This window comes from Actinomyces sp. HMSC08A09, assembly GCF_001807465.1.
Classification (GTDB): domain Bacteria; phylum Actinomycetota; class Actinomycetes; order Actinomycetales; family Actinomycetaceae; genus Actinomyces; species Actinomyces oris.
This window is the reverse complement of sequence record NZ_KV789093.1, coordinates 1-57,671: the sequence shown is the minus strand read 5'-3', so window position 1 is coordinate 57,671 and position 57,671 is coordinate 1. Positions and strand designations below refer to the sequence as shown.

Annotated in this window: 43 protein-coding genes and 2 tRNA genes (1 of these 45 running past the window's edge); 12 read left to right on the top strand and 33 right to left on the bottom strand. The window is 69.0% G+C overall.

Annotated elements, in window-relative coordinates:
• The 4 genes from HMPREF3165_RS03025 to HMPREF3165_RS03010 form a co-directional block, all read right to left on the bottom strand.
• A protein-coding gene (locus tag HMPREF3165_RS03025) for a dynamin family protein (RefSeq protein ID WP_004564822.1) crosses the window boundary here: on the bottom strand, positions 1-1,666 show its 5' portion. It extends 131 nt beyond the left edge of the window; only the first 1,666 of its 1,797 coding nucleotides appear in the window; it begins with the start codon at positions 1,664-1,666; its stop codon lies beyond the left edge, outside the window.
• Positions 1,663-3,108 (bottom strand): histidine--tRNA ligase, encoded by a 1,446-nt coding sequence (hisS, locus tag HMPREF3165_RS03020; RefSeq protein WP_040321107.1) that lies wholly within the window; start codon positions 3,106-3,108, stop codon positions 1,663-1,665. Before hisS ends, HMPREF3165_RS03025 begins: the two co-directional genes overlap by 4 nt.
• Before the next feature lie 51 nt (positions 3,109-3,159).
• Entirely contained in the window at positions 3,160-3,975 is an 816-nt protein-coding gene (locus tag HMPREF3165_RS03015) for an MBL fold metallo-hydrolase (protein ID WP_004564820.1), read from the bottom strand.
• An 80-nt stretch (positions 3,976-4,055) separates the two neighbouring features.
• A complete protein-coding gene (locus HMPREF3165_RS03010; protein ID WP_020991495.1) occupies positions 4,056-5,669 on the bottom strand; it encodes an ABC-F family ATP-binding cassette domain-containing protein in 1,614 nt (537 codons plus the stop codon).
• 293 nt (positions 5,670-5,962) lie between these two features.
• Between HMPREF3165_RS03010 and HMPREF3165_RS03005 the strand changes: the two genes are divergently transcribed.
• A complete protein-coding gene (locus HMPREF3165_RS03005) occupies positions 5,963-7,678 on the top strand; it encodes a DUF349 domain-containing protein (RefSeq protein ID WP_004564818.1) in 1,716 nt (571 codons plus the stop codon).
• Positions 7,679-7,801: 123 nt separating this feature from the next.
• Here the strand turns inward: HMPREF3165_RS03005 and HMPREF3165_RS03000 are convergent, their stop codons facing one another.
• Positions 7,802-8,674, bottom strand: a complete 873-nt coding sequence (locus tag HMPREF3165_RS03000) for a MerR family transcriptional regulator (protein ID WP_004564817.1) — start codon at positions 8,672-8,674, stop codon at positions 7,802-7,804.
• A gap of 170 nt (positions 8,675-8,844) precedes the next feature.
• Between HMPREF3165_RS03000 and HMPREF3165_RS02995 the strand changes: the two genes are divergently transcribed.
• Entirely contained in the window at positions 8,845-9,438 is a 594-nt protein-coding gene (locus tag HMPREF3165_RS02995; protein ID WP_004564816.1) for a hypothetical protein, read from the top strand.
• An 812-nt stretch (positions 9,439-10,250) separates the two neighbouring features.
• On the opposite strand, the gene HMPREF3165_RS02990 is transcribed toward HMPREF3165_RS02995, so the two are convergent.
• The 23 genes from HMPREF3165_RS02990 to HMPREF3165_RS02880 form a co-directional block, all read right to left on the bottom strand.
• Positions 10,251-12,575, bottom strand: coding sequence for a RelA/SpoT family protein (locus HMPREF3165_RS02990; protein WP_009747358.1), 2,325 nt, complete (start codon positions 12,573-12,575; stop codon positions 10,251-10,253).
• A gap of 144 nt (positions 12,576-12,719) precedes the next feature.
• Positions 12,720-13,277, bottom strand: coding sequence for an adenine phosphoribosyltransferase (locus HMPREF3165_RS02985; protein WP_004564814.1), 558 nt, complete (start codon positions 13,275-13,277; stop codon positions 12,720-12,722).
• Positions 13,274-14,377 carry a protein translocase subunit SecF gene (secF, locus tag HMPREF3165_RS02980; RefSeq protein WP_004564813.1) on the bottom strand — a complete coding sequence of 368 codons (1,104 nt, stop codon included), beginning with the start codon at positions 14,375-14,377 and terminating at the stop codon, positions 13,274-13,276. Before secF ends, HMPREF3165_RS02985 begins: the two co-directional genes overlap by 4 nt.
• Complete coding sequence (secD, locus tag HMPREF3165_RS02975; protein ID WP_020991493.1) at positions 14,374-16,437, bottom strand: protein translocase subunit SecD; 2,064 nt, start codon at positions 16,435-16,437, stop codon at positions 14,374-14,376. Before secD ends, secF begins: the two co-directional genes overlap by 4 nt.
• Before the next feature lie 207 nt (positions 16,438-16,644).
• On the bottom strand, positions 16,645-17,007 hold the full coding sequence (yajC, locus tag HMPREF3165_RS02970) for a preprotein translocase subunit YajC (protein WP_004564811.1): 363 nt from the start codon (positions 17,005-17,007) through the stop codon (positions 16,645-16,647).
• Positions 17,008-17,182: 175 nt separating this feature from the next.
• Positions 17,183-18,223: a Holliday junction branch migration DNA helicase RuvB gene (ruvB, locus tag HMPREF3165_RS02965; protein WP_004564810.1), complete on the bottom strand. Its 1,041-nt coding sequence runs from the start codon at positions 18,221-18,223 to the stop codon at positions 17,183-17,185.
• Positions 18,216-18,869 carry a Holliday junction branch migration protein RuvA gene (gene ruvA, locus HMPREF3165_RS02960; RefSeq protein WP_004564809.1) on the bottom strand — a complete coding sequence of 218 codons (654 nt, stop codon included), beginning with the start codon at positions 18,867-18,869 and terminating at the stop codon, positions 18,216-18,218. The genes ruvB and ruvA overlap by 8 nt, the downstream gene beginning before the upstream one ends.
• Before the next feature lie 114 nt (positions 18,870-18,983).
• Complete coding sequence (locus tag HMPREF3165_RS02955) at positions 18,984-19,589, bottom strand: crossover junction endodeoxyribonuclease RuvC (protein ID WP_101558115.1); 606 nt, start codon at positions 19,587-19,589, stop codon at positions 18,984-18,986.
• A 70-nt stretch (positions 19,590-19,659) separates the two neighbouring features.
• Complete coding sequence (locus HMPREF3165_RS02950) at positions 19,660-20,424, bottom strand: YebC/PmpR family DNA-binding transcriptional regulator (RefSeq protein WP_004564807.1); 765 nt, start codon at positions 20,422-20,424, stop codon at positions 19,660-19,662.
• A 44-nt stretch (positions 20,425-20,468) separates the two neighbouring features.
• Positions 20,469-21,206, bottom strand: a complete 738-nt coding sequence (gene pdxT / locus HMPREF3165_RS02945; RefSeq protein WP_020991492.1) for a pyridoxal 5'-phosphate synthase glutaminase subunit PdxT — start codon at positions 21,204-21,206, stop codon at positions 20,469-20,471.
• A 9-nt stretch (positions 21,207-21,215) separates the two neighbouring features.
• On the bottom strand, positions 21,216-21,869 hold the full coding sequence (locus HMPREF3165_RS02940; RefSeq protein ID WP_004564805.1) for an NUDIX hydrolase: 654 nt from the start codon (positions 21,867-21,869) through the stop codon (positions 21,216-21,218).
• A complete protein-coding gene (gene pdxS / locus HMPREF3165_RS02935) occupies positions 21,866-22,768 on the bottom strand; it encodes a pyridoxal 5'-phosphate synthase lyase subunit PdxS (RefSeq protein ID WP_004564804.1) in 903 nt (300 codons plus the stop codon). The genes HMPREF3165_RS02940 and pdxS overlap by 4 nt, the downstream gene beginning before the upstream one ends.
• Positions 22,769-22,930: 162 nt before the next feature.
• Entirely contained in the window at positions 22,931-24,232 is a 1,302-nt protein-coding gene (locus tag HMPREF3165_RS02930) for a PrsW family intramembrane metalloprotease (protein WP_020991491.1), read from the bottom strand.
• 4 nt (positions 24,233-24,236) lie between these two features.
• Positions 24,237-25,004, bottom strand: coding sequence for a hypothetical protein (locus HMPREF3165_RS02925; protein ID WP_020991490.1), 768 nt, complete (start codon positions 25,002-25,004; stop codon positions 24,237-24,239).
• 32 nt (positions 25,005-25,036) lie between these two features.
• The gene (locus HMPREF3165_RS02920) at positions 25,037-26,218 is read right to left on the bottom strand and encodes a glycosyltransferase family 4 protein (protein ID WP_004564801.1); all 1,182 of its coding nucleotides are present in this window, start codon (positions 26,216-26,218) and stop codon (positions 25,037-25,039) included.
• Positions 26,215-27,213 (bottom strand): phosphatidylinositol mannoside acyltransferase, encoded by a 999-nt coding sequence (locus tag HMPREF3165_RS02915; protein WP_004564800.1) that lies wholly within the window; start codon positions 27,211-27,213, stop codon positions 26,215-26,217. The genes HMPREF3165_RS02920 and HMPREF3165_RS02915 overlap by 4 nt, the downstream gene beginning before the upstream one ends.
• Positions 27,210-27,842, bottom strand: coding sequence for a phosphatidylinositol phosphate synthase (pgsA, locus tag HMPREF3165_RS02910; protein ID WP_004564799.1), 633 nt, complete (start codon positions 27,840-27,842; stop codon positions 27,210-27,212). Before pgsA ends, HMPREF3165_RS02915 begins: the two co-directional genes overlap by 4 nt.
• 117 nt (positions 27,843-27,959) lie before the next feature.
• On the bottom strand, positions 27,960-28,574 hold the full coding sequence (locus tag HMPREF3165_RS02905; RefSeq protein ID WP_004564798.1) for an HIT family protein: 615 nt from the start codon (positions 28,572-28,574) through the stop codon (positions 27,960-27,962).
• Positions 28,567-30,618 (bottom strand): threonine--tRNA ligase, encoded by a 2,052-nt coding sequence (gene thrS, locus HMPREF3165_RS02900; RefSeq protein ID WP_004564797.1) that lies wholly within the window; start codon positions 30,616-30,618, stop codon positions 28,567-28,569. Before thrS ends, HMPREF3165_RS02905 begins: the two co-directional genes overlap by 8 nt.
• A gap of 87 nt (positions 30,619-30,705) precedes the next feature.
• Complete coding sequence (locus tag HMPREF3165_RS02895; RefSeq protein WP_020991489.1) at positions 30,706-32,031, bottom strand: lipid II:glycine glycyltransferase FemX; 1,326 nt, start codon at positions 32,029-32,031, stop codon at positions 30,706-30,708.
• Complete coding sequence (locus HMPREF3165_RS02890; RefSeq protein WP_020991488.1) at positions 32,032-33,273, bottom strand: carboxylate--amine ligase; 1,242 nt, start codon at positions 33,271-33,273, stop codon at positions 32,032-32,034. It lies immediately after the preceding gene.
• 286 nt (positions 33,274-33,559) lie between these two features.
• Positions 33,560-33,634, bottom strand: a tRNA-Val gene (locus tag HMPREF3165_RS02885).
• A gap of 1 nt (position 33,635) precedes the next feature.
• Positions 33,636-33,708 (bottom strand) — tRNA-Gly (locus tag HMPREF3165_RS02880).
• A 214-nt stretch (positions 33,709-33,922) separates the two neighbouring features.
• On the opposite strand from HMPREF3165_RS02880, the gene glgX reads away from it, so the two are divergent.
• The 5 genes from glgX (at position 33,923) to HMPREF3165_RS02855 (ending at position 42,730) form a co-directional block, all read left to right on the top strand.
• Positions 33,923-36,130 (top strand): glycogen debranching protein GlgX, encoded by a 2,208-nt coding sequence (gene glgX, locus HMPREF3165_RS02875; RefSeq protein WP_004564794.1) that lies wholly within the window; start codon positions 33,923-33,925, stop codon positions 36,128-36,130.
• 93 nt (positions 36,131-36,223) lie between these two features.
• Complete coding sequence (gene treY, locus HMPREF3165_RS02870; protein ID WP_004564793.1) at positions 36,224-38,857, top strand: malto-oligosyltrehalose synthase; 2,634 nt, start codon at positions 36,224-36,226, stop codon at positions 38,855-38,857.
• Positions 38,854-40,653 carry a malto-oligosyltrehalose trehalohydrolase gene (gene treZ, locus HMPREF3165_RS02865; protein WP_004564792.1) on the top strand — a complete coding sequence of 600 codons (1,800 nt, stop codon included), beginning with the start codon at positions 38,854-38,856 and terminating at the stop codon, positions 40,651-40,653. The genes treY and treZ overlap by 4 nt, the downstream gene beginning before the upstream one ends.
• 152 nt (positions 40,654-40,805) lie before the next feature.
• Entirely contained in the window at positions 40,806-41,411 is a 606-nt protein-coding gene (locus tag HMPREF3165_RS02860) for a DUF3000 domain-containing protein (RefSeq protein ID WP_040321105.1), read from the top strand.
• Between the two features lie 44 nt (positions 41,412-41,455).
• The gene (locus HMPREF3165_RS02855; protein WP_004564790.1) at positions 41,456-42,730 is read left to right on the top strand and encodes an HRDC domain-containing protein; all 1,275 of its coding nucleotides are present in this window, start codon (positions 41,456-41,458) and stop codon (positions 42,728-42,730) included.
• A gap of 110 nt (positions 42,731-42,840) precedes the next feature.
• Here the strand turns inward: HMPREF3165_RS02855 and pflA are convergent, their stop codons facing one another.
• From pflA to dxs, 4 genes are all read right to left on the bottom strand, one after another.
• Entirely contained in the window at positions 42,841-43,716 is an 876-nt protein-coding gene (pflA, locus tag HMPREF3165_RS02850) for a pyruvate formate-lyase-activating protein (protein WP_004564789.1), read from the bottom strand.
• 23 nt (positions 43,717-43,739) lie between these two features.
• On the bottom strand, positions 43,740-43,985 hold the full coding sequence (grcA2, locus tag HMPREF3165_RS02845; protein ID WP_009406209.1) for an autonomous glycyl radical cofactor GrcA2: 246 nt from the start codon (positions 43,983-43,985) through the stop codon (positions 43,740-43,742).
• A 76-nt stretch (positions 43,986-44,061) separates the two neighbouring features.
• Positions 44,062-46,176, bottom strand: a complete 2,115-nt coding sequence (gene pflB / locus HMPREF3165_RS02840) for a formate C-acetyltransferase (protein WP_040321104.1) — start codon at positions 46,174-46,176, stop codon at positions 44,062-44,064.
• A 374-nt stretch (positions 46,177-46,550) separates the two neighbouring features.
• Entirely contained in the window at positions 46,551-48,608 is a 2,058-nt protein-coding gene (dxs, locus tag HMPREF3165_RS02835; protein ID WP_020991486.1) for a 1-deoxy-D-xylulose-5-phosphate synthase, read from the bottom strand.
• A 353-nt stretch (positions 48,609-48,961) separates the two neighbouring features.
• Here dxs and HMPREF3165_RS02830 point away from each other — a divergent pair, with 353 nt between their 5' ends.
• Both HMPREF3165_RS02830 and HMPREF3165_RS02825 read left to right on the top strand, forming a co-directional pair.
• Positions 48,962-50,992: an alpha/beta hydrolase family protein gene (locus HMPREF3165_RS02830; RefSeq protein WP_020991485.1), complete on the top strand. Its 2,031-nt coding sequence runs from the start codon at positions 48,962-48,964 to the stop codon at positions 50,990-50,992.
• Complete coding sequence (locus HMPREF3165_RS02825) at positions 50,992-52,959, top strand: chloride channel protein (protein ID WP_004564786.1); 1,968 nt, start codon at positions 50,992-50,994, stop codon at positions 52,957-52,959. Before HMPREF3165_RS02830 ends, HMPREF3165_RS02825 begins: the two co-directional genes overlap by 1 nt.
• A gap of 52 nt (positions 52,960-53,011) precedes the next feature.
• Here HMPREF3165_RS02825 and HMPREF3165_RS02820 read toward each other — a convergent pair whose 3' ends face one another.
• Positions 53,012-53,566 (bottom strand): hypothetical protein, encoded by a 555-nt coding sequence (locus tag HMPREF3165_RS02820; protein WP_070510719.1) that lies wholly within the window; start codon positions 53,564-53,566, stop codon positions 53,012-53,014.
• Positions 53,567-53,587: 21 nt separating this feature from the next.
• Between HMPREF3165_RS02820 and HMPREF3165_RS02815 the strand changes: the two genes are divergently transcribed.
• The 3 genes from HMPREF3165_RS02815 to HMPREF3165_RS02805 all read left to right on the top strand — a co-directional run.
• Positions 53,588-55,606 carry a leucyl aminopeptidase gene (locus HMPREF3165_RS02815; RefSeq protein WP_141744999.1) on the top strand — a complete coding sequence of 673 codons (2,019 nt, stop codon included), beginning with the start codon at positions 53,588-53,590 and terminating at the stop codon, positions 55,604-55,606.
• A 238-nt stretch (positions 55,607-55,844) separates the two neighbouring features.
• Positions 55,845-57,218 carry a dihydrolipoyl dehydrogenase gene (gene lpdA, locus HMPREF3165_RS02810; protein ID WP_060957826.1) on the top strand — a complete coding sequence of 458 codons (1,374 nt, stop codon included), beginning with the start codon at positions 55,845-55,847 and terminating at the stop codon, positions 57,216-57,218.
• Positions 57,219-57,248: 30 nt separating this feature from the next.
• Positions 57,249-57,671 (top strand): biotin/lipoyl-containing protein (locus HMPREF3165_RS02805; RefSeq protein WP_305366986.1); only part of this gene is annotated, 423 nt, incomplete at its 3' end.

Genomic DNA, 57,671 nt, shown 5'->3' with positions numbered 1-57,671 from the left:
CATCGGTGAAGCACTTCGCCTGGTTGGCGAACAGAGCCGTGGCACGCTCGCTGAGATCCTCCCGGGCACGCTTGGTCATACCGCGCATCGCCTGGTCCCCGAAGACGGCCTCCAGAACGCGCTGGGCCAGGATGGCGGTACCTCCCGCGATCCCCACCTCTCCCCCGGTCAGTCCGCCGGTGTGAGCGAAGACAAGAATCATGAGGACGACTCCGGCGCCGTTGACCCCCAGGGACAACAAGCGGGCAGTGAGCCGCTTGTCAGAACCCTCGGATCGAACGAGCGTGAGAACCTGACGCTGCCAGTCGTGGACGAGGGCCGCGGCGACGACCTCCAGGCCGGTCTGGCTGGGCACCTCCGCCAGAGCCCGGTTGAGCGCCTGCTGGGAGGTGCCGGCTCGTCTCCAGGAGCGCTCCGTGGCCAGGCAGGCCCGTTGGGACTCGGCAACCAGGAGCTCAACCAGGGAGGAGCCGATCGCCTGCTCGACGCGCTTGGCCGGCGCCGGACGTCCCCGCAGAAGCGACGTGACGCGGTCGCGGACCCGCCCCACCTGCACCTCCAAGGACCGGAACAGGTCTCCGGTGCCCACGAACTCCTGCCAGCGGGCCAGCACCTCGCCGTGCAGCATGGAGCCGTCCTCGGTGGCCTCGATGACCCGCTCGAGAGCATCATCGTGCTCGGAGGTGGCTGCTCGCCGCAGCTCGGCGTGCTCGGCCTCCTGGGAGGCCAGCTCGACGGCGAGCAGCTCGCTCTGCGCCAGGAGGGAACCAATGGCGCCGGTCAGGCTGCGGTGCGCGACGTCCTGGCGAGCGGCCGCGTCGGAGGCCAGCGCCCCCAGCCACTGGCGCAGCGGCGAGACGCAGGACTCGGGCAGGAAGCCGTCATCGTCCAGAGCGGTCTCGGGAATCGTGAAGACCGGTGCCTCGGCCAGGTGCGCCTGCGCGAGCCGGCGCCGCAGGTCGGCCTCCACCTCGATCTGCGCGCCCTGCGGTACGCGGTCCAGGACGATGGCGGCCGTGATGTGCCGCTCGGCCGCGGCCCGCAGGTGCTCCCAGGGAACGGCGTCGGCGTAGCGGGCCGCCGTGGTGACAAAGATCCACAGGTCCGCCCCGGCCAGGAGCGTGGCAGCCAGGTCCCGGTTGTCCTCGACCACGGAGTCGACGTCGGGTGCGTCCACGATCGCCAGTCCCTCGGGCAGCCCCTCGCAGGCCCGCAGCTCGAGCTCTCTGGGGGTGTGATCGGTGGCCGGGCTCGCCGGTGCGTCGGCGTCCACGCGCATGCGCGACAGAGACCCCAGGACCCGGTCGGTGTCGAACCAGGCGGCGTCGGTCGGTGCGTGCAGCAGCAGGGGGCGGCGCGTGGTGGGGCGGATCGCCGAGGCCCTGGCCACGTGCCGGCGAACGAGCGAGGACACGAGGGTCGACTTGCCGGCCCCGGTCGAGCCGCCGACCACGGCCAGCAGCGGTGCGTCCAGGCTGGCCAGGCGGGGAAGGACGTAGTCACCGAGCTGGTCACGGATGAGCGTGGCCTTGTCCGAGGCGGCGGCGGTTCCCTGAAGGACATAGGGCATGGACAGGGCCGTCAGGCTGTCCCGGAGAGCAGACAGCGCCATGGTCGCCTGCTGGACGTGGTGCGTGCTGCTGGACTCGCTCCGGCTCGTGGTCATGAGGCTGAGTCGACCTCGCAGCCGTCCTGGCCATCGGCCGGGGAGCAATCCGCAGCCGGGCTGACAGTGATCCGGGGGGCGGCGTCGTCAGTGGGCGGCTGCCAGGTGGCAGCGTCGGCCTCGACCTGCTCACCGGAGCGGATGTCCTTGACCGAGTCGGGGGCTCCCTCAGAACCGGGGAACCAGACGAAGGGAATGGAACGCTTGTCCGCGGCCTTGATCTGCTTACCGAACTTGGCGGCGCTGGGGGCCACGTCGGCGCTGATGCCGCGGGCGCGCAGCGCATCGGCGACGGCGTCGGAGGCGCAGCGGTGGGCCTCGTCGGTAACGGCCACGAGCACCGTCGTGGGCACGGCTCGACTGACCTGCACCAGGCCCTCGCCGATGACGCGGGCCAGGAGCCGGGACAGACCGATGGAGATGCCCACACCGGGGAAGGTGCGCTTGCCGTTGGTGGCCAGGGAGTCGTAGCGGCCCCCGGAGCACACTGAGCCCAGATCCTCGTGGCCTGCCATGAAGGACTCGTAAACGGTGCCGGTGTAGTAGTCCAGTCCGCGAGCGATCTTGAGGTCGGCGATGACGGCGCCGGGGCGGCGGCGTCCAGTGGCCTCGAGCAGGGCGGTCAGCTCGGCCAGGCCCTCGATGAGGAGCTCGGTGGGCTCGGCGCCGGCCAGCGCCCGCAGGACCTGATCGGAGACGTCCTGACCATCGGTGCCGGTGATGGTGGCGAGCCTGAGGGCCTGTGCCGCCTGCTGCGCGGTGGTGCCGACGCTCTGGGTGAGCTCGGCGGCCACCTTCTCGGGACCGATCTTGTCGAGCTTGTCGACCACGCGCAGGACCTCGATGAGCCGGTCGGTGTCAATCCCGATCGACTGGTAGAAGCCCTGGGCGACCTTGCGGTTGGAGACGTGGATGGTGACCGCGGGCACCGGCAGAGCGCTGAGCGCCTCGTGCATGATGAGGGGGACCTCGACGTCGTGGTGGAGCGGCAGGGCGCCGTCACCGACGATGTCGATATCGGCCTGGATGAACTCGCGGAAGCGTCCCTCCTGGGGCCGTTCCCCGCGCCAGACCTTCTGGATCTGGTAGCGCTTGAACGGGAAGGTCAGCAGCCCGGCATTGTCCACGACGTAGCGGGCGAAGGGGACGGTCAGGTCGAAGTGGAGCCCCAGCTGCTTGCGCGGATCCGTCTCGGACTCGGCGTCGGCGGGATCGGCCTGAAGGCGGCTGAGCAGGTAGACCTCCTTGGAGGTCTCCCCCTTCTTCGTCAGCTCGCTCAGCGGCTCGACGGCGCGGGTCTGGATGCCGCTGAAGCCGTGGAGCTCGAAGGTGCGGCGCAGGATGTCGACGAAGTGCTGCTCGACGATGTGGCCCGCGGGGAGCCACTCGGGGAAGCCGGACAGTGAGGAGAGAGCTTGTCGTACCTGTGCCATGGTCCGCATTGTGTCATGACGAGCAGTGAGCCTGCGCGTCGCCGTCGGGCCCTGGCGCCATCAGGCCTTGAGGTCTCCCCCACGGATCTTGGCCTCGGCGAGGTAGGGGTTGCCGTGGTGCTCGTGCTCCATGGTGGTCACTGCGCCGTGCCCGGGCAGCAGGATGGTGGCCGGGTCGACGGCGTTGGCCAGGAAGCGCAGGGTGGCGAGCATCTGTACCTGGTCCCCGCCGGGCAGATCGGTGCGTCCGACGGAGCCCTTGAAGATGACGTCGCCGTCGAGGGCCATGAGGTAGGAGTGCTCCTCGTCGGCGACGGCAGGGTCGTCATCGATGACCTCGGCCTCGTAGAGCAGGGCGTTGTCGGCCAGGCGGGCCTCGAAGAAGAACAGCGTGGAGCCCTCCGAGTGGCCCGGGGCGGGGACCGCGCGCAGCGCGATACCGGGGGCCAGCTCGATGGCCTGGGAGAAGCCGTCTCCCGGGAAGAGACGGATGTCGGCGGGCTGCTTCCACTCGCTGCCGGCCATGTCGGTGAAGGTCATGCCGTTGGCGCTGATACCGGTGGTGATATCGGGCTCCTCGAGCCGGTAGCGGTCGCGCTCGGGGATGTATACCGGCACGTCGACGGCGTCGTCACTGGTGAGCAGGCCCTCGGCGTGGGCGGCCTCGATGAGCGCCTGGCTGTCCCACACGTGGTCGGCGTGACCGTGGGTGAGCAGGATGGCGCTCAGGGTGAGCCGATGGGAGCGAAGCAGGGCCAGGGCGCCGCGGGCGGCACCGGCTCCGGGGTCGACGACGAGGGCGGGTTCGCCCGGACCTGCGGCCAGGACGTAGCAGTTGGCGGCGAACACGGGTGCGATGGTGCGCTCCAAGATCATGCCCCCACCCTACTTGGGTCGTCTGGGAACAGTGACGATACGGGTAAAAGAGCTGCTCCGGTCCGCATGACCCGGCTGGCTCACCGAAGGTGGAGCCGCCGCCCCCACCAGTGCTCAATGAGCCAGCGGTCGTGGCTGGCGACGATGAGCGTGCCCGTCCATGTCCTCAGAGCGGCCTCGAGCATCTCGAGGGCGTCCAGGTCCAGGTAGTTCGTGGGCTCGTCGACGACAAGCACCTCAGGCCCAGCAGCAGCGGCCAGGGCCAGCTGAACGCGGCGCTGGTTACCGTCGGAGAGCTCGCTGACGGGACGGTTCCACAGGCGCGGGTGCAGTGCGCCCCGGCCGAGGTCCCCGATCCCCTCGGTCCACACGCTCTCATCCATCCCAGGGTCGCCGAGCCGCGGCAGATGCTGGGGTATCCGGAGCACCGAACCGGATACCGTGAGGCTGCCGACGGAGTCCTCCGTGGGTGCTGACCGTCTACCCATCCAGGCCAGAAGCGTGGACTTGCCGCTCCCATTGGCGCCGGTGACCAGCAGGTGCTCGCCTGCCATGACGTCGACCGTGACTGGTGCAAGGCGCCCGGGTACGGCAGCTGACCGTGCCGAGACCGCCATCCCTGTTCGCGGCGCCGGTTCACTCAGGCCCAGCTGCAGGTCGTAGGAGCGGGGCCTGCGCACCTCGGTACTGGCGAGCGCCTCCAGCCGGCGGTCGTCCTGCGTCTGGCGCCGGGTAGAGACGCGCTGGGCGCGGTCGGCGTAGAACTTCCGGGCCATGCGGGCCTCGGTCCGGGGCGCTGCCCCGCTGTGCCCAACGATCTCGGAGTCGCGACGGTGACGCACGAGCTTGCGCCGCTGCTCCTGCTGACGCTGGTGAAGACTGCGGTGGGACGACCTGGCGTGCGCCTTCTCCACGAGGTAGTCGCTGTATCGCCCCGCACACCGGTAGGCACCCATGGGGCCGCTGTCCCCGGAGGCGGTGGCGAGTGCCTGCCACGGCGCTGTGTCCAGGTCGACGACGGCGGTGGCCACCTCGTCAATGAAGGCACGATCGTGAGAGGAGAACAGGACCGGTCCGGGCCATGACACCATCATCTCGCTCAGGTAGCTACTGCTACCGGCATCCAGGTGGTTGGTGGGCTCGTCGAGCACCAGCGCCTGACCAGCTGAAAGAAGCAGAGCCGCGATCTCCAGCCTCCCCCGTTGGCCCTGCGACAGGGAGGAGACAAGGCGGCCTGTATCCACGCGTCCCAGTCCCAGCCCGGCGAGCGCCTCAGCCCGTCGAGCCGGCAGGTTCCAGGCGTCCAGCGACTCGAGCCGGGTCAGTAACGAGTCGTACTCCTCGGCGAGGGAGCCGGTTTCAGCTCCGGCATGGGCGATGGCCTCGCCCATGCGCTCGAAACGATCAAGCGCGTCCAGAGTCTCAGCGCAGACGGCGTCGAGATAGCCCTCGATCGACGTGGCGGTCGCCTCCTCCGAGTCGGCCGCCTGCGGGCCGGGCTGCTCGGGAATGCTGACAGTCCCCTGGTCAGGTGACAGCTCACCGGTGGCCAGGCGCAGGAGCGTGGACTTCCCCGATCCGTTGGGGCCGACGACGCAGACGCGTTCGTCGTCGCAGACCGTGAGGTTGATGCTCTCCAGCAAGGGGGCGGAGGTGTAGGAGAAACTGACATGGGAGAAACTGATCGCAGGCATGACTCGTCCTTGGCATGAGGCGGTGGGGGCACAGGGGCGAGTCACGCGAGCATGGTCACATGCTAACAGCGCCAGCCGGCGACGAGGCTGGGGCAACCGACACCGGCCCGCTCGTGAGGGGCACCGGCGCTCAACGAATCAACTGAAATCAGTGGGGCGAAGGATGGTGAATGGAGCCAGCGGGAACGTAGACTTTCGGCACTGCCGTCCTCCGACGGCACCTCACCACCACCCGGCTTGAGAGCCGGGCGCGAACGGAACGGAGCGGTCATACCGCTCCCTCCCCGTCAACCATGAAGGAGCATCCCGTGACTGAGCGGATCCAGCCCGACAACCGGTCTGACAACCAGCCTGATAGCCAGTCAGACACTGAACAGACCATCCAGCCGACCGACCTGAACGAGTCGGCAGCGCCCAGCCCGACGGAGCAGGCACCAACGGCCGACACCTCCCCCACCGACCCCGCGGTTGAGGCCGTTGCGTCAACGCAGACCAGCACCCCGCAGGCCGACGTCGAGTCCTCCAACGAGTCCTCCAAGGAGCCCGAGCCCGGCGAGCCCGCGGAGCCCGTCGAGCAGCCCACAGCGGCGTCCTCTGACGAGCCGGCGTCTCCCGCCTCCGAGGAGCCCGCCCAGACCGAGCAGCCGACCGAAAAGGTTCAGGCCGCCGAGGCCACCTCCGAGGACGCCACGCCGACCCCGGCCGAGGTGCCCGCCCCGGCAGCGGCGCCTGCGGCACCTGCCGAGCCGGCCGTCGACCCGCAGGAGGCCATGGACGCCGCCAAGTGGGGACGCGTGGACGGTGAGGGCCGGGTCTACGTGCAGGACGGTGGCGCCGAGCGCGAGGTCGGCCAGTTCCCCGATGCCCCGATCGCCGAGGCCATGGCCTTCTACGTGCGCCGCTACCTGGACCTCAAGGCGACCATCGACCTGTTCGCCACCCGCCTGCCCCAGCTCAGCGTCCGAGAGATCGACTCGACCCTGTCCTCGATCTCCGAGTCCCTCACCGAGCCGGCCGCCGTCGGCGACCTGGAGGGACTGCGGGCCCGTTTCGCCGCACTCAAGACCGTGGCCGCCGAGCGACGCGAGGCCGTCTCCGCCGAGCGCGCGGCCGCCAAGGAGCAGGCTCTCAAGGAGCGCACGGCGATCGTCGAGCGCGCTGAGGCCATCGCCGAGCAGGACCCGGCCCGCACGCAGTGGAAGAACTCCGGCGCCGAGCTGCGTGAGCTGCTCGAGTCCTGGAAGGCCGCGCAGCGGCGCGGGCCGCGCCTGGACCGCCCCACTGAGGACGGGCTGTGGAAGCGCTTCTCCCACGCGCGCACCACCTTCGACCGTCACCGCCGCCAGTTCTTCAGCGAGCTGGACGCCAAGCAGGCGCAGGTGCGAGCCGCCAAGGAAGCGCTCATCAAGCGCGCCGAGGAGATGCAGACCTCCACCGACTGGGCCGGCACCTCCGCGAAGTACCGTGACCTGCTGGCCGAGTGGAAGAAGGCCGGGCGCGCCTCCCGCAAGGAGGACGACGCCCTGTGGGCCCGCTTCCGGGCCGCCCAGCAGGTCTTCTACGACGCCCGCCGCGCCAAGGACGAGGCCGTCGACGCCGAGTTCGCCGAGAACCTCAAGGTCAAGGAAGCACTGGTGGCCAAGGCCGAAGCGCTCCTGCCCATCAAGGACATCAAGGCCGCAAAGAAGGCCCTGCGCCCCATTCAGGACGCCTGGGAGGAGGCCGGGCGGGTCCCCCGCGGCGCCGTGCGTCGCATTGAGGGCCGCATGCGCGCCGTCGAGGACGCGATCCGTGAGGCCGAGAACGCCGAGTGGCGCCGCACCGATCCGGAGACCAAGGCCCGCGCCGAGGGCCTGGCCGGTCAGCTCCAGGACGCGATCGCCGGTCTGGAGAAGGACCTGGCAGCCGCCCAGGCCGCCGGTGACGCCAAGAAGATCGCCGAGGCCGAGGCCGCGCTGACGGCTCGCCGGGCATGGCTCGAGCAGGTACTGCGCTCAGCCAAGGCCTGAGCCGAGCACCTTCCGCTCAGCTCTGAGACTGAAGGAGCACCTGAGGCGGGGCCGATACCACCCACCGGTGTCGGCCCCGCCTCGTGTCTCGTCTCGTCATGGTGTCGCTGGTCGGGCGATCTGCTACTCCCAGGTGGCGGTTTCTGGATCCACTCCCTCGGACCTGGCGCAGGCGTCGATGACGTCCTTGAGCCAGGCCGCCAGGCCCGGCGCGCGCTTGTCGTAGTAGCGGGCATAGCGTTCGTCCGCCACGTAGCCGCGGGCGATGAGCACCTGCTTGGAGGTGGAGACCTCGAACCACCGGTTGAAGTCCTTGCGGTGCCACCGTGCCAGGGCATTGGCCTCGGGGCTGCCCGGTTCGACGCCGTTGCGCATCGCCTCGGCAAGCGCGGTCTCCAGAGCGACGGTCTCCTCGTGCGCCTGCACCCAGTCGGCGCGAGACATCCGAGCCTTGCGTTGGTAGGACTCGGCCCACTCCGGTGTATCACCCCACCGGGCGCGGGCCTCCTCGACATAGACGGGGTCCCAGTCGGTCCCCCAGATCTCCGCCATCTCAGCCACGGAGATCCTCGCTCCCAACTGCTGTATATCGATCACCATGTCGATGGAGCTGAGCTTGTGCTGCAGGTGGGAGATCTGTCCTTGCACCAGCTCGCGCTGACGGCGCAGGTGCGTCAGTGCGTCGGCGCCCGGCTCGTCAAGGACGGCCTTGATGTCGGCCAGACTCATGCCGGTCTGCCGGTAGACGAGGACCTGCTGGATGCGCATGATGTCCGCCTCACTGTAGAGCCGGTAGCCGGCGGCACTGCGCTGGGAGGGATGCACCAGGCCGGACTCGTCCCAGTGATGCAGCGCCCTGACGCTGACGCCCAGGAGCGTTGAGACCTCTCCGACCGTCATGGCGATGTCGGCATCGTCCGACACGGTATCGACCGTGGCCTCGGCTGTCGTGCCAGGCCTTTCAGCTCCAGCATGACGCTCTTGAGAGTCCTTCACCGTAGTCTCCTTCCTCAGTACTGGCTCCACCTGGCGCGTGTCCGGGTGCGTGTCATCCACCGTGGAGCCTCCCGCCGCGTGAGGGTCAATTCCGCGCGGTCACCACGAGGTTATCCACAGGCGGCCGGTTCACTGTGGCGCCCGCGGCCGGTTGACGTCCACGATGGCATATGGCTCGTTTTGTCCCGGTACCCGGCCACGCCGCCGTGGCCCATCTGTCCGCCCGCCCGCTGACCCCGGTTCTGGGCACGCTTCCGCCTCAGGACATGGAGGTGCTCAGGTGCGCCAGCCTTGATGCCCGGCTGTTGGTCAACATTCTGGGCAACTTGCAACCGGCCGACACGCTGCGCTCGGCCGAGGGACGTATGCGGGCCATTGCCGCTGCGCTGCCCTGCCGAGGTGTGCTTCTGGCGAGCACTGCCCTGTGGGTGCACGTCGGTGGGCCCCCACCCGACTCCTTGGAGGTGAGCCTGCCCGGAGGTCGTCGGAGTCGACTGCCCTACCTGGTGACTAAACGAGGTCGGCTGCCTCACTGCGACACGACCGTGATCGGGGGTATCACCTGCGCCACGATCGCCCGAGCCGCCGTCGACATCGCTCGTCTGGGGACACCGGTGCAGGCTGTGCAAGCCATCCTGACCGCCCGCAACCACGGAGTGAGCCGAGTCCGTCTCCTGCTCACGCTCAATCACTGTCGCGGGGCTGCCAGCAGAGGCTGCCCGCGGGCGCAGCACATCATCGAGTCCGTCGCATTCCGCCAGTAAACAGCGACACATTCTCGAAGACATTGATTCGAGTCACCACCGCAAGCACCATTCTGAGCCTTCATGACACCCTCAGTGACGCTGTTCATGGCTCCCAGCAGAAGAAACTCATGTTGTTATTCCATTCCCTCTCGGCCGTGCTATGATACTCGCCATCCTCATGAGGTTGAGATTGAACCACTTTGAACGAGCGACAGGCTCCACATGTCAGAAAATGGCGTTGCACGATCAAGACCACCACAGCATCAGTTGCTCGGCGGCGGAGGGGTATTACTCATCGGCCTGGCCTGCCTCTGGCTCGGCTGCAGGCGATGGGTCACCCCTTCATTTTCTGACGATGACGCCGGCGTCAGCACCATATGGCTCACGTGCGCCTTCATCCTTATCACTGTAGGAGCTGGAGTAACCCTCCAAACATTCGTGAACTACGTCGAGGTCGGGCCAGGATTCATCAAGAAACGCTCCTTCCTTGCCGGAACAACTCGAATCGATTTTGGAGACATAACAGCATACTCATATAATTACTCAATTACTCGGCGGCAGACCCGAAACCTTGTCATACACTCTTCCGATCGACGCAAGATCAAATTCTCACCCAAAGATTACCATGGGGAGCATGTGACATCAGTCATCGCCTTTCGTCTTCGCAATAATCGTTGGCCATCCTTGCTGGATGAATTCGACCAGCTTGCCGTGATGGAGGCAGCTGCACATGGCTCTGGAGACTCCTACTTACGAAGAGTCCATAGTGCCAGACTGAACGTCACGTAACGATCAGTAGTCACGTGGCACCTACTAGCCCGCATTCCTCTTCATCGACGACGTGTCGTGGACAGGCTTCTGCGCGCCTCGAAGACGCCGTCGATGCGCCGCAGGGCCGCCAGCGTGTGGTCCAGGTGCCCGACCTCGGCCAGCTCGACGACGAACCGCCCGGTGACGACCCGGTCACGGCTCGTGGCGATGGAGGCGCTCACCAGGTTGACGTGGCTGTCTGCCAGCGCTCGGGTGATGTCGGCGAGCAGGCCCCCACGGTCCAGGGCCTCGACCTCCACCTGGACCAGGTAGGCCGACTGGGCGTGATCCGCCCAGGAGACGGTGATGAGGCGCTCGGGCTCGCGCTGGAGCTGTTCGACGTTCTGGCAGTCGGCCCGGTGCACTGAGACACCCGAACCGCGGGTGATGAAGCCGACGATGGGGTCACCCGGCATAGGGGTGCAGCAACGCGCCAGCTTGACGTAGACGTCGCCCTCATCCATGCCGGCGACGACGACTCCGGCGTCGGCCGTACGCGGCCGACGGTGCGTCGTGGCCCGGGTGGGCAGGATCCCCTCCGCGAGGGTCTCCTCGGCGCCGTCCTCCCCGCCCATGGTGGCCACCAGAGTGTCGACGACGTGCTGGGCCGACACGTGTCCCTCCCCCACCGCGGCGTACAGGCCGTCAATGTCGACCTTGTCGAGGGTCTTGGCCACGTTCATGAGGGTCTCGTGGCTCATGAGGCGCTGCAGGGGAAGGTTCTGCTTGCGCAGGGTGCGGGCGATGGCGCCCTTGCCCTCCTCGATGGCCTCCTCACGACGCTCCTTGGAGAACCACGAACGTATCTTGTTGCGGGCCCGGGTGGAGGCGACGAAGGAGAGCCAGTCGCGCGAGGGCCCGGCGTTGATGGCCTTGGAGGTGAAGACCTCCACCGTGTCCCCGTTCTCCAGACGCGTGTCCAGGGGCACCAGTCGGCTGTTGACGCGTGCGCCCACGGTGCGGTGGCCGACCTCGGTGTGGACGGCGTAGGCGAAGTCCACCGGGGTGGCTCCCGCCGGCAGTGCGAGGACATCACCCCGGGGGGTGAAGACGTAGACCTGGTCCCCGGCCATCTCGTAGCGCAGGGCGTCGAGGAACTCGGTGGGGTCCTGGGTCTCCTTCTGCCAGTCGACGAGCTGACGCAGCCAGCCCATGTCGCCCTGGTCGGAGTCTCCGGGCCTGCCTCCCAGGGCGCTGGGGCCCGAGGCGTTGGGGTCCTCCTTGTAGCGCCAGTGCGCGGCCACGCCGTACTCGGCCATGCGGTGCATCTCGTGGGTGCGGATCTGAATCTCCACCGGCTTGCCACCCGGCCCGACGACAGTCGTGTGCAGCGACTGGTAGAGGTTGAACTTGGGGACGGCGATGTAGTCCTTGAAGCGCCCGCTCATGGGGGTCCAGCGCGAGTGCAGGGAGCCGAGCACCGCGTAGCAGTCCTGGACGGTGTCGACGATGACTCGCAGCGCCACCAGGTCGTAGATATCGTCGAAGTCCTTCCCCCGCACGATCATCTTCTGGTAGATCGAGTAGTAGTGCTTGGGCCGTCCGGTCACGGCGCCCTTGATCTTGTTGACCCTCAGGTCCTCCTCGATCTGGAGTCGGACCTGGCGCAGGTACTCCTCACGAGCCGGGGCCCGCTCGGCCACCATGTGCTCGATCTCCTCGTACACGCCCGGGTAGAGGGCCTTGAAGGACCGGTCCTCCAGCTCCCACTTGATCGTGTTCATCCCCAGACGGTGGGCCAGGGGCGCGTAGATCTCCAGGGTCTCCTTGGCCTTGCGGGCGGCGTTCTCCGCGGAGACGTACTTCCAGGTGCGGGCGTTGTGAAGGCGGTCGCCGAGCTTGATGACCAGCACCCGGATGTCCTTGGACATCGCGATAATCATCTTGCGCACCGTCTCGGCCTGGGCGGCCTCACCGTACTGGAGCTTGTCGAGCTTGGTGACGCCGTCGACGAGCAGGCTGATCTCGTCGCCGAAGTCGGCGCGCAGACGCTCGAGGGTGTAGTCGGTGTCCTCCACGGTGTCGTGCAGGACGGCAGCCGCCAGCGTCTGGGCCGTCATTCCCAGCTCGGCCAGGATGGTTGCCACTGCCACCGGGTGGGTGATGTAGGGCTCCCCCGACTTGCGTCGCTGACCGGAGTGAGCCTTCTCCGCCACTTCGTAGGCGCGCACGATGAGGCTCGTGTCGGCCTTGGGATGGTTGGCGCGCACCGCGCGCAGCAGCGGCTCGATGGCCGCCGGTGTGGAGTGTCCCCGAGAGCCGAACCACGCCAGTCGGCTGCGCACGCGCGAGCCGGGGACAACACTGTCACCTGACGTATCCGGGGTGTTCTTCGTCTCCGTCATTGACGCATCATATAGCGGCCGGCACACCGAGGCGTGCCGGCACTGCCGGTGACCGTGCGGTGTCGCGTCCTTCAGGATCACGACACCGCACGAGAAACAGCCCCAGCTACCCGTCGAGCAGCAGGCCTGCGACGAGCTGCCGCCTCAGAAGATGACGATCGAGTCGACCTCACGCCCCTGGAGCTGGCGGCGACCACCCAGATCGGACAGCTCCAGCAGCATGCAGATGGCCTCCACCGTGGCGCCGGCCTGCTCAATGAGGGAGATGGAGGCGGCGGCCGTCCCACCGGTGGCCAGCACGTCGTCGATGACCAGGACACGCGCACCCTTGGTGACGGTCTCGGGCCTCAGCTCCATCCGGGCCGTGCCGTACTCGAGTGCGTAGTCCACACCGATGACCGGACCGGGCAACTTGCCGCCCTTGCGCACCGTAATCATGCCGACCCCGAGCCGAACCGCCAAGGGCGCCGCCAGGATGAAGCCGCGTGACTCGAGCCCCGCGATCGCATCGATCCGACCCCGGTAGTGATCGGCCAGCCCCTCGACGAGAGCGGCGAAGGCCTGACCATCGGCCAGGAGCGGAGTGATGTCCCGGAAGAGGACCCCCGGCTCGGGGAAGTCGGGAATCTCGCGCAAATGGCTCATGACCAGCCTGGTCAGAGACTCGGGCACCGACTCGGAATGGGCCACGGGAGCGGTCATCTGCGCTTCTTCTTCCTCTTTGGCTGAGCCGCCACGCCGAGGTGGTGGCCGGGAGTGACTGGTGAGGCGGCCGGAGCCGCGTCAATCTTAGCCAGTTCCTCGGCGTCGTCACCGGCCTCGTCCCGACGGTGCTGGCGCGCCGCGGCGACCTTGGCGGCCTGCTCCTTGATGCGCGTCTCACGTGAGCGCAGGTCCACCAGGAGGGGGGTGGCCAGGAAGATCGAGGACAAGGTTCCGGCGATCATGCCGATGAACAGCGTCAGAGCGATGTCGCGCAGCGTTCCCGCCCCCAGGATGAAGGCGCCGACGAACAGCAGCGAGGCCACCGGGAGCACGCCGACCACGGAGGTGTTGATCGAGCGGATGAAGGTCTGGTTGACCGCCAGGTTCGCCAGCTCGGCGTAGGTGGATCGGCTCTGGGACTCGAAGTCCTCGGTGTTCTCCCGGATCTTGTCGAAGACCACCACCGTGTCGTAGAGGGAGTAGCCCAGAATCGTCAGCACACCGATGATCGTGGCCGGGGTGACCTCGAATCCGGACAGGGCGTAGATGCCCACGGTGACGATGATGTCGTGGCACAGGGCGAGCAGGGCCGCCGCCGCCATCTTCCAGGTGCGGAAGTACGCCCAGATGAGCAGTCCGACGAAGATGAAGAACAGGACCAGTCCTCGAACCGCCTTCTTCGTGACGTCGGAGGACCAGGTCGGTCCCACGGTCGTCGCTGAGACGTTGGAGGCGTCGGTCTTGTAGGCGGTGGCGAGCTGACCGGCCAGCGAGTCGAGACGCTGCTTGCTCAGCTCAGAGGTCTGCACCCTCACCGACGACGACCCCATGGTCGTCACCGAGGAGCCGGCCGCCAGGTCGCTCTTGGAGAGGACCTCGTTGGCAGGACGCTCTGAGGGGGAGGACAGCCCCGTGATCGTGATCTCCGAACCGCCCTTGAAGTCGATGCCCGGAGTCAGTCCCACAGTGCCCAGGAGCGTGGCCGAGCCCAGGATGATGACGACGGCGATGAGATACCAGATCTTCCGTTTGCCGACGAAAGGGATGGATGTCTTGGCCGAGTAGAGCTCGTTACCGAGCGAGGCGAGAGACTTCACTTCGTCTCACCGTCCTTTCCCTTGTCGGCCGCGCCATCGACCGCATCACCTTCCTGCTGCTCAGCATCGTCGTCGGCGGCCGCGCCGTCGGACTCCTCAGCCGCGTCCTCCGTGCTCTCAGCGTTCCTGCGGGCCTCGGCCTTGCGACGCGCCAGCGACCCGGTCACGCGGTCGGCGACGGCCTCGCGTCCCTTGCCGTAGGTCGAGGACGTCGCCCCGAGGTGCTCGGGGTCGAGGCCGGAGAGGCGGTGCCCCTCGCCGAAGAAGCGGAATCGGACGATCCACTCCATCATCGGGTGGGTGAACAGGATGATGATGGCCAGGTCCACGCACGTGGTCACCCCCAGGGTGAAGGCGAAACCCTGCACCCCGCCGACGGCCAGGAAGTACAGGACGATCGCGGCCACGAGGTTGACGGCGTCGGAGACGAGGATCGTGCGCCTGGCGTGCTTCCATCCCTCATCGATCGCGGTCCTCAGGGTCCGCCCCTGACGCACCTCGTCACGGACGCGCTCGAAGTAGATGATGAAGGAGTCGACTGTGATGCCGATGGAGATGATGAGCCCGGCCACCCCCGCTAGGGACAGGCGATAGCCCATGGTCGCGCTCAGTGCCGCGATGACCAGGTAGGTGCCGGCTGCTGCCACCACCAGGGAGGCCACGGCCACCACCGCCAGGCCGCGGTACTGCCAGGCCAGGTAGAGGATGATGAGGGCGAAGCCGATGAGCCCGGCGATCAGGCCGTTGCGCAGCTGTTCGGTTCCCAAGGTGGCGGAGATCTGCTGCTCGGACTGCACCGTGAAGCTCAGCGGCAGCGAGCCGAAGGAGAGCTGGTTGGCCAGCGTGTTGGCCTGGTTCTGGCTGAAGCCACCGGTGATCTGGACCCGTCCGTCGGTGATCGGCGAGTGGACGGTCTCGTTGAAGCCGGAGGCCATGATGGTCAGCCCGTCCAGGACGATGGCGAACTGGGCCTTGGCCTGGCTGTCCTGGTTCTGAGCGCCTTGAGCCCCCTGCGCGCCGGCGGCGCTGGCCTGGTCGCGGTAGGCCAGCAGCCGCTTGGACAGCTCGGCGAACTTCTTGGTGCCGTCGGCGTTGAAGGCCAGCGAGACGACCCACTGGTGGGTGGCCTGTCCTCGCGAGTCGGTCTCCAGACCCGAGTTGGCGCTCTTGAGCTCGGTGCCGGTGATCTCGGCCGGACCGAGGATGTAGGCGCCTTGGTGCTGGGAACCGGCCTCCTTGGAGCAGGAGATGACGGCGACCTTGGGGTCCTGCGTCTGACCGGTGAGGTTCTTCGGGTCGGAGCAGTCGGTCATGTAGCCGTCGTAGAGGAGCTTCTCGGTGATCCAGGAGTCCGACGAGTTCGTCTTGTCCTGAGCGGGGAGCGGGTCGGAGGAGATGACCCCGTCCTGGTTGACGTCCGCCAGCTGCTTGGCGATCTCCTCGGGAGTCCTGGGCTGTGCCGTCGACTGGGCCGTGGGCTGCGCGGTGGGGGCCGGGGTCGCGGCCGCCTGCTCGCCCTGGCCCGAGTCCTCCTGGGCGCCCTCGGAGTCCGCTGCCGGCTGAGTCGCCTCACTGCCGGCGCTCGGGCTGGGCTGAGCCGCCTGCGCCGGGGTCGGCCCACCAGAGGGGTTCTGGCTGGCGATGTTCTTGGCGGCCTGCTGGGCGCTGCCCGGCAGGATGCGCAGGACCGGGCGGAAGTACATGACGGCCGAGGTGCGCACCAGCTCCAGAGTGGCCTGGCTGGGCTTACCCGGCAGCGAGACCACGATGTTCTGACCGCCCTGGCGGGAGATCTGCGCCTCGGAGACACCGGAGGCGTCCACGCGCTGGCGGATCACCTCGATGGCCTGCTCGACGTCGTTGTCACTGATCGCCGAGCCGTCGGAGGTGGTGGGCGTCAGGATGAGCTGGGTCCCGCCCTCCAGATCGAGGGCGAGGCCGGGGGTGAGCGAGGCCTTGTGCCTCATGCTTCCCGCCACGAGCGCACCGAAACCGATGACGAGGACGAGGATGAACATCAGGAGGCGGCGCCCTGGGCGCTTTCGCTGCTTACTGGACACGTGGTCCCTTCCTGGAGTGGAGTGTGCTCGAGCACATGGCCCGAAGGCTGAGGTGAGTGTGGGGTAGGGATGCTTGGCGGGCACCACCATGAGACGCACCGTTTCCGGTGGACTCGGCGAGTCTGGTCGCCAGGCGCGGGTGGGGTGTGCAGGGCTCCGCGGGGAGCCGCCGCGCTCACATCGTGGCAGAGCGTTCGGTTCGCGACATCAGGACTGCGGCTCGGCCGCGTCCTGCTCGGAGTCCTGGATGTCGTTGTCAGTCTGCTCGACGTCGGAGCCGGACTCCTCATGGGCGGAGGCGGAGCCGAAGGGCGGCTCCTCGATGGCGGCGATCGCCCGCTTGCTCCACAGGGTCTCGTCGCCCAGCGGCGTGGCCAGGGTGACCACGTCACCGTCGACCTCGACAACCGTGCCGTAGAAGCCGCCGATGGTGCGAACCCAGTTGCCGGGTACCAGGCCCTTCTCGGTACGGCGCTTCTGCTCCTCCTGCATCGCGCGCTGCCGGCGGCTGACGAACCACATCATCAGGAGCATCCCGATGAGCATGATCCAGATGAAATACGACGACATGGAGGCCTCTTCCGTTTCGACTAGGCAGTCCCGGCTGATGCAGACCTACGACTGTCACAGGCCGGCGGTGGCGAGTCTATGGCACGCGGGCCAGAGCCTTACCGACCGTTGGCGAGTGGTCGGGCACAACTGGGTACCAACCGGTTACAAAATGGTCACATTACCCGGTTGTCGCTCAGGAGAACAATGATCCGTCGGCAGGGGGCTCGAGTCCCAGATGGGTGTAGGCCGCCGGCGTGGCCGCCCGCCCCCGCGGGGTGCGCACCACGAGCCCCTCTCGCACCAGGTAGGGCTCGGCCACGGTCTCCACCGTCTCGGGCTCCTCCCCCACGCTGACTGCCAGCGTCGTCAGCCCCACCGGGCCGCCGCCGAACCGGGTGCACAGTGCCTCAAGCACCTGGCGGTCCAGACGATCCAGGCCCAGGGCGTCGACCTCGAAGACATCCAGGGCGCCACGCGCCGCCTCCAGGTCCAGCCGACCGGGACGCCCGTGCACCTCCGCCCAGTCCTGGACCCGGCGCAGCAGCCGGTTGGCGATTCGGGGCGTGCCGCGTGAGCGTGAGGCCAGCTCCTTGGCGGCGTCCGCCTCCAGGCTCACCCCCAGCAGCCCCGCGCTGCGCGTGAGGATACGGGTGAGCTCGCCCGGCCCGTAGTAGTCGAGGTGCCCGGTGAAGCCGAAGCGGTCCCGCAGCGGCGCGGGCAGCAGCCCCGCTCTCGTGGTGGCTCCGACGACGGTGAAGGGGGGCAGGGACAGGGGGATGGAGGTGGCGCCGGGTCCCTTTCCCACGACGATGTCGACCCGGAAGTCCTCCATCGCCAGGTAGAGCATCTCCTCGGCGGTGCGTGCCAGGCGGTGGATCTCATCAATGAACAGCACATCCCCCTCCTCCAGGGAGGACAGGATGGCCGCGAGGTCTCCGGCGTGCTGGATGGCCGGCCCCGAGGTCAGGCGCAGAGAACCGTCCACCTCGGCGGCGATAATCATGGCCAAGGTGGTCTTGCCCAGCCCAGGCGGCCCCGAGAGCAGAACGTGGTCAGCGGTCACTCCACGGGCCAGGGCCGAGCGCAGCACCACCGAGAGCTGGCCTCGCACCACCTCCTGCCCGGTGAAGTCCTCCAGGCGCTTAGGCCGCAGGGCCGCCTCGGCGGCGCGCTCGGTGGCGTCGGCACCGCCACCGACCAGGCGCTGCCCATCGAGCTCATCGGGCTCAGCCACGGTGCCCGCCCCCCAGCCACCTCAAGGAGGCCCGCAGCACCGCCGCCATGTCCGGCTCCTGGCCTCCATCGGCGGCATCAGCCGTCACGGAGGAGACCGCCTGCTGCGCGCTGGCCTCGTTCCAGCCGAGCTGCACCAGGGCGGCGACCACGTCCGCGTGGGGCTCGGGACCGCCGTCGCTCATCGCCTCCACCCCCTGCGCGCTCTGCGCAACAGTCTGCGCGGCCCCCAGATCGTCCCCGGTGACAGGGCCCAGCTTGTCGGCCACGTCCAGGATGACGCGCTGAGCGCCCTTAGGTCCCAGGCCGGGTACCCGTGTGAGGGCGGCGACGTCCTGGGAGGCGATGGCCCGCCTGAGTGCGTTGGGCGTGTGGACGGCCAGCATCGCCAGCGCCAGCTTGGCTCCGACACCCTTGGCGCTCATCAGGGTGCGAAAGCTGTCCCTCTCGTCGGTGTCGGCGAAGCCGAACAGGGTCAGCGAGTCCTCACGGACCACCATCTCGGTGTGCACGAGGGTCTCCTCGCCGACCCTGAGGCCGGACAGCGTGGTGGGCGTGGCCTGGATACTCATACCGACGCCGCCGGTCTCAATGACGGCGCTGGTCAGGCCGACACTGAGGACAGTGCCGCGCAGGGAGGCGATCATGGGCGACTTCTCCTGGGGTTCTCAGCGGATCGAGCGCTCTCAGGCCGCCTTGACGGACACCGACGGGGCTCGAACAGACGTTCGGATCCTAGCAGCCCCACGTCGGCGGGGTCCTCAGCGCCGCACCCGTCGCGGGTCGACGGCGCCGGTGCGCCGGGCCGCGGCCTGGGCGGCGGCCCACTGGCGCTGTGCCGGCGTACGGGCTGAGACACGCACCGCTCCCCCGGCGGAGACCATCTCGGTGGCGTCGTCCGTGCCCGTTCCGCCCCCTCGCCAGCCGTGGCAGATCGCCTGCGCCAGGGCGTCGGCGGCGTCGGCCGGCCGGGGTGGGGCGTCGAGGCCGAGGATGCGGGTGACCATGGCCTGGACCTGAGCCTTGTCAGCCGTGCCCGAGCCCGTGACGGCGGCCTTGGCCTCACTGGGCGTGTGCTGAGCCACCTCCAGGCCCGCGCGCGCCGCCGTGGCCATCGCGGTCCCCATGACCTGGGCGACCCCGATGACCGAACGCAGGTTGTCCTGCGCGAAGACCCGCTCGATGGAGACCACCGACGGGCCCAGGCGGGCGATCCAGTCCTCAATGGCCTCCGTGATGGTCAGCAGCCTCAGCTCGGGGCTCTGGGAAGGCGGCGTACGAACCACGCCGACCTCCACGAGCCGCACCTGACGGCGAGGGTCGACATCGACGCATCCCAGACCGCAGCGGGTCAGTCCGGGATCGATACCCAGGACCCGCTGCTGGGCGACGACGGCGCGAGCCGAGCGCGGCCGGGGGCCGGCGAGGTCCAGGGGCTCAGTCCTCGTCGCCGGCGAACTCGGCGGCCACCTCCGGGCTGAGGTCCACCGAGGTGTAGACGTTCTGGACGTCGTCGGAGTCCTCCAGGGCGTCGATGAGGCGGAAGACCTTGCGGGCTCCTTCGACGTCGACCTCCACCTTCGTACCGGCGACGAACTGGACCTCGGCGGAGTCGTAGTCCATCCCCGCCTCCGTCAGGGCGGTACGCACGGCGACGATGTCACCGGGCTCGGAGTAGATCTCGAAGGACTCGCCCATGTCCTCGACCTCCTCGGCGCCGGCCTCCAGGACGGCCATGAGGATGGAGTCCTCGTCCACGCCGTCGGCCTTGGCGACCTCGACGACGCCCTTGCGGGTGAAGTTGTAGGCCACCGAACCGGGGTCGGCCAGGTTTCCGCCGTTGCGGGAGAAGGCCACGCGCACGTCGGAGGCGGCCCGGTTGCGGTTGTCGGTGAGGCACTCGACGAGGAAGGCGACCCCGCCGGGGCCGTAGCCCTCGTACATGATGGTCTGCCAGTCGGCGCCACCGGCCTCCTCGCCGCTGCCGCGCTTGACGGCGCGGGTGATGTTGTCCGCCGGCACCGAGTTCTTCTTGGCCTTCTGGATGGCGTCGAACAGAGTGGGGTTACCGGTGGGGTCACCACCGCCGGTGCGGGCGGCGACCTCAATGTTCTTGATAAGACGTGCGAAGAGCTTGCCGCGCTTGGCGTCGATGGCGGCCTTCTTGTGCTTGGTGGTGGCCCACTTGGAGTGACCCGACATAAGTGCTCCTTGGGAGTCGATACTGAGGGCGCTGCCGGTCCTGCTCAGGCCCGGCGCGTCACCATGGAGACGAAGACGTCGTGGACCCGGTGGTCGCCTCCGACCTCCGGGTGGAAGGACGTGGCGAGCAGGGATCCTTGACGAACCGCGACGATCCTACCGCCGTCGGCCCCACCGACCCCAGCCGCACGTCCGGCGCGGGTCGTGGCGAGGATCTCGACGCCCGGGCCCACCTCCTCCACCCAGGGGGCCCGGATGAAGACGGCGCGCAGCGGTCGGTCCGGCCCCGCGCCGAGCTCCGGGGCGATGAGGTCCTCCTCGTAGGAGTCCACCTGTCGGCCGAAGGCGTTGCGGCGCACGGTCATGTCGATGCCACCCAGGAAGGCCTGACCCTCCTGAGCCCCCTCGACGCGGTCGGCCAGCATAATCATCCCGGCGCAGGACCCGTAGGCGGGCAGGCCCGCGCCAATGAGCTCGCGCAGGGGCGCAAGCATCTCGAAGGCGACCAGCAGCGTACTCATGGTGGTCGATTCCCCTCCGGGGATCACCAGGCCGTCAAGCCGGTGGCCGGGGGCCTCACCCAGATCGGCGGCGCGGCGCACCACGACGGGTCGCGCTCCGGCCGCCTCGAGGGCCAAGGAGTGCTCGCGCACGTCGCCCTGAAGGGCCAGGATCCCGACCGTGGGCCGGGAGTCGGGCGCTGCGAGCGCGGGAAAGAGCGCCCGGGGGTGGCGGGCGTCCATCGTGTGGGCCGGGCGGTGGGCGTGGCTCGGGTCGGTCATCGGGCTCCTTCAGGCGCTGGGGTCGCAGTAACGGGGAGGGGTGCTCGCGAGCTCGGTCAGGACCTCGTGGTCCACCGGATCGGTCAGGTCGAGGCACCGGCCGTTCCAGCCCGAGGCGAGCTCCTCCACGATCTCGGGCAGGCGCACCGGGTAGATCTCCTGCCCCCGCTGCTGGGCGGCCTGCAGCTGCTCGGCACTCCACCACGAGATGGAGTCGACGACGTCGCGCTCCAGGCACGTCCAGCCGTCCCTCCTGATCGGGCGCCGGGTCGGCAGGTGCAGGAGGAAGAAGATCTCGTCCTGGCGGCACGTGACTGAGGCGAAGCGGAAGATCGCCTCCCGGTGGGCGATGGGCCCCTCCAGGTCCTCCGGGGAGACCTCGATCCCGGACTCCTCGACCAGCTCACGCACGGCCCCGGCACGGGGGTCCTCACCGCTGTGGAGTCCTCCTCCCGGGGTGAAGACCCAGCTGTGATCCGGGTCCGCGGCGTCGTGCCCCACCAACAGCAGTACCTCGCCGTCCTGGGTCACGGCCAGGACCCGGGCGGCCGTCCTGAAGGGCAGACCGTCCTCCCCCAGGCTCCACTCGCCGGCGTCGAGGTGTTGGTCCCAGTCCTCCGGGACCAGCACCGGGTGACGCCCGTCGACCAGGCGGCCGGTCACCAACCGCGTTCCGCCAGGCGGTGGGGCTCGGGAATCTCGTCGACGTTGATCCCCACCATCGCCTCGCCCAGTCCGCGCGAGACCTCGGCGATGACGTCGGGGTCGTCGAACTGCGCGGTGGCGCGCACGATGGCGGCGGCCCGCTTGGCGGGGTCGCCGGACTTGAAGATGCCCGAGCCCACGAAGACGCCCTCGGCCCCCATCTGCATCATCATGGCGGCGTCGGCCGGGGTGGCGATGCCACCGGCGGTGAACAGCACGACCGGCAGGTGCCCGGTGCGGGCGACCTCGGCGACGAGCTCGTAGGGGGCGGCGAGCTCCTTGGCGGCCACGTAGAGCTCGTCCTCGGGCAGCGAGGTCAGGCGACGGATCTCATCGCGGATCGTGCGCATGTGGGTCACCGCGTTGGAGACGTCCCCGGTTCCGGCCTCCCCCTTGGAACGGATCATGGCCGCGCCCTCGGTGATGCGGCGCAGCGCCTCACCCAGGTTGGTGGCTCCGCACACGAAAGGAACGGTGAAGGACTGCTTGTCGATGTGGTGGGCGTAGTCGGCAGGGGTGAGGACCTCGGACTCGTCGATGTAGTCCACGCCGAGGCTCTGGAGGACCTGGGCCTCCACGAAGTGACCGATACGGGCCTTGGCCATGACCGGGATGGAGACCGCCTCGATGATGCCGGTGATGAGGTCGGGGTCGCTCATGCGGGCGACGCCGCCCTGGGCTCGGATGTCGGCGGGGACGCGCTCGAGCGCCATGACGGCGACGGCTCCAGCGTCCTGGGCGATACGGGCCTGCTCGGGCGTGACGACGTCCATGATGACGCCTCCCTTGAGCATGTCCGCCATGCCGCGTTTGACGGTGAGGGTGCCGGTGCTGGGAGTGGTCTGCTCTGTACTCAATCGTGGTCCTCCGGCCGTGAGCCGCGGCCGCCGCACGGGGCGGCAGCAACGTCTCCGAGAAAATGCTGACGCCCAGCATGCTACCGCGCGCCTGCGCAGCCGTCCCCGGTGCTCACGCTGCGAGACCCGAGCCGTGGAAAGTCATCCGGCTACTACCGCCCTCTACCCGGCCCCCAGGAAGGACCGGCGCGCCTGGCTGATCCGGTCGAGCAGCTCGGTCTCCTTGACGGACAGCTCGCCCAGATCGTGGCTGTCCACCGCCTGCTGGCGCAGCTGGGCGAGCTCCGCTGCACCTTTCTGGAAGGTGTTCATGGCTGCAGAGGCATGCAGTCCCCTGGTGGCGGCCCACCGTCTGCCCGACCGGCGCCCCGCGCCGGTGGTGAGCATCTGTACCTCGGCCGGGGAGAACCAGCCGGCGCGGGCGTAGTCCTCCAGCCCGCGGCGCATCGACCGGCGCTCACTCCAACGCAGCCACGAGACCAGTCCGGTGCACAGACCGTAGAAGGGGAACTGAAGCAGCAGATACACCCCGAAGTTCGCGGCAACGAACCCGTTCCAGGTCGCGTGAAGGAGGATCGCACCGACCAGACCAACAGGAGCCATCCACGCCCAGGCGTACTGAGAGCGCCGGCGGGAGGAGACGCCGATGGCCACTCCGGTGCAGGAGGTGAAGGTCAGGTGAGCAAACGGGGACAGGACCCCTCGCATGACGAAAATCGTCCCCACGTACTCCCACCCCTGAACGAAGTAGAGGATGTTCTCAACGAAGGCGAAGCCTGCGGCGGTGAACGCCGCATACACGACCCCATCGATCGTCCCATTGATCGTGCGGCGCCAGATGAGGAAGACGAACAGGACACCCAGTCCCTTGGTCAGCTCCTCCACCAGAGGTGCTGAAATCACGCCGGCCGTATCCGGGTCGCCCATGGCCTCGGTGATGACCCGAGCCACCCAGCCGTTGACCACCAAGGAGCACAGGGTGGACACGCTCGTCCCCCACAGGAACGCCACCAGGAGCGTGACCACCGTGAACACACCGGGAGGCCTGGGCTCCCAGCGGACGTACCAGAACACTCCCGCGAGCAGCATCGTGACCACCAGCACCCCGCCCAAGGGGATGAGCGCCAGCAGAAACGACGGAAGCACGACCGGACCGAAATCGTCCCGAAGCCCTGAGAAGAAGTACACGGTGAGCATTGAGAACAGAACGATCGCGGTCAGCATGACGATCGCCCCGACCCTCGCCGGAATACCCGGCGGGATGAGGGAGGCCACCTGCTCGTGCTGCTGCCGGCCATCCTCAGGATCCGTGGCCCGCGACGGAGGCGTGCCCTGAGAGTCACGATGAACCTGATACCGCTGCCCGACTCCGGGAAGGGGGCCGGAGTCGGCTGGGGTCTGCGGCAGGGCGCTGGAGCGCCGGTATCCGGGCCGGGGGGCCCAGGGACTGGGGGGCATGCTCATGGAATCACCTCGGTTGCACCTCGTCGTCGCGCTCGGGCGGCGCCTCAGGGGTGGTGTCGTCGTCGGCATCGAAGGTCTGGGGCATGGGCGCGTGCCCAGCCAGGTGGCACATCCGGACGAGCAGCCGTGCCCTGAGGGCCTGGGCCTCGCTGACGTGGGTGTTGTGGAACCTGCGGGCCAGGACCAGGCGGGAGCAGGCCCGGTCCAGGCGGTTGAGCGCGGGCAGGCTCAGCGGGTCGGCGGACAGCTCGCGGCGTGCGGGCTCGCTGACCACCGTTCGCAGGACCCGGCTGAGATCGGACTCGATCAGGGCCCGACTGCGGGCGGTCGGAGTCGGGAGCGCCGCGCCGCTGGAAGCAGGATGGGAGGAGGGGGTGCCCTCAAGAGGCGTGGAGGTGTCCAGGCCGTCATCGACAAGAGGCCCCTCGGCGTCCAGCGCCTCGCGAGCGGCACGGCTGAGCAGCAGTCCGGAAGCCGGATCCAGGGAGGGGACGGTGGCCAGCTCCGCCGCGGCCTCGGCCCGGTGAACGAGCTGGGCCTCAAGCGTGGCCCGAGCGCCCAGCACCTGCCGGTGCAGCCGGTCCACCCGAACCGCCCTGGCGTAGAGGGCCCACCCTGCGATCACGGCCAACCCGACCAGCAGCACGACGATGCTCCATATCGGCGCCGTCATCACACCGGACCCTGTGGCGGACAGTGCCGGTAGGGCCGTGGCCGCACCGGCCAGGGTATCAACGGCCTGCGTCACGGCCGTCGTCATGCTTGCTGCCATGGTCGGTTCCTCATCACTCCTGAGATCAGCTGCTAGTCGTCCAGGGCATCGCGCAACCGGCCCAGCATGGTGCGCGAACCGGGGGCGGGCTCGACCCGGGTGTGGGCGGTGGACAGAGCCATGTCGTAGACATCGAGCACCTCGTCGGTGACCGCGGACCAGTCGTAGCGGCCGACCACCTGACTGGCCGCCTGGACGCGGGCCTGAGCGGCCGTGGCGTCCTGCAGGGTGTCGATGATGACTCGGGCCAGGTCGCTGCCGTCCTCGTTGTGGAACAGGGCCCCGTAACGGCCTTCGCCAAGCACGTCGGAGAAGGCCTTGAGGTCGGAGGCGATGACCCGGGTGCCGGCGGCCATGGCCTCCACCAGGACGATGCCGAAGGACTCCCCTCCGGTCTGCGGGGCCACGTAGCAGCTGGCCGAGGCCAGCATGGCGGCCTTGTCCTCGTCGCTGACGCCCCCCAGGAAGACCACGGAGTCGCCGAAGCGGGCCAGCTCCTCCCGGATCTCCTGGGCCTGCCCGCGCCCTGCGATGAGGAAGCGCGCCCTGGGCACCGACTCCAGCACCGTCGGGATGGCATCGGCCAGGACCCGCAGTCCCTTGCGGGGCTCATCCAGACGCCCCAGGAAGGAGATGGTGGGGGCCTCGTCCGTGCCCAGGAACCGGGGGTCGTCCTTGGGGGCGTCGGCGAAGGGCCCGACATTGACGCCGTTGGGAATGACGACGGCGTCGCCGCCGTGGTACTGGATGAGGGTGCGGCGGGCCTCCTCGGAGACGGCGATGCGGGCCGAGAGCTTCTCCATGAGCGGCACCGTCGCCGGGCTCAGCAGCTCACGGGCCAGCGAGCGGTCCATGGCGGCGTGGAAGGTGCCCACCACCGGCCCGGTGGCGGCCTGCAGGGCCAGCATCCCGACGCTGGGGGTGATGGGCTCATGGATATGCAGGATGTCGAAGTCCCCGGCATCCAGCCAGCGTCGGGCCCGCCTGGCCACGAGGGCGCCGAAGTTCAGCCGCGCCACCGAGCCGTTGTAGGGAATGGCGATGGAGTCACCGGCGCTGGTGACCCAGTCGGGAAGCTCGGTGTCCTGGGAGGCCGGCGCGAGGACCTGTACCTCGTGGCCGCGACGGAAGAGCTCACCGGCCAGGTCCATGACGTGGACCTGGACGCCTCCGTGAGCGTCGAAGGAGTATGGGCAGACGATACCGATCCTCATGCGTTCTCCTCGTGGGCGCCCTGCTGGTCGCGGGCGTGGCTGCGAGCCAGGCGCTCCTGGTCCAGGTCGGCGTCGAAGACCGGCTGAAGCATGTGCCAGTCCTCGGCGTGCTCGGCAAGCAGGGGCTCCAGCGCGGCGACCCAGGCGCGCGTGTGCGCCACGACCTGCTCGCGTCCCTCCATCTGCTGGGGCGCCGGAACCCTGCGGGCGGTCAGCACGATTCCCCAGGGCGATCCAGCCCGACGGCGCCTCTGGCCGGTGAGCGGCTCGTAGTGGATCGAGGCGGCGTACAGGGGGCGTCCCAGGCGCTGGGCGATCGCCGCGGGACCGGCAGCCACCCGTGCGGTGGCGCCACCCAGCCGCGCGGTGATGCCGGCCGAGGACAGGTCCCGGTCCGCCAGGAGTGCGACGACGTAGTGCCCCTGGCTCGCCGCCTCAAGGAGGCGGTCGAAGACCTTCTCCCCGTGGGACTGGCCGATGATGCGCATGCCCAGTGACTGGCGGAAGGAGACGAACTGCTCGAAGAGGTCCTCGGGCTCCAGGCGCTCGGCGACGGTCAGGACGGTGGCGAGCTCACGGCAGGCCCAGGCTCCGATGAGGTCCCAGTTGCCCATGTGTGGCAGGGCCATGACGACGCTGCCGGCGCGCACGTCCTCGTGCAGCTGGGGGTCGATGTCGGTGCGCACGCGCGCCAGGATCTGCTCCGGTGTGATACCGGGCAGGGCGAAGGCCTCGTAGAAGTAGCGCATGTAGGAACGCATGCCGGCTCGGGTGGCGCGGCGCAGCGCGCGCGGCGGTGTTCCCGCCGGGAGGATGCGTGCCAGGTTGCGCTCGAGCTGTCCCACCCCGGTGGCGGAGCGCCGCAGGCGCTGCCAGGCCCACAGCGCGTCGGCCACGGTGTGTGCCAGGCCGTAGCCCACCGGCGCGGGCAGGTGGCGGGTACCGCGCCAGGCCAGGCGGTAGGCGTCTGAGACGGCTGGCAGGCGCACCCTCATGCCTTCTCATCCCCCTGCCGGACCTGCCGGTGGACGGCGCGCACGCGCTGGATCACGGTGATGAAGGAGGCGATCGCCACGTAGACGAGCCCCGCGGCGAGCACCCACTGGGGCGCCCCGAGCCCCACGAGGAAGGTGGAACCGAGCGCGACCAGGAGCCGGTCGGTGCGCTCGGCGATCCCCACGGAGGCGGTGGCGCCGATCGACTCGGCCCGGGCGCGGGCGTAGGGAACAGTGGCCGCCATGACGACGGCGACCAGGGCAGCCGCGACGGTCACGGTACGCAGCGCGCCGACAGGCATGGACAGAGCCGCCCAGGCCGCGAGGGATCCCAGGACGGCGCCGTCGGCAAGGCGGTCCATGGTGGAGTCCAGGAAGGCCCCGAACACCGAGCTCTTCCCGGTGGCCCGGGCCAGAATGCCGTCGAAGGAGTCGGCCACCAGCACCACGAGCAGGACCAGGGGCCCGGCCACGAAGTGTCCCTTCGGCAGCAGGGTGACCGCCGCCGTCACGGACAGGGCCGTTCCGGTGACGGTGAGCATGTTGGGAGTCACCCCGAGCCGCCCGAGCGCGAGGGCGGGTCGGGTGAACAGGGCCTTGGTCAGGCCGCGGCCGTGGTTGCCGAGCATGAGGTCCTTAACACTGGGGTGGAACTGTCTAAGAGACGGGCCGTGATGGCACGGGACGGACTAGGACGCAGGGGCGCCCCTCAGCCTGCCGGAGCACGTCGATCGAGGCCAGGGGGATCAGTCCCCGCTCTGCCCGACCGAGGCGGCCCAGGCGGCGGCGAGCATGTCCCGCTGCTCCCCGAGCAGCTGGGGAACGGGCTTGGTCCGACCGATGATGGGCATGAAGTTCGCGTCCCCCTTCCAACGCGGCACGATGTGCTGGTGGAGGTGGGCGGCGATCCCCGCACCGGCGACCTCGCCCTGGTTCATCCCCAGGTTGAACCCGTGGGGGCGGCTCACCGAGCGCACGACGCTCATGGCCGTGGCGGTCAGCTCACCGATCTCCTGACGCTCGGCCGCGGTGGCCTCGGTCCAGTCGGAGATATGCCGATAGGGGCACACCAGCAGGTGACCGGTGTTGTACGGGTACAGGTTCATGATGACGTAGCTGGTCTGGCCCCGGTGGACGATGAGGGCCTCCTCGTCACCGCGTTGCGGCCCGGTGCAGAACGGGCACTGTGCGGGGGTGTCATCGGAGGGCTTGTTCTGCCCCCCGATGTAGACCATGCGGTGCGGGGTCCACAGCCGTTGAAAGGCCTGCGGGGCGCCCTCGTGGTAGAAGGGCGCCTCCACCTCGACGCCGTCACCGGCCCCGGGGCCGGTGATCGTCTCTCCGGTCACTTCCTCAGTCACTGTGCAGCTTCTCCCCCGCCGGGTCGTTGATACGGGCGTCGATGACGCTGACGATGTGGGCCACGGCCTCCTTGACGGGCACGCCGTTGGTCTGCTGGCCGTCGCGGAAGCGGAAGGAGACGGCGCCGGCCTCGGCGTCCTCTCCCCCGGCGATGAGGGTGAAGGGGATCTTGTCCTTGGAGGTGTTTCGGATCTTCTTGCCGAAGCGGTCGTCGGAGTGGTCCACCTCGACGCGCACCCCCTGGGCGCGCAGCTGGGCGGCGACGTCGTCGACGTAGGCGTCGAAGGCCTCGGCCACGGGGATGAGCCGGACCTGCACCGGGGAGAGCCAGGCGGGGAAGGCACCCGCGTAGTGCTCGGTGAGCACCCCGATGAAGCGCTCCACGCTGCCCAGCTTGGCCGAGTGGATCATGATGGGGCGCTGGTGGGTGCCGTCAGCGGCCGTGTACTCCAGGTCGAAGCGCTCGGGCTGGTTGAAGTCGTACTGGATGGTGGACATCTGCCAGGTCCGGCCGATGGCGTCCTTGACCTGCACCGAGACCTTGGGGCCGTAGAAGGCGGCGCCGCCCGGGTCGGGAACGACTTCCAGCCCGGAGGCGTCACAGGCGTCCTGGAGGGCCTGCGTGGCGGCGGTCCAGTCGGCGTCGGATCCAATGAACTTGTCCTTCTTGGCGCCGTCCTCGTCGCGGGTGGACAGCTCGAGGTAGAAGTCGGTCAGTCCGAAGGCCTTGAGGATGGACAGGAAGAAGTCGATCTGGGCGCGGATCTCCTCGCCGGCCTGCTCCGGGGTGCAGTAGGTGTGGGAGTCGTCCTGGGTGAAGCCGCGCATGCGGGTGAGCCCGTGGACGACGCCGGACTTCTCGTAGCGGTAGTCGTGGCCCATCTCGAAGAAGCGCAGCGGCAGCTCGCGGTAGGAGCGTCCGCGGGAGCGGAAGATGAGGTTGTGCATCGGGCAGTTCATGGCCTTGAGGTAGTACTCCTGGCCGGCCTTGGTGATGTTGCCCTCGGCGTCGCGCTCCTCGTCGGCGAGCATGGGCGGGAACATGGTGTCGGCGTAGTAGGGCAGGTGCCCGGAGGTGTGGAAGAGCCCGCCCTTGGAGATCTCGGGAGTGTGGACGAAGTCGAAGCCGTAGTCCAGGTGGCGGTCGACGACGTACTGCTCGATCTGGTGGCGCAGCATGGCGCCCTTGGGGTGGAAGACCACCAGGCCGGGGCCGATCTCCTCGGGGAAGGAGTAGAGGTCGAGCTCGGCGCCGAGCTTGCGGTGGTCGCGCTTGGCGGCCTCGGCCAGGCGGGTCTGGTAGGCCTTGAGGTCATCCTTGCTGGCCCAGGCGGTGCCGTAGATGCGCTGGAGGGAGTCGCCGGACTGGTCGCCCTTCCAGTAGGCCGACGAGGACTTGGTCAGCGCGAAGCCCTGCCCGATGAGGCGGGTCGAGGGCAGGTGGGGGCCGCGGCACAGGTCGGTCCAGGCGACGGTGCCGTCGCGTCGGACGTTGTCGTACATGGTCAGCCCGCCGGCGCCGACCTCGACCGAGGCGCCCTCGGCGCCGGCGCCCTTGGTGGTGATGAGCTCGAGCTTGTAGGGCTGGTCGGCCAGCTCCTCACGGCCCTCGGCCTCGGTGATGTCACGGCGCACGAAGCGCTGTCCCTCCTTGACGATCCGCTTCATGCGCTTCTCGATCTCGCGCAGCATCTCGGGGGTGACGGCATCGATGGCGCCGAAGTCGTAGTAGAAGCCGTCGGTGATGAAGGGGCCGATGCCGAGGTTGACGTCCGGGAACATCTCCTGGACGGCCTGCGCCATGACGTGGGTGGCGCTGTGGCGCAGGATGTTGAGGCCGTCCTCGCTGGACAGGGTGATGGGCTCGACGACGGCGCCGGCCGGGACCTGGCGCTCCAGGTCCCAGGGCTCGCCGTTGACGCGCATTGCGACGACGCCGTCCTTCTTGACGGTGTCCTGCAGGAGAAGCGCCCCCGTGATGCCCGCCTCAATGGTGCGGGGCGCGCCGTCGAGGGTGATCTCAATCATGGGCTGGTCTGACACGGGTTCGTCTCCTCTGCTGCATCGGTGCGGGGCGCTGTACTGGTGCACCCCGGTTCGACCGCGAGTCTACGTCGTGGTCGCGCGGGCTCAGTCCTCCCGTGAGCCACGCCGCGCGCGCAGTGCGTCACGCAGGCGCTTGGCGGCGGACATCCCGGAGTAGATGACTCGGGAGACCGGGACGTCCCAGGCCCCGTCCACCTCGGTGACGTGCTGGGCGTAGCGCTTCTTGTACTGGCCCACCGTGTAGAGCGAGGGGACGCGGGTGGAGCCGGCGCCCATGAGGTCCAGGCCGCGGTAGCCCTCCTGCGCCAGGGTGCAGGCGGCCCACCAGTCCAGGGCCTCGGCCCCGCGGAAGGTTCGCGACTCGTTGGAGGAGGCGCCGTAGTAGGCCACGGAGTCCTTGCCCGAGGTGAGGATGAGGTCCCAGGCGTGAGGGACGCCGTCCTTGCGCAGGACGAACAGGCGGGCGTTCTTCTCCCCCAGGGAAGTCAGCATGGTCCAGTAGACCTCGGCGTCGTGGGGCTTGAAGCCGTCGCGCTCGGCGGTCTCGCGCAGGACCTCGTAGACCTGGTCGAACTCCTCGCGGCTCAGGCCGGTCTCGTCGCTGATGGTGCAGCCGGCCTCCCGGGCGACACGCTCGGCGCGCTTGACCGCGCGGCGCCCGTCCTTGGGCATGACCGCCGCGATCTTCTCCGGTGTCTTGGGCACCAGGTCGATGACGTAGGTGCGGTCATAGGTGATGGTGGACAGCAGCTCTCGCAGGTCGGCAGCGCGGTAGCGGGCGTGCATGCGGATGAAGCGCACGGAGCGGTCGCGCTCCTTGACCACGGAGCGCAGCAGGCGACGCAGGTGGGCCTCGCGCTCGGGCGACTGCTCCTTGAGCCAGACCGGGCCGTGCTTGGCCCACAGGAAAGTCTGGCCGCCCATCTCGTAGCGGTACAGGGCGATGGCGGCCACGGGCTTGCCCTCGTCCTCATAGAGGTAGCGGCCCCACAGGGGGCGGCCCATGGCCTCCTCGAAGCGCTCCCAGGCCTCGGTCTGCTCAACCGGGAAGTGGCTGTTGCCCACGGCCAGACGCATCTCGCGCCCGTCGACCCGACGCAGGGTCTCGGAGCGGTCCGGGGTGGAGTGCACCGGCTCGGGGTGCGTGAGCCGAGGCGCCTTGGGCTTGTCAGTCTTGTCGGCCCTGGCGGGCTGGGCGGGCTTGGCGGTCGGGTCAACCTTCTGCTCGGGCTGCTCGGGCTGCTCAGACTCGCCGCCCTTGCGCCCCTTGTTGTTCTTGGGCTGAGTCGCCTGAGCCTTCTGGGGGGCCGGCGCACCGGCCTCGACCTTGGTTTCAGGGGTGGAGTCAGTCGCGGAATCAGTCGTGGCGTCGGGGGTGGTGCTGTCGGGCATGTTCTCGTTCTCGGGCATTCAGCGGGACCTGTCGACTCGTTGCGGATAGTTGCGGGCGAACTTGCGGTAGTGGTTGAGGCGCTGGAGCTCGATCGTCACGCGACGGCGCAGCGAGCGCTCGGCCGGGTCGCGCAGCGGGTCGACGCCCCGCCCCAGGCCCTTGGCCTTGCGGCGCAGAGCCTCGTCGGACACGTAGCGTGCGATGACGCCGTCGGGAACCAGGGAGTAGAGGATCTGCCGGGTGACCTCGATGGGCTCGTCACGCTGGTCCAGGACCAGGTCCTTGAGCATGACGGCCATGGGGTTGGCACCTGCGGCGGTCAGGTAGAAGGAGTTGCGGCCGATACGGGGGTTGACCTCGAAGAAGAGCTCCCGTCCGTCACGGGGGTCGACCTTGATGTCGAGGTTGGCGAAGCCGCGGTAGCCGGCATGACGCAGCAGGCGACCGGTGGCCTCCCACAGGTCGGGGAAGGCCTCGGTCATCATGGCCACCGGGTTGCCGATCATGGTGGGCGCGTGGTCCTGCAGCAGAACGCGCGCCGAGCCGATGAGGCGCAGTTCTCCGGTTGAGTCCATGTAGGCGGTCACCGAGCGCATGGCGGTGTCGTCACCGGGGATGCACTCCTGAACCAGGAAGGTGGAGCGGTAGCCGGCCTCCTTCAGGCTCCTCCACATGCCTGCCAGCTCGGCGGCGTCGTCGATGAACCAGATCTTGCGCTTGCCGGGGAAGGAGATACGGTCGTAGTCAGCGCCGATGGCCGCCTTGGCCACGAGCGGGAACTCCATGCCGAGCTCGTCGGCGCTGGTCGGCGTCACGCAGTCGGGGTCGGCCAGGTCGACGACGACCTCCCGGGGCGTGAGCACCCCCACCTCGGCGCACAGACGGGAGAAGGAGGCCTTGTCGCTGACGGCGTCGAGCACGTCAATGTCCGGGAAGGGCAGGACATAGGTGGGCTCGAGCTCGGTGCGGTGGGCCGAGATCATGGCGGCCGCGGCGTCGGTGTTGGCCATGAGCACAGCGCTGCGGGGCCCTCGGCCCTGGGCCAGCTTTCGCAGCAGCGCGATAGTCCGCTCCGGCGGGGCCCCGGCCTCCTGGTGGACCACGGTGATGTAGGCCGACTCGGAGATCGCGACGATCGGATCCGAGGCCACGACCGTCACCGACGTGCCGGTGACCTCATGAAGCTGCCGCGCCAGGGCGTAGGCGCCGATATCACCGCCGAGGACCACGGGCAGCAGGTGCCTGAAGCGTTGCGTCATAACCATCCGTTTCTTGCCGCAGGGGCCAACTCCTCCCCAGATGGTAGAGCACGCCGGGACGCCCCGTTCCCGACCGCTCCAGGAACATCACGATCCAGACACGGGACCGTCCCCGACCGTCTCCGCCCCACCCCCTCAATCCAGCGTGATTCCGCGCGATAGTCCGCACCTCGACGACGACATCGCGGCCTGACGGTGACACATGCCACCCTGCGCGAGGCCGCCTTCCCGAAGAACGACAAGAGCCCGGAGCGCTGGGCTCCGGGCTCACTTCGACTATCGGTTCTGGTGGGCGATACTGGGATCGAACCAGTGACCTCTTCCGTGTCAGGGAAGCGCGCTCCCGCTGCGCCAATCGCCCGAGCGGATGACGGGACTCGAACCCGCGACCCTCACCTTGGCAAGGTGATGCTCTACCAACTGAGCCACATCCGCGTGACACCCTTGTGGGGTGCGGGAAGAAAGTTAGCAGAGGTATCCCTCGGAGGCAAAACGCAGCCGAGCCCGTGTCCTCATGAGGTGTCTCACGCCCCGCCGACCCGCCTCGATCACCGAGCAGCACCCGGGACGTGCCGGGAGACGCTCCGACGTGACATGTCTTTCTCCCACTCTCCTGCCTTCGCACCTCAGTCGTGGCAGGGTAGTCCCCATGACCACGCCGACAACACCGACGCCTCAGGCCGCACCGGAACCTCAGGAGGGCCCCCAGCGCCAGATCTGGCCGGGCCACCCCTACCCACTCGGGGCGACCTATGACGGCTCGGGAACGAACTTCGCCCTCTACTCCTCGGCCGCCACCGGTGTCGACCTGTGTCTGTTCGACGACGAGGGCCACGAGGAGCGGGTGGCGCTCAAGGAGGTCGACGGTGACGTCTGGCACGCCTACCTGCCCGGGATCTCTCCGGGCCAGAAGTACGGCTACCGGGTGGCGGGCCCCTACGACCCGGCCTCCGGTCACCGCTGCGACCCCTCCAAGCTGCTGCTGGACCCCTACGCCAAGGCGATCTCCGGCGAGGTGACCCCGTCCCAGACGCTGTACTCCTACTCCTTCGACAACCCGGAGGTGCGCAACGAGGAGGACTCGGCGGGCCACACCATGCGTTCGGTGGTCATCAACCCCTACTTCGACTGGGGCCACGACCGTCCCCCGAACCACGAGTACCACGAGACGATCATCTACGAGGCCCACGTCAAGGGCATGACCAAGCTGCACCCGATGGTTCCCGAGGACCTGCGGGGCACCTACGCCGGTCTGGCACAGCCCGCCGTCATCGACCACCTCAAGAACCTGGGCGCGACGGCCATCGAGCTCATGCCGGTCCATCAGTTCGTCAACGACACCCACCTGCAGGAGAAGGGCCTGTCGAACTACTGGGGCTACAACACGATCGGTTTCTTCGCCCCGCACAACACCTACGCCGCCTACGGCGCCGAGGGTGAGCAGGTCCAGGAGTTCAAGTCCATGGTCAAGGCCTTCCACGAGGCCGACATCGAGGTCATCCTGGACGTGGTCTACAACCACACGGCCGAGGGCAACCACCTGGGCCCCACGCTGTCCTTCCGAGGCATCGACAACAGCTCGTACTACCGCCTCGTCGATGGCTCGGCCAGCCACTACTTCGACACCACCGGTACCGGCAACTCGCTGCTCATGCGCTCGCCGGCGGTCCTCCAGCTCATCATGGACTCGCTGCGCTACTGGGTCACCGAGATGCACGTCGACGGGTTCCGCTTCGACCTGGCCTCCACTCTGGCACGCCAGTTCCACGAGGTGGACAAGCTCAGCGCCTTCTTCGACATCATCCACCAGGACCCGGTGCTCTCCCAGGTCAAGCTCATCGCCGAGCCCTGGGACGTGGGCGACGGCGGCTACAACGTGGGCGGCTTCCCGGCCCTGTGGAGCGAGTGGAACGGCAAGTACCGCGACACCGTGCGCGACTTCTGGCGCGGGGAGCCCTCCACCCTGGGCGAGTTCGCCTCCCGTATCACCGGCTCCTCCGACCTCTACCAGCATGCCGGGCGCACCCCGGTGGCCAGCATCAACTTCGTCACCGCCCACGACGGCTTCACGCTGCGTGACCTGGTCTCCTACAACGAGAAGCACAACGAGGCCAACCTCGAGGGCAACGCAGACGGGGACAACAACAACCGGTCCTGGAACTGCGGCGCCGAGGGGCCCACCGACGATCCGACGATCACCGAGCTGCGTCAGCGCCAGACCCGCAACTTCCTGGCCACCGTCCTGTTCAGTCAGGGCGTGCCCATGATCTGCCACGGCGACGAGATGGGACGCACCCAGGGGGGCAACAACAACGTCTACTGCCAGGACAACGAGATCTCCTGGGTCAACTGGGATCTCAGTGAGCAGGACAACGACCTGCTGGAGTTCACCCGCACCATGATGTGGCTGCGTCGCGACCACCCGGTGCTGCGGCGTCGGCGCTTCTTCACCGGGGACGCCCGCCACGGCGGGGAGAGCGAGCTCGGCGAGATCGAGTGGCTCACTCCGGCCGGTGAGTCCATGACCGACCAGGACTGGACCACCTGGTACGCCCGGGCCATGATGGTCTTCCTCAACGGGGAGGCGATCGCCGAGCCCGATGAGCGGGGCCAGAGGATCGTGGACGACTCCTTCCTCGTACTCATCAACGCCTCCGACGAGGACATCACCTTCACCCTGCCCGGCGAGGGGTACGCCCCCACCTGGAAGGTCGCGCTGGACACGGCTCCCGCAGTGGACGGGGACTCCGACCCGGTTCTCGCTGCTGACGACACCGTCGTGGTCGAGGCCCGCTCCATGCTCTTCCTCATCGACGCCCCCGAGTCCGCCGCCACCACGGAGCGCCACCCGAGGTAGGGGCTCTCCGCGGCCCTCCGGCGCACCACCGAACGCACATCACCCATCAAGCAGCACCACCCGACGCAGACCAGACGAGCTTCAGGAAGTGACATGACCGACGCAGTGGACGCAGCAGTGGATCAGGCAGGTTCGGCGGGTTCTGCGGAGACACCCGCCTACGCGCCGTGGTCGGGGCACGTGCCGGCTCCGGAACACCGGACGCCGGTGACCACCTACCGTCTCCAGCTCGGTGAGGATCTGACCTTCGCAGACGCCAAGGCCCTGGTCCCCTACCTGGCCGATCTGGGAGTCACCGACCTCTACCTCTCCCCGATCCTCACCGCCGCGCCGGGCTCCACCCACGGCTACGACGTCGTCGATCACCGCCGGGTCTCGGCCGTCATGGGAGGAAGGGAGCAACTCGAGGCCCTGGCCGCCGAGGCCGACGCCCATGGGATGGGCGTTGTGGTGGACATCGTTCCCAACCACATGGCCGTGCCCACCCCCGGCTGGCACAACCTGCCCCTGTGGTCGGTGCTGCGTGAGGGACCGGACTCCCCCTACGCCGCCTGGTTCGACCTCTCCCTGGACGAGCCCATCCTCATGCCGATCCTGGGCAAGCGCATCGGCGCCGTCCTGGCCGATGATGAGCTCACCCTGGAGCAGATGGTGGTTCCGGGGCAGGAGGATCTGGGCGAGCAGTGGGTGCTGCGCTACTACGACCACGCCTTCCCCGTTGCCCAGGGCACCGAGGCGCTACCGATGCACGTCCTCGTCGAGCGCCAGCACTACCGCCTGGCCTACTGGAAGGTCGGCGACGAGGAGATCAACTACCGACGGTTCTTCGATGTCGGCACCCTGGCCGCGATCCGCGTCGAGGAGCCCGACGTCTTCGCCGGAAGCCACGGCCTCATCCTCGACCTCATGAGAGACGGAGTCATCAGCGCCCTGCGGGTCGACCACCCCGACGGCCTGGCCGACCCCGGTGGCTACCTCACCCAGCTGGCCGAGGCCACCAGCGGGGCGTGGATCGCCGCGGAGAAGATCCTGGCGCCCGACGAGTCCCTGCCCACCTCCTGGCCGGTGGCCGGAACCACCGGCTACGACGCCGCCTGGCGGATCGACCAGCTCCAGGTGGACCCCGCCGGCGCGGCCCGCCTGGGCGCGCTCATGCAGGAGCTCACCGGGGACGCTCCGGTGGACTACGACCGCATCGTCGAGGAGGCCAAGCGCGAGGTCATCGCCGGCTCACTGGCCGCGGAGGTCGACCGTCTGGCCCGCATCCTGGACTCCCTGACCTCCCAGGACGTGCGCCTGCGCGACCACACCCTGCGCGACCTGCGGGCCTGCGTCGTCGAACTGCTCGTGGCCGCCGACCAGTACCGGGTCTATGTCGTTCCCGGGACGCCCCCAGGCCCGGAGACGGCCGCCGTCCTCCAGGCGGACGCCGAACGGGCGCGCCAGCGCCTCGAGCCGGACCAGGGAGAGACCCTCGACCTCGTGGTCGCCATCCTCCTGGGTGAGCCAGTCGGCTCCGAGGGCCTGTCGGAGTCCCCCGAGCGCACCGAGGCCATCATCCGCTTCCAACAGGTGTGCGGGGCCGTCACCGCCAAGGGAGTGGAGGACACCGCCTTCTACCGATGGACCCACCTGACCAGCCTCACCGAGGTCGGCGGCAACCCGGCCGGTTTCGCACTGAGCGCCGATGAGGCCCACGCGTGGGCCGACCGGATCCAGAACACCTGGCCCGACACGATGGTCACCTCCACCACCCACGACACCAAGCGCGGTGAGGACGTGCGCGCCCGCCTGGACGTGCTGGCCTCCTACGCCGAGGAGTGGAGCGACCTCATCCACCGTCTGCGCGCCATGACCGCACAGGTCCGCCCCCTGGACCTCGACGGGCGCAGCGAGAACCTGCTGTGGCAGACCCTATGGGGGACCTGGGCACCCGAGAGTGACGACCCCATGACCCCCGAGCGGCTGAGCGCCTACCTCGTCAAAGCCTCCCGGGAGCAGAAGATCTGGACCACCTGGACCGCCCCGGACCTGGCTCGGGAACAGGCCCTGACCGACTACGCCACCCACCTGCTCACCAGCGAGGAGGTCCGCGACGAGCTCGAGGCCTTCGCGGCCCTGACGGCCAGGTCCGTACGCACCGCGATCCTCGCCGGCAAGGCGCTCGCCCTGACCTGGATGGGGGTCAGCGACATCTATCAGGGCAGCGAGACCACCCGCACCTCACTGGTGGACCCCGACAACCGTCGCGCGGTCGACTACGCCGGGCACTCGGGTCTCATCAGCGCCCTGGAGCGCCTCGACTCCGGAGCCGCACCGCGCAGCCTGGATGAGGACAAGCTCTTCCTCACCTCACGCCTGGCGCGTCTGCGCGCTGCTCGCCCCCACACCTTCGTCGGTCCCCGCTCGGGCTACCGCACGATCCCGGTGACCACCTCCTTCGCCTTCGCCTACACCCGCCTGCTCGACGAGATCCCCGACGTCGTCGTCATCGTCAGGCGCTTGTCCCGGCGGCTCGAGCAGCTGGGGGGATGGCGTGAGGAGAGCATCGTCCTGCCGGAGGGGACCTGGGAGCACGTCCTGCGCACCGGCACCGTGGAGGGAGGCAGCCAGCCTCTGGCCGAGGTGGTCGGGGACGATGCCGTCGTCGTCCTGGCCAGGGTCGGCTCCCCCGACTCCCAGACCGACTCAGACCAGGCCGCCCAGGAGCAGGAGGCCGCCCGATGAGCCCGGCATCCTGGACCTGGCAGTCACCGGCCCTGCCTGTGGGCCCCCGCGTTCCCGTGTGGGCCCCCACGGCGAGACGGGTCGAGCTGCACCTGCCCGGCGATGAGGGACTGGATGACCGGCTGGTTGACATGGTCCCGGCCCCCGGCGGCTGGTGGGCCGCCCCCTTCGACCTGGAGCCGGGCACCGACTATGCCTTCCGGGTCGACGGTTCCCCCGACCGCCCCGATCCCCGCAGCGCCCTGCAGCCCCACGGTGTCCACGGCCCCTCACGAACCGTGGACCCGACCGCCTGGCAGTGGACCGACCAGGACTGGATGGGCAAGGACCTGCTCGGCTCAGTCATCTACGAGCTCCACGTGGGCACGTTCACCCCCGAGGGCACCCTGGACAGCGCCATCTCCCGGCTCGATCACCTGGCCGAGCTGGGCGTCGACATCGTCGAGCTCATGCCCCTGGCCGCCTTCCCCGGTCGAGCCGGATGGGGCTACGACGGGGTGGGCCTCTGGGCCGTCCACGAGGCCTACGGGGGCCCCGAGGCCCTGATGCGCTTCGTCGACGCCGCCCACCGCACCGGCATCGGCGTGTGCCTCGACGTCGTCTACAACCACCTGGGCCCGTCGGGCAACTATCTCAGCGTCTTCGGCCCCTACTTCACCCCCGCCCATCACACGCCCTGGGGTGAGGCCGTCAACTATGACCACGACGGCAGTCATCAGGTGCGTGCCTTCGTCATCGACTCGGCCCTGCGCTGGCTGCGGGACTTCCACATCGACGCCCTGCGCCTGGACGCCATCCACGAGATCAAGGACGACGCCGCAGCCGCCGACCCTCCACAGACGCACGTCCTGGCCGAGCTCTCCAACGCCGTGGCCGCGCTGTCCGACGAGCTGGACCGGCCCCTGAGCCTGGTGGCCGAGGCCGACCTCAACGACGTCGGAGTCATCACCCCCACCGGCCAGGAGCCCCCCGCCGCAACCCCCAGCCTGGGCATGACCGCCCAGTGGGCCGACGACGTCCACCACGCCCTGCACACACGGATCACCGGGGAGGCGCAGGGCTACTACGCCGACTTCGCCGAGCCCGGGGCGTGGACCAAGGCCTATGGCGGCGCCTTCCTCCACAACGGCATCTGGTCCACCTTCCGGGACCGGGTCTGGGGCGCCCCCGTCCCCGAGGACACCGACCCCAGGCGCTTCGTCGTCTTCGGCTCCAACCACGACCAGATCGGCAACCGAGCCGTCGGGGACCGCCCCTCGGCCGGTCTCGACGACGCCGCCCTGGCCGCCACTGCCGCCCTGGTGCTCCTGTCGCCCTACACGCCCATGCTCTTCATGGGCGAGGAGTGGGGAACCCGCACTCCCTTCCAGTTCTTCACCGACCACGAGGAGGAGGACCTGGCCCGCAGCGTCAGCCAGGGGCGCGCCCGGGAGTTCGCCGGCTTCGGCTGGGATGCCGATGAGATCCCCGACCCCCAGGATGCCGGGACCGTCGAGGCCTCACGCCTGGACTGGTCCGAGCTGGACAAGACCGAACACGCCCACATGCTGGCCTGGTACCGGGCACTGACCGCCCTGCGCCGCGAGCTGGGATGGTCCCAGCGCACCGCGTGGCCGCAGATCGATGACACCGACGACGTTGTCACCGTGACCTACGAGGACATCGTCGTCGTCACCAACCTCTCCGGGAGGCCACGGCCCGCTCCCGAGCCGAGCAAGGTGCTCCTCTCCTGGGACCCCGTCGGCTCCGACCCATCCTGCCTGCCCCCCGGACAGACGCTCATCGCCCGACGCTGACCAGTCCCACCAGGAGGCTTCCCCGGCCGACCAGATGCCGGCGAACCGGAAGCGGCCGATGCACATCCGTTCAGAAAGGCAGGCACCTCGTTGACACAATGCAACCCTCCCAGCGGCGTGGCTTCATGTGCCCACTGCGGTAGCGCACTAGCGTGGCATCCGTGACTGTCAACGGTAGGCCGCGTCAGAACGAGGCAGGTGGCATCCCCGAACGATTCGAGGAAGCGCTCCTGTCCCTTCGCGACGCGCCCCGCCCCCGAGGGCTCCTCATGGAGGAGGTGCCCGCCCCCAAGAAGCTGGCCCCCTACTCCGCCGCCCTGAGCGCCGAAACCGTGGAGACAGTCGGCGCCACCCCCGTGGCCACCGGACGCTTCGTCGTCCTCCACGACCCCGACGGCCAGGAGGCCTGGGACGGGGACTTCCGCATCGTGGTGCAGGCGCGCGCCCGCATCGACGACGAGATCGGCATGGACCCCGTCTTCGAGTCCGCCGCCTGGAGCTGGCTCACCGACGGCCTGGAGGACTCCCGCGCCGGCTACCACGCACTGGTCGGAACCGTCACCAGGGTCCTGTCCGAGACCTTCGGTGGGCTGACCCTCACCGACTCCTGCGCCCACGCCGAGATCCGGGCATCCTGGTCCCCCACGACCCCCCAGCTCGGCCCCCACCTCACCGCCTGGCACGAACTGCTGCTGGTCGCCTCCGGCCATGAACCGGCCGCAGTCCACCCCCTCACTCTCGCCGGAGCCGGAAGGTGACGCCCCGCCGCACCGGCGTGCCCCGCCCAACTGCTTCCTCGGCCGTGCCCCGCCCAGCCGTCCCCCCTGGCACAACAGATCACCCCATCAACCCGCACGACATCGTCGACTATCCCCGTCCCAAGGACGGGCTCCCCGAGATCACCGCCACCCCCACCCAGCTGAACCGAGCCGCTCAGCTCCTGGCGGCCGGTCGGGGCCCCGTCGCCGTCGACGCCGAACGAGCCTCCGGCTTCCGCTACGGACAGGACGCCTACCTCATCCAGCTGCGCCGGGACGGCGTCGGCACCCTGCTCATCGATCCGGTCACCACCGGGCCCCTGACCGAACTGGCCACAGCCCTTGACGGACCCGAGTGGATCCTCCATGCCGCCGACCAGGACATCCCCTGCCTGACCGCACGCGGCCTGAAGGCCGCCTCCCTGTTCGACACCGAGCTGGCAGCCCGCCTCCTGGGCCGACAGCACGTCGGGCTCGGCGCCGTCATCGAGGAGACCCTGGGCCTGCGCCTGGCCAAGGACCACGCGGCCGCGGACTGGTCCACCCGGCCCCTGCCCACCTCCTGGCTCACCTACGCCGCCCTCGACGTCGAGCTGCTCATCGACCTACGCGAAGCCCTGGCCACCGAACTCGAAGCAGCCGGCAAGGACCAGTGGGCCGCCCAGGAGTTCGAGCACGTGCGCACCAAGCCGGCCAGGCCCGCCAAGGTCGACCCGTGGCGCAAGACCCCACGAGCAGGCAGCTCCGTACGCTCCCCCCGCTCACTGGCCATCCTGCGCGAGCTGTGGAACTCGCGCGAGCAGCTGGCCGCAGAGCTCGACCGCACCCCCTCCAAGGTCCTGCCCCACCAGGCACTCGTCGCCGCTGCCGTCGCCCGCCCCCGGTCACGACGCAAAATGAGCGCCCTCAAGGAGTTCTCCTCCCGCCAGGCCCGCCAGAACCAGGAGCGCTGGTGGAGAGCCATCGAACGAGCCCTGGAGCTGCCCGACGACGAGCTTCCCCCCACCCGCGCACCACTGGCGCCCGGCGAGCTCCCCCATCCGCGCTCCTGGCAGCGCCACCACGCCGCGGCCGCCGAGCGGCTCACCGAGGTACGCGCGGCCATCAGACAGCACGCTGAGGAGATCCGCGTGCCCCAGGAGCTCCTCCTGACCCCGGAGTGCCAACGTCGTCTGGCCTGGGACCTCGGCGCGGAGATCGAGGCCGGTCGCACCGGCAGAGTCACTGCTCAGGAGATCAGTGAGCGTCTGGCCGCCATGGGGGCCAGGCCGTGGCAGATCGAGCAGGCCGCCCCCGCTCTCGCCGCAGCACTGGGCTGACGCGCCAGCACGCGCGTACCACAGTGCGCCGCCCACGGAGACGTGGACGGCGCACGACGTGATTCTCGTCAGAGGAGCTCGGCTCGAGAAACCAGTGACCTTCGCCGGCCTCAGTGGACCTCGAAGCCGTAGGAACGGAAAATGGCGCGAGTGGACTCCACCAGCTCCGGTTCCGGGGGCCTGGTGTCACGAAGCTGGTACGTCAGTCCCAAGGCGTCCCACTTGTCGGTACCCATCTGGTGGAAGGGCAGCACCTCGACGCGGCTGACCGAGCCCCAGCGCTCGATGATCCGGGCCACGTTGTGGACGTTCTCAGGGTCATCCGTCAGGTCCGGGACCAGCACGAACCGGGCCCAGATCTCGATCCCCTTGGCCGCCAGACGGTCACCGAAGGTGATGGTCGGGGCCAGGGAGCGCCCCGTCACCTTCTTGTAGGTCTCCTCGTCACCGCTCTTGACGTCGAGCAGGACCAGGTCGATGTTATCGAGCATCTCGTCACTGGCATTGGCGCCCAGGAATCCTGAGGTGTCGATGCAGGTGTGGATGCCCATCTTCTTGGCCCCAGCCAGGAGCCTGCCCGCGAAGGCCGGCTGCATGAGGACCTCGCCGCCCGACAGCGTGATCCCGCCCTTGGACGCGCGGAACACCCCCCGGTAGCGGCGCATGCGGCGGAGAAGCTCCGAGGCCTCCACCGGTTCCCCGTCCTTCATGAGGAAGGTGTCGGGATTGTGGCAGTACTGGCACCGCAGGGGGCATCCGTTGAGGAAGACCGTCATCCGGGTGCCGGGGCCGTCCACCGCGGTCACGAGCTCCCAGGAGTGGATCGAGCCCAGCTCACCATCGCGCATCCGAGCCAGACGCTCCGAGCGTTGAAGATCCGTCAGCTCCTCGAGCCCGCCGATACCCGCACCGCGCAAGCGGGCGGCCGGGGCCAGGAAGTCCTGGTCCCGACCGCCGTCGCGCACGGTCGTCGTGGTCTGCGTCATGACCGCTCGCCGTGCTCCAGGGCTCAGGCCTGGGAGTGGAAGGTGCGGTGGAGGACGTCAAGCTGCTGCTCGCGAGTCAGCTTGACGAAGTTGACGGCGTAGCCGGAGACGCGAACCGTGAGGTTCGGGTAGTTCTCCGGGTGCTCCATCGCGTCCTCGAGGGTGTTGCGGTCCAGGACGTTGATGTTGGCGTGGTACAGGCCCTTGACGCCGCCGTTGTCCTGACGCTGTGCCTTCATGGAGGCGAGGCGCTCTTCGTACGTGGCCATGGTGGCCCCTTTCTGAGGTGATGTTATCGATGTGTGGAAATTGCTGCGGTGTGATCGGCCGGATTGAGCGGCTCGATCAGATCTCGGCGCAGTCGTCGGGGACGAAGCCGGCGTCGAGAATGCCCACGAGGTTGGCGACGCGCTCGTCGAGCGTGCGACCCAGTCCCTGCGGGGTGATCGTGTTGGTCAGCGAGATGCCGTCGAGGGCGTCGTTGTAGTCGAGCTTGCCGACGCTGAGCATCGAGGCGACCATGCCGTGGGTGTCCATCCCGTTCTCCGGGTTGGCTCCGGGCGAGAAGGGGGTGCCCTTCTGGTGCCCCGAGGGGAAGGAGCCGGTTGCCTTGCCGTAGACCACGTTGGAGGTGATCGTCAGCACCGACTGGGTCGGGATGGCGTCGCGGTAGAAGGGCTGGGCCTTGATCTTGGACATGATCGTGTGGACCACGGTGGCGGCGATGTCGTCGGCGCGGTCGTCGTCGTTGCCGTAGATCGGGAAGTCGCCCTCGGTGACGTAGTCGACCACCAGGCCGGTCTCGTCGCGAACCGGGGTGACCTTGGCGTACTTGATGGCCGCCAGGGAGTCGGCCACGATCGACAGGCCGGCGATGCCGCAGCCCATGGTGCGCACGATGTCGGAGTCGTGCAGCGCCATCTCGATGGACTCGTAGGCGTAGCGGTCGTGGCAGTAGTGGATGATGTTGAGGGCCTCGACGTAGGTGGCCACCACCCAGTCGAGCATCTTCTCGTACTTGTCCCAGACCTCGTCGAAGTCGAGGGGGCCGTCGCCCTCGATGCCGGGCAGACCGGTGACGACCTGCTTGCCGGTCATCTCGTCGCGGCCACCGTTGATGGCGTAGAGCAGGGCCTTGGCGGAGTTGACGCGGGCGCCGAAGAACTGCATCTGCTTGCCCACGCGCATCGGGGACACGCAGCAGGCGATCGCGGCGTCGTCGCCCCAGTGCTCACGGATCTGCTCGTCGGCCTCGTACTGGATGGAGGAGGTCGTGATCGAGATGAGGGCGCAGAAGTCCTTGTAACCCTGCGGCAGGTTCTCGTCCCAGAAGATCGTGATGTTCGGCTCCGGGGCCGGACCGAGGTTGCGCAGGGTCTGCAGCAGACGGAAGGAGGTCTTGGTGACCAGGGCGCGACCGTCCTCACCGAAGCCGGCGTCGGACCAGGTGGCCCAGTAGGGGTCGCCGGAGAAGATCTGGTCGTAGTCGATGGTGCGCAGGAAGCGGGTGATGCGCAGCTTCATGACGATGTTGTCGATGAGCTCCTGGGCGCGGGTCTCGTCGATGACCCCGTTGCGCAGGTCCCGCTCGAAGTAGATGTCCAGGAAGGCCGAGAGACGGCCGATGCTCATGGCGGCGCCGTCCTGGGACTTCACGGAGGCCAGGTAGGCGAAGTAGGTCCACTGGACTGCCTCGTGGGCGTTCTTGGCCGGCCCGGAGATGTCGTAGCCGTAGGAGGCGGCCATGACCTTGAGCTTCTTGAGCGCCTTGATCTGCTCGGAGTGCTCCTCGCGGTAGCGGGCCCAGTGCTCGGAGAAGGGCTCGTCCGCTACGGCGTCCTTGGCCTTCTGCTTCTGCTCGATGAGGAAGTCGACGCCGTAGAGCGCCACGCGGCGGTAGTCACCGATGATGCGGCCGCGGCCGTAGGCGTCGGGCAGACCGGTGATGATGTGGCTGGAGCGCGCCGCGCGGATACGCGGGGTGTAGATGTCGAAGACGGCGTCGTTGTGGGTCTTGCGGTAGCGGGTGAAGATCTTCTTGACCTCGGGGTCGACCTCCTTGCCCGCCTCCTTGATGGCGGTCTCCACCATGCGCCAGCCGCCGTTGGGCATCATGGCGCGACGCAGCGGGGAGTCGGTCTGCAGACCAACGATGACGTCATCGTCCTCGCTGATGTAGCCGGCCGGGAATGCGTCGATGTCGGCGGGGGTGTGGGTGTCGACGTCGAGGATGCGGACCTTGCGCTCCTCGGAGAGGTAGTCCTTCTCCAGGGTGTCCCACAGACGCAGGGTCTTGTCCGTGGCGTCGGCGAGGAACGAGGCGTCACCGTCGTAGGGGTTGTAGTTGCGCTGGATGAAGTCGCGGACGTCAATGTCCTCGGTCCACGGTCCGGTAACGAAGCCTTCCCAGGCGTCATTGCCGCTCGCCGTGGTGGCAGATGTTGTGACCTCAGTGGTCATCCGTGCCCTCCTCATGTGGGTGACCGGAGAGCCACCCGGTTGTGATCGCCCTTATGAGGCGAGGCGGCACATCGGCGCGCCGTCGATCTCAGACTAGAACTCAGAGGATGGCTTGTGGGTCGCTGGTCCCAAGAAGAGCCGGTTAGATGACTCACAGGTCGGTCACCGCCGTCGCAATCCAGGACATAAGTCCCTATATCGACTCGTTGGGCGGATATCCGGCACCGGCCGCCAGTTCCCCCTAGCCTTCGACAACGAAGACGAATGTGGTCGCGTTCCCAGCGCATCGACCTATCGGAACGATTAGGACAGGTGTCCCAGCGGATTCCGCCTACTCCGCGACGAGCTGGAGCCGAAGCGCCTCCTGCGTTGCCCTACTCGGCCCTAAGGTCCTGGTCGGCGCGGGGGCCTGTGGCGCCGTCGGCCGCCCTGCGGGCCGCCTGGGCGATATCAGCCGCTCGCATGCCGAAGTCTTCCATCAGCTGAGCGCGGGTGGCCGTGTCGACGAACTGGCGCGGAACGCCGATGCGGCGGAAGACCGGCGAGCCCCCGGTAGCGCTGTGGGCGGCCTGGTACTCCTCGACCGCGTCACGCAGCTGGGAGCCGATACCGCCGTCGACCAGACCGTCCTCGACCACGACGACGACATCAACGTCGGCTGCGGCCGTCACGAGAGGAGCCGGGGCAGGAATCACCCAGTGCGGGTGCACCACGGTGACGGCGTGCCCCTCCTGCTCAAGGAGCCTGCCGGCCTCGTAGGCCTGGGTGGCCATGGCACCCACCCCCACCAGCAGGATCCGCGCGCCACCGGCCGGCCGGCGGCTCTCGAGCAGGACATCGACGACGTCGAAGACACTGACGGAAGGCGTGTCCTGGTGCACCGGATCCCCGCCGCGCCCCGGTTCCTCCGACTCCGGACCGAGGCGTCGCAACGCGGTGAGGGGCTCGGGCAGCGCGCCCTTGGGGTAGCGCACGACGGTGGGGGCATCGTCAGTGCTCACGGCTGTGCGCAGGCTCTCGCGCAGCGTCGCCTCGTCGCGGGGGGCCGCCAGGCGCAGACCAGGAACGTGCGCCAGCAGCGCCATGTCCCACATGCCGTTGTGGCTGGCCCCGTCAGTTCCCGTGATTCCGGCCCGGTCCAGGACGATCGTCACTCCGGCCCGGTGCAGGGCGACATCCATGAGCACCTGGTCGAAGGCGCGGTTGAGGAAGGTCGCGTAGAGGGCGACCACCGGGTGCATGCCGGCGAAGGCGAGGCCGGCGGAGAAGGTCAGCGCGTGCTGCTCGGCGATGCCGACGTCGATGACCCGCGTCGGCATCTCATCGGCCAGGGGCTGGAGGCCCACCGGGGCCTGCATGGCGGCGGTGACCCCGACGATCCGTTCATCTCCGCGGGCCAGGGAGACGATCTCCTCGGCGAAGACGGCGGTCCAGCCGAAGCGCTCGGCCACCACCGGCAAGCCGGTCTCGGGATGAATCTGGCCCACCGCGTGGAAGCGGTCGGGGACGTGCTCCTCGGCCGGGGTGTAGCCCCGCCCCTTCTCGGTGATGACGTGGACGATGACCGGCTCGGCATACTCGCGGGCGCGAGTGAGGGCGAACTCGACGGCCGTGATGTCGTGGCCGTCAACCGGTCCGGTGTACTTGATCCCCAGGTCCTCGAAGAAGGCCGAGGGAACCAGTACGTCCTTGAGCCCCCGTTTGAGTCCGTGCAGGGCGTCGAAGGCGGCCCGGCCGGGGGCGCCCTGCGACAGGAGCGTCCGCTTGACCCCGGACAGGACACGCTCGTAGCCGGGATTGGTGCGCAGTGCGTCGAGGTGGTGGGCCAGTCCCCCGATGGTGGGGGCGTAGGAGCGGCCGTTGTCGTTGACGACGATGACCAGGTGGCGGTCCGAGGAGTCGGCGATGTTATCCAGGGCCTCCCATGCCATTCCCCCGGTCATGGCGCCGTCCCCGATGACGGCGACGACGTGGCGCTCGTCGTGGCCCTGCAGGTGGTTGGCCCGGGCGATGCCGTCGGCCCAGGACAGGGCGGTGGAGGCATGGGAGTTCTCCACAACGTCGTGGACGGACTCGGCCCGTGAGGGGTATCCGGACAGGCCGCCGCGCTCGCGCAGATGAGTGAAGTCCTGACGACCGGTGAGCAGCTTGTGGACGTAGGCCTGGTGGCCGGTGTCGAACACGATGGTGTCCCGCGGGGAGCGGAAGGTGCGGTGCAGCGCGATCGTCAGCTCGACGACCCCGAGGTTGGGGCCGAGGTGGCCGCCGGTGCGCGCCACTGAGGCGACAAGATGCTGGCGAATCTCCGAGGCGAGCGTCACCAGCTGCTCGCTGGTGAGCCGATCGAGGTCGGCGGGCTTGCGCACGCACGGCAGGAGCGCCTTGCCGGTCTGTCCGGCGGGCCCTGCCGGGCGCTCAGCAGCTGCTGGCACGGTGCGCCTCCTTGTCGAAGGTGGTGACGAGTTGTTCGTGTCGCTCAAGAGCGAGCCGCGGCGGGTCGCTGAAGCGGCACTCGGGACAGGGTAGCCGTTGACGCGGCGAAGGGGTCTTCTCAGGAGTCTCCTTCCCGGGCCCGGGGACCGCCAGGCTTCCCGGAGCGACGCTCCTGAGTCGACCGAGGGTGCTCAGCATAGAGCCGCCACGACCACTGTGCGGCCACGTGTCACGCGGGTCACGGCTGAGCACGTACTGTATGCCTTGGGTGTCGAACCGTCCGCGCCCACCGGTCGACGGCGTCGTTCCTGATCGCCCGACCGCCCCTCAGGACTGCCCTCCAGGAGGAACCATGAGCACCACAGCCCCTTTCGGTACCTGGCCCTCGCCCATCACCCCGGGCACCATCACGACCCGGACGGTCCTGCTCTCCCAGGTCCGCGTTGACGGCGCAGACACCTACTGGGTGGAGCAGCGCGCCTCACAGGCGGGCCGCAACGTGCTGCTCCGCCGCAACGGTGACGGACAGATCGGTGAGGTGCTTCCGCTGACACCTGCCGACGAGCTGGTCGATGTGCGCACCCGGGTGCACGAGTACGGAGGGAGGGCCTACGCCGTCGACAGCGGGATCATCGTGGTCTCGCACGCCGGGGACGGGCGCCTCTACCGGTACGACGTGGCGCACCGCATGCGGGGCCTGGTCCCGCTCACGATCTACGGGGACGTGCGACACGGCGACCTGGAGATCGACACGGGCCGGGGCCTGGTCTATGCCGTCCGCGAGGACCACCGGGGCGGCGGCGAGGCCGTCAACACCCTGGTGGCCATTCCCCTGGACGGCTCGGCCGCCCGCGATGACTCCCGCGTGCGCACACTGGTGTCGGGCACGGACTTCGTGGTCGCCCCGACGCTGTCCCCCGACGGCGAGCACCTGGCCTGGATCACCTGGAACCACCCGGGGATGCCGTGGGACAACGCCAGCCTGCACGTGGGGGACCTCGGCCCGGACGGGGCACTGGGCGAGCAGACGCTGGTGGACGGCGGCAACGGGCACTCGGTCTCCGAGCCCCGCTGGACCGAGGAGTGCGAGCTGGTGCACGGTTCCAACGCCTCGGGCTTCTGGAACCTCTACCGCACTGAGGGCTTCCCGGTACGCGGCACCAACCGCACCGGCTGGTCGGAGAAGCTGCGCACCCGCCCCCTGCACCCGGCCGAGGCCACCTTCACCAACCCGGCCTCATGGCAGCTGGGGCCGCACTCCTTCGACGTGCTCGACTCCGAGCACATCATCACCTCCTGGGCCCGCGATGCGGTCTCGCACCTGGGGACCATCAAGCTCGCCAACGGGGAGCTCGAGGAGTGGAACGTGGGGTGGCAGCCGATTGGCAACGTCGCCTCCAACGCCGGTCGCGTCGTCATGCTGGCCTCCAATGAGATGTCGATGCCCAGCATCGTGGAGGTCAAGAACGGCACGGTGAAGGTGCTGCGCGGCTCGGGCGAGTTCGTGCCTGAGGGTACCGGGGTGTCCTTCCCCGAGCCGGTCTCCTGGCCCACCAGCGACGGCGCCACCGCCCACGGCTTCTACTACCCGCCGACGTCGGCCTCTCACACTGGCCCCGACGACGAGCTGGCGCCGCTGATCGTCAACGTCCACGGCGGACCGACGGCCACGGCGGTCCCCGGCTACGACCTGCGCATCCAGTACTGGACCAGCCGGGGCTTCGGCTATCTGGACGTCAACTACCGCGGCTCCATGGGCTACGGAACCGGCTACCGCAAGGCCCTGGAGGGCAAGTGGGGCATCTACGACGTCGACGACTGCGTCAACGGGGCCCAGCACCTGGTCGACGCCGGACTCGTGGACCCGCGCCGTATCGCGATCCGCGGAGGTTCGGCCGGAGGCTTCACGGTGCTGTCGGCCATCACCCGCTCCTCCGTGTTCACGGCGGCCAGCTCCTGCTTCGGGGTGACCGACCTCAAGAGGCTGGTGCGCACCACCCACAAGTTCGAGTCGCACTACATCGGCCAGCTCATAGGCACCCAGGACATCGACGCCCCGGTGCTCGATGAGCGCAGCCCCATCAACCACATCGAGGACATCAACGTCCCGCTGCTGCTCATCCAGGGCTCGGAGGATCCGATCGTCCCGGCGGAGCAGGCCACCGCCATGTACGAGGCTCTCAAGGAGACCGGCGCCCCGGTGGCCCTGGAGGTCTTCCAGGGTGAGGGCCACGGCTTCCGTCTGGCGACGAACATCCGGCGGCGTTACGAGGCCGAGCTGAGCTTCTACCGGCAGGTGTGGGGGATCGGCGCAGACTCCTCCCACGCCGAGGGGCAGGGTGAGGAGGAGACCTTCACGGTCAAGGTGGAGAACCTGAACTGATGGATCGCGTCTGGAGGAGGCTGTCCGCCACCCTGTCACGGCGCGCAGGCAGCCTCTTCCGCCATCATCGCTTCGGCCTCTACATCCTGGCGGTGCTGGTAGGGCTCGCCTCGGGCCTGGGTGCGGTGCTGTTCCGGCTGGGAATCGACGCCTGGTCCCAGCTGCTGAGCGGAGCCGACGACTACACCGTGTCGATGGGGCCCTCGGTCGGGCTCCTGGCGCCTCTGGGAACCTGGTTCGTCCTGGTCACCCCGGTGCTCTCCGGCCTGCTGACAGGACCGTTGATGTCCCGACTGGGCCGGACCCCCACGGGCCACGGGGTGGCCGGCGTCATCTGGTCCACTCGCCACGGCGACGGCACCATGGCGCCCCTGCCGGCCTTGGCCGCGACGACGTCGGCTGCGCTGACGATCGGTGGCGGGGGCTCGGTCGGTCCGGAGGGGCCGATCGCCGAGCTGGGCGCGTCGACGGCGAGCATCATCGGACGGGGGCTGCGGCTGCGCCGGTCCTCGATCCGCCACCTGGCCGCCGCCGGAACGGCCGCCGGCATTGCCTCCGCCTTCAACGCGCCGCTGGCTGGGGCCTTCTTCGCCCTGGAGGTCATCCTCATGGGCTTCAGCGCCGACGCCTTCATCGTCATTGTCCTGGCCTGCGTCTCCTCGACGGTCCTGTCGCACCACCTGCTGGGGACGACGCTGTCGCTGTCGCTCCCCTACCTGGACCTGTCCGGTGACGCCCAGCTGGGCTGGGTCGCGCTGCTGGGAGCCGTGGGCGGGGGCGTCGGTATCGGCTTCATGCGTCTTCGCTTCGTCATCCTCGATGCCCTGACCCGTGCCTGGCAGCGCTTGGGCGTGCCGATCTGGGCACGGCCGGGCATTGGCGGGCTGGCGGTCGGTGCGACTCTCCTGGTTCTGCCCGAGATGTACGGCGAGTCATCAGCCGCTCTCAACCGGGCGCTGGCGGGACGCTACGCGCTGACACTGCTGCTGGTGCTGTGCGTGGCCAAGATGCTGGCGACCTCCTTGACCCTGGGAATGGGTTTCGTCGGCGGGGTGTTCGCCCCGTCCCTGTTCATCGGTGGGACGCTCGGTGCCGCCTTCGGCACCCTCGTGGCTCCCAGCTACGCGCCGGCCGCCGGGGTCTTCGGGGTCATCGGCATGGGGGCGGTCTTCGCCGGTGCGGCTCGCGCCCCGATGACGGCGGTCCTGCTCATCATCGAGATGACCGGGCAGCACGCGCTCCTGGTGCCCCTCATGCTGGCGACGGTGCTGGCCACCTTCATCAGCCGGTTCCTGTCACGCGGCACACTGTTCACCGAGGAGCTGCGTCGTCGCGGAGAGGATGTCGAGGATCCGATGGCCACCACGCTCCTGGGACGCACCCGCGCGTCCCGGCTCATGGTGGACCCGCCCGCGGTACTCCAGGCCACGGCATCGCTCAGCCAGGCCGCCTCCGTGATGAGCCGGCGTGACCTCTCGGCCCTGCCCGTGGTCGCTACCGGACAGAGCGGCACCGGCGAGCTGCTCGGTTGTGTGACGGCCGCGCAGCTCGCCGGGGCGCTCCTGAGCGAGGACTCCGACGACGCCTCTGCCCAGCCGGCGACGGTGGCAGACCTGTCGCTGGTCCGTGACCGTCTGGACGGCAAGGACGAGGCGACTGACGTGCTTCAGGCCCTGACCGATACCCGCCTGGAGGGGCTTCCCGTGGTCGCCCGCGCCGCTGGCTCCGGTGCGGAGGAGCTGGTGGGCTGGGTGTCCCAGAGGATCGTCGTCGAACGGGTCTACGAGGCCCAGGCGCAGGCTCGCACAGCCGCCGCAACCTACACCTCCTGGGGCTCACGGCTTCAGGACAGGTGGCACTCCCGCCCCGTTCCTCGGCGCAGAATCGGAAGAATCAGCCGTATCAGCCGAGTCAGCTCGCGCAGCTCGCGCAGCTCGCGCAGCTCGCGCCGTTCCAGGCGCCGATGAGAGTCCGCCGGGGCTCGACACGCTCCGGCGCCGTAGAACTTGCCGCAGCGCCCTACCGGTCCCGACCTCCGCGGGACGTCTTGTGAGCCCGGCCCTCCTGGACCGCCCGGGCCTTCTCGGTAATGCTCTCGGTGAGGGTGTCGGACAGCTCGGTGATGCGCTCGGCGTTGGCCACGATGCGCCGGGGGTCGGACATCCACATCCACGCGGCGGCGACCACCGGGAGGATCGCGGGCAGGTACCACCGGGACCGGCCCCAGTGCGCCCACACCGAGACGCTGAGGTCGGCGGGCGAGGGGGCGGGCAGGGTGAGAACACCGATGAGCACCGCCATGGTGGCCAGCGCCCCCAGGCACATCCAGCCGATATTGCGCATCCGGCGCCCGTTGTGGGCCACGCAGACGGCCAGCAGGAGGTACAGGACGCCCCCCAGGAGGTTGAGCGACCACACCGCGGGCTCCTCGTCGGGGCTTCTCAGCAGCGTCGTCAGCGAGGGGACGAGAACGATCGCCCCGAAGACGGCGAAGACGCCAACCAGGATCCGCCCCCACCCGTATGCGGGACGGCGGGTGTCCTGTACCGGGCGTACCGATGAGCGCTCGTCCATGAGGAACGACCTTTCCGTGTGATGACCTTCGGCACGCGCAGCACAGGTTCAACCTCCAACCAATGCCAGAACGTTACTATTCACAACGTGAGCACCATTAAGTTGACCAAATCCCTGAACGCACGCGCCTCGGCGGACGATGACCGCAAGGATACCGACCTCAGCAGTCAGGCCGAGGTCGACACGGTCGAGGAGGCCGAGAGCTCCGAGGCTCCCGCAGCCGGCGACGGAGCCGGCTCGACAGATGCCGAAGCCGCCAAGCGGGACCTGAAGCAGGACTCCGACGGCGACGAGGATGCCTCCGAGGACCAGGAGGGCAACGCCGACGGTGCCAGCGTCAAGGGCAGCGGCTCCGAGGCGGCATCTGACATCGGGCCCCATGACGCCTCCGGCACCGAGGCCGAGGCCGACGTGCTCGTCCTGGCCGCAGCGCCGGGCCGGGACGGGGCCGAGGCCCCCGAGATTCTCCTGGAGGGCCTCGAGCCGCCGTCGAGCACCGCCCTGGAGGACCTGGACATCAACGCCCTGGTGACCCTGCTGCCCACCCTGGGCTTCTCAGGCGCCCAGGACTCGGTGGTGCGTCTGCCCTCCTCCGCGGTGACTGCCCAGGGCTACCGGGGACCGGCGACGATCCTCGTGGTCGGCGTCGGAACGGGCTGGGCCGACACCGATCCGCTCGCCGTCACCACTGACGACGAGGCCGCATTGGGCTACGACCAGACCGGTCTCCTGCGCCGGGCGGCAGGACGCGCCACCCGAGCACTGGCCGGGACCGACTCCGCGGTCCTGGCACTGCCCACGCTCTGCGAGGAGCAGCTCGCCGCCGTCGCGCACGGAGCCGCCCTGGGCGCCTACTCCTGGAGCGCGACGAAGAACGAGGACCGCCCCGGACAGGAGACGGCCTCGAAGAACACCTCCCCGCTCACGACCATCTCGATCATCTCCCCCCTGGCCGACACCCCCGAGGGGCAGGAGGCGCTGACGGGAGCCCTGGCGCTGGCCCAGGCCACGGCACTGACCCGGGATCTGGTCAACGAGCCGCCGAACCGGCTGACTCCGGAGGTCTTCGCCGAGAGGGCCCGCGCAGCCGGGCAGGAGGCCGGCATCCGCGTTGAGATCTGGGACGCCCCGGCACTGGTCGAGCAGGGCTTCGGGGGGATCCTCGGCGTGGCTCAGGGCTCGGTGCACCCGGCGCGCCTGGTCCGTCTGGAGTGGTCGCCGGAGCACGCAGCCAAGGCCTCCGGCGGGCAGGAGGGCTCACAGGCCGAGGGCGACGGAGCAGCCGGCCGCCCCAAGCACGTCGCCCTCATCGGCAAGGGCATCACCTTCGACTCCGGCGGCCTGTCCCTCAAGCCGGCCTCATCCATGCCGGAGATGAAGTCCGACATGGCGGGGGCCGCCACCGTGCTGGGCGCCATCGTCACGGCCGCGCGCCTGGCACTTCCGATCCGCGTCACCGCGTGGCTGGCACTGGCCGAGAACATGCCCGGCGCCGACGCCCAGCGTCCCAGCGACGTCATCACGATGTTCGACGGCACCACTGTGGAGGTGACCAACACCGACGCCGAGGGGCGCCTGGTCATGGCCGACGCCCTGGCACGGGCCGTCACGGAGGAGCCCGATGCCGTCCTGGACGTGGCCACCCTTACCGGGGCACAGATCGTGGCCCTGGGCGACCACGTGGCCGCCGTCATGGGGACACCGGACCTTCGCGAGGAGGTCGTCGCCGCGGCGCAGCGGGCCGGGGAGTCCTTCTGGCCGATGCCGCTGCCGGCGCACCTGCGCGCCACCCTGGACTCGCCCTTCGCCGACCTGCGCAACACCAAGGTCGGCTCGCGTGCCGGCGGGATGCTCTCGGCCGGGCTGTTCCTGCGCGAGTTCGTCGGGCACCGGCCGTGGGCCCACCTCGACATCGCCGGTCCCGCCTACAACGACTCCTCTCCCTGGGGCCTGACTCCGACCGGCGGGACGGGTATGGGGGTCTCCACCCTGGTGGAGCTGCTCCGTTCGCTGTCCGCCGAGGTCAGCATCCTTTCCTGAGCCCGCGTCCAGCGAAGGCGAGTTGACGACGAGCCGTGCCGGGGCCTCACACGAGCGCCCCGGCACGGCTCGTTGCCGAAACCACCCATGAACGGTGATGCGTCTCACCCCGTTTTCAGGACTCTGGTCCCTAAACAGCAACCCCCGTGGCTCCTGCACTCCCTCTTCAGGTGGAACAATGGCTCCGTGCCGAGCCGCCCCGCGGGGGCGACGTGACCAACCAACAAGGAGTGAGTTCGTGACAGAGACCGTCTACGACATGGTCATTCTGGGCGCGGGATCAGGGGGCTACGCCGCCGCCCTGCGTGGCGCCCAACTGGGCCTCAAGGTCGCCCTGATCGAGGCGGACAAGCTGGGGGGCACCTGCCTCCACCGCGGCTGCGTGCCCACCAAGGCCCTGCTGCACGCCGCCGAGACCGCCGATGCCGTGCGCGAGGCCGCCACGGTGGGCATCAAGGCCGCCTTCGAGGGCGTGGACATGCCTGGCGTCCAGAAGTACAAGAACAGCATCGTCTCGCGGATGCACAAGGGCCTGGAGGGCCTGGTGTCCTCGCGGGGCATCGATCTGATCCAGGGGTGGGGACGTCTGGTGGCCGCCGACGCCGTCGAGGTTGACGGCCGTCGCATCACCGGCCGCAACGTGGTCCTCGCCTCCGGCTCCTACTCCAAGACCATCGGGCAGGAGATCTCCGGAGGCGTCATCACCTCCGAGGAGGCCCTGGAGATGGACCACGTCCCCGCCTCGGCAGTGATTCTGGGTGGCGGCGTCATCGGGGTGGAGTTCGCCTCGGCCTGGGCCTCCATGGGCAGCCAGGTCACTATCATCGAGGGGCTGCCCCACCTGGTGCCCAACGAGGACGAGGCGATCTCCAAGCAGCTCGAGCGCGCCTTCCGCAAGCGCAAGATCACCTTCCGCACCAACACGATGTTCGAGTCGGTCGAGCGCCACGACGGCGGGGTGACCGTGCGCACCCAGGACGGCAAGACCCATGAGGCCGAGGTCCTCCTCATCGCCGTGGGCCGTGGACCGGCGACCGCCAACCTCGGCTATGAGGAGGTCGGGGTCGCCATGGACCGCGGCTTCGTCCTGGCCGACGAGTACGGCCGCACCAACGTCCCGGGCGTGTGGGCCGTGGGTGACATCGTCCCCGGTGTCCAGCTCGCCCACCGCGGCTTTGCCCAGGGCATCGTCGTGGCGGAGAAGATCGCGGGCCTGGACCCGACTCCGGTCGATGACGTCCTGGTCCCCAAGGTGACCTTCTGCGAGCCCGAGATCGCCTCGGTGGGGCTGTCGGAGGCCAAGGCCGCCGAGATCCACGGCAAGGAGAACATCACCTCCGCCGAGTTCAACGTGGCCGGCAACGCTAAGAGCCAGATCCTGGGGACGCAGGGCTTCGTCAAGCTCGTCTCCCTCAAGGACGGCCCGATCCTGGGCTTCCACGCCATCGGAGCCCGCATGGGCGAGCAGGTGGGTGAGGGACAGCTCATGGTGTCCTGGGAGGCCGACGCCGACGACGTCGCCGCCCTGGTCCACGCCCACCCCACCCAGAACGAGACCCTCGGCGAGGCCGCGATGGCCCTCGCCGGCAAGCCGCTGCACAACCACGGCTGATCCAGCTAGACGAGAGTAAGGAAGACAGTAATGTCAGAGTCCGTGAAGATGCCCGCCCTGGGTGAGTCCGTCACCGAGGGGACGGTCTCCTCCTGGCTCAAGGCCGTGGGAGACACCGTCGAGGCCGACGAGCCCCTGCTGGAGGTCGCCACCGACAAGGTCGACACCGAGGTCCCCTCCCCCGCATCCGGCGTCCTGTTGGAGATCCGCGTCCCCGAGGACGAGACCGTCGAGGTCGGCACCGTCCTGGCCATCATCGGCGACCCCTCCGAGGCGGGCTCCGCCCCGGCACCGGCCGCCCCCGCACCGCAAGCCGCACCCGAGCCCCCAGCTCCGGCTCCGGCCCCGGCCGCTGAGGCGCCGGCACCCGCCGCCCCGCAGGCCGGCGGCTCGGCCGAGGGCACTGAGGTGAAGATGCCGGCTCTGGGTGAGTCCGTCACCGAGGGGACGGTC

Bases quoted from the DNA above. Each gene is read 5' to 3' on its own strand.
- hisS (WP_040321107.1), bottom strand. From the start codon at position 3,108: ATGCGGACCATGGCACAGGTACGACAAGCTCTCTCCTCACTGTCCGGC.
- HMPREF3165_RS03015 (WP_004564820.1), bottom strand. From the start codon at position 3,975: ATGATCTTGGAGCGCACCATCGCACCCGTGTTCGCCGCCAACTGCTAC.
- HMPREF3165_RS03010 (WP_020991495.1), bottom strand. From the start codon at position 5,669: ATGCCTGCGATCAGTTTCTCCCATGTCAGTTTCTCCTACACCTCCGCC.
- HMPREF3165_RS03005 (WP_004564818.1), top strand. From the start codon at position 5,963: ATGAAGGAGCATCCCGTGACTGAGCGGATCCAGCCCGACAACCGGTCT.
- HMPREF3165_RS02995 (WP_004564816.1), top strand. From the start codon at position 8,845: ATGGCTCGTTTTGTCCCGGTACCCGGCCACGCCGCCGTGGCCCATCTG.
- HMPREF3165_RS02990 (WP_009747358.1), bottom strand. From the start codon at position 12,575: ATGACGGAGACGAAGAACACCCCGGATACGTCAGGTGACAGTGTTGTC.
- HMPREF3165_RS02985 (WP_004564814.1), bottom strand. From the start codon at position 13,277: ATGACCGCTCCCGTGGCCCATTCCGAGTCGGTGCCCGAGTCTCTGACC.
- yajC (WP_004564811.1), bottom strand. From the start codon at position 17,007: ATGTCGTCGTATTTCATCTGGATCATGCTCATCGGGATGCTCCTGATG.
- ruvA (WP_004564809.1), bottom strand. From the start codon at position 18,869: ATGATCGCCTCCCTGCGCGGCACTGTCCTCAGTGTCGGCCTGACCAGC.
- HMPREF3165_RS02950 (WP_004564807.1), bottom strand. From the start codon at position 20,424: ATGTCGGGTCACTCCAAGTGGGCCACCACCAAGCACAAGAAGGCCGCC.
- pdxT (WP_020991492.1), bottom strand. From the start codon at position 21,206: ATGACCGACCCGAGCCACGCCCACCGCCCGGCCCACACGATGGACGCC.
- HMPREF3165_RS02930 (WP_020991491.1), bottom strand. From the start codon at position 24,232: ATGAGCATGCCCCCCAGTCCCTGGGCCCCCCGGCCCGGATACCGGCGC.
- HMPREF3165_RS02925 (WP_020991490.1), bottom strand. From the start codon at position 25,004: ATGGCAGCAAGCATGACGACGGCCGTGACGCAGGCCGTTGATACCCTG.
- HMPREF3165_RS02920 (WP_004564801.1), bottom strand. From the start codon at position 26,218: ATGAGGATCGGTATCGTCTGCCCATACTCCTTCGACGCTCACGGAGGC.
- HMPREF3165_RS02915 (WP_004564800.1), bottom strand. From the start codon at position 27,213: ATGAGGGTGCGCCTGCCAGCCGTCTCAGACGCCTACCGCCTGGCCTGG.
- pgsA (WP_004564799.1), bottom strand. From the start codon at position 27,842: ATGCTCGGCAACCACGGCCGCGGCCTGACCAAGGCCCTGTTCACCCGA.
- HMPREF3165_RS02895 (WP_020991489.1), bottom strand. From the start codon at position 32,031: ATGCCCGAGAACGAGAACATGCCCGACAGCACCACCCCCGACGCCACG.
- HMPREF3165_RS02890 (WP_020991488.1), bottom strand. From the start codon at position 33,273: ATGACGCAACGCTTCAGGCACCTGCTGCCCGTGGTCCTCGGCGGTGAT.
- glgX (WP_004564794.1), top strand. From the start codon at position 33,923: ATGACCACGCCGACAACACCGACGCCTCAGGCCGCACCGGAACCTCAG.
- treY (WP_004564793.1), top strand. From the start codon at position 36,224: ATGACCGACGCAGTGGACGCAGCAGTGGATCAGGCAGGTTCGGCGGGT.
- treZ (WP_004564792.1), top strand. From the start codon at position 38,854: ATGAGCCCGGCATCCTGGACCTGGCAGTCACCGGCCCTGCCTGTGGGC.
- pflA (WP_004564789.1), bottom strand. From the start codon at position 43,716: ATGACGCAGACCACGACGACCGTGCGCGACGGCGGTCGGGACCAGGAC.
- grcA2 (WP_009406209.1), bottom strand. From the start codon at position 43,985: ATGGCCACGTACGAAGAGCGCCTCGCCTCCATGAAGGCACAGCGTCAG.
- pflB (WP_040321104.1), bottom strand. From the start codon at position 46,176: ATGACCACTGAGGTCACAACATCTGCCACCACGGCGAGCGGCAATGAC.
- HMPREF3165_RS02830 (WP_020991485.1), top strand. From the start codon at position 48,962: ATGAGCACCACAGCCCCTTTCGGTACCTGGCCCTCGCCCATCACCCCG.
- HMPREF3165_RS02825 (WP_004564786.1), top strand. From the start codon at position 50,992: ATGGATCGCGTCTGGAGGAGGCTGTCCGCCACCCTGTCACGGCGCGCA.
- HMPREF3165_RS02820 (WP_070510719.1), bottom strand. From the start codon at position 53,566: ATGGACGAGCGCTCATCGGTACGCCCGGTACAGGACACCCGCCGTCCC.
- HMPREF3165_RS02815 (WP_141744999.1), top strand. From the start codon at position 53,588: ATGACCTTCGGCACGCGCAGCACAGGTTCAACCTCCAACCAATGCCAG.